The sequence below is a fragment of the Stenotrophomonas sp. 93052_Sma genome, from assembly GCF_056481145.1.
The window spans coordinates 3,131,857-3,188,831 of record NZ_CM151134.1 but is presented as its reverse complement, the minus strand read 5'-3'; the positions used below and the strand labels follow the sequence as shown (position 1 = coordinate 3,188,831).

General features: G+C 66.1%; 43 protein-coding genes and 11 pseudogenes (2 of these 54 only partly in view). 31 read left to right on the top strand and 23 right to left on the bottom strand.

Annotated features, from left to right (window positions below; all coding sequences use genetic code 11):
* The 6 genes and pseudogenes from ACZK2V_RS15070 to asnS form a co-directional block, all read right to left on the bottom strand.
* On the bottom strand, nucleotides 1-361 hold the 5' portion of the coding sequence (locus tag ACZK2V_RS15070; protein WP_049422134.1) for a 3-hydroxyanthranilate 3,4-dioxygenase. The gene continues 161 nt to the left of window position 1, outside the view; only the first 361 of its 522 coding nucleotides appear in the window; its start codon is at nucleotides 359-361; its stop codon lies off the left edge, out of view.
* Nucleotides 362-380: 19 nt separating this feature from the next.
* The gene (can, locus tag ACZK2V_RS15065) at nucleotides 381-1,043 is read right to left on the bottom strand and encodes a carbonate dehydratase (protein WP_014037740.1); all 663 of its coding nucleotides are present in this window, start codon (nucleotides 1,041-1,043) and stop codon (nucleotides 381-383) included.
* Between the two features lie 72 nt (nucleotides 1,044-1,115).
* Nucleotides 1,116-1,752, bottom strand: a pseudogene (locus ACZK2V_RS15060) (FMN-binding negative transcriptional regulator).
* 6 nt (nucleotides 1,753-1,758) lie between these two features.
* Nucleotides 1,759-2,073, bottom strand: coding sequence for a hypothetical protein (locus tag ACZK2V_RS15055; protein ID WP_006453002.1), 315 nt, complete (start codon nucleotides 2,071-2,073; stop codon nucleotides 1,759-1,761).
* Between the two features lie 7 nt (nucleotides 2,074-2,080).
* Nucleotides 2,081-2,380 (bottom strand): hypothetical protein, encoded by a 300-nt coding sequence (locus ACZK2V_RS15050; RefSeq protein WP_005417403.1) that lies wholly within the window; start codon nucleotides 2,378-2,380, stop codon nucleotides 2,081-2,083.
* 30 nt (nucleotides 2,381-2,410) lie between these two features.
* Nucleotides 2,411-3,805: an asparagine--tRNA ligase gene (gene asnS / locus ACZK2V_RS15045; RefSeq protein WP_201116775.1), complete on the bottom strand. Its 1,395-nt coding sequence runs from the start codon at nucleotides 3,803-3,805 to the stop codon at nucleotides 2,411-2,413.
* Nucleotides 3,806-3,933: 128 nt separating this feature from the next.
* On the opposite strand from asnS, the gene ACZK2V_RS15040 reads away from it, so the two are divergent.
* The 7 genes from ACZK2V_RS15040 (at nucleotide 3,934) to zipA (ending at nucleotide 10,835) form a co-directional block, all read left to right on the top strand.
* Entirely contained in the window at nucleotides 3,934-4,272 is a 339-nt protein-coding gene (locus ACZK2V_RS15040; protein WP_049422077.1) for a HesB/IscA family protein, read from the top strand.
* Nucleotides 4,273-4,350: 78 nt separating this feature from the next.
* Nucleotides 4,351-4,893 (top strand): CbrC family protein, encoded by a 543-nt coding sequence (locus ACZK2V_RS15035; protein WP_201116773.1) that lies wholly within the window; start codon nucleotides 4,351-4,353, stop codon nucleotides 4,891-4,893.
* Between the two features lie 161 nt (nucleotides 4,894-5,054).
* Nucleotides 5,055-5,492 carry a 30S ribosomal protein S6 gene (gene rpsF / locus ACZK2V_RS15030; protein WP_005410228.1) on the top strand — a complete coding sequence of 146 codons (438 nt, stop codon included), beginning with the start codon at nucleotides 5,055-5,057 and terminating at the stop codon, nucleotides 5,490-5,492.
* An 11-nt stretch (nucleotides 5,493-5,503) separates the two neighbouring features.
* Nucleotides 5,504-5,734, top strand: a complete 231-nt coding sequence (rpsR, locus tag ACZK2V_RS15025; protein WP_002804494.1) for a 30S ribosomal protein S18 — start codon at nucleotides 5,504-5,506, stop codon at nucleotides 5,732-5,734.
* A gap of 104 nt (nucleotides 5,735-5,838) precedes the next feature.
* A complete protein-coding gene (gene rplI / locus ACZK2V_RS15020) occupies nucleotides 5,839-6,288 on the top strand; it encodes a 50S ribosomal protein L9 (protein ID WP_005410227.1) in 450 nt (149 codons plus the stop codon).
* Nucleotides 6,289-6,547: 259 nt separating this feature from the next.
* On the top strand, nucleotides 6,548-10,051 hold the full coding sequence (gene smc, locus ACZK2V_RS15015) for a chromosome segregation protein SMC (protein ID WP_486322555.1): 3,504 nt from the start codon (nucleotides 6,548-6,550) through the stop codon (nucleotides 10,049-10,051).
* 46 nt (nucleotides 10,052-10,097) lie between these two features.
* Complete coding sequence (gene zipA, locus ACZK2V_RS15010) at nucleotides 10,098-10,835, top strand: cell division protein ZipA (RefSeq protein ID WP_006376490.1); 738 nt, start codon at nucleotides 10,098-10,100, stop codon at nucleotides 10,833-10,835.
* Nucleotides 10,836-10,953: 118 nt separating this feature from the next.
* Here the strand turns inward: zipA and ACZK2V_RS15005 are convergent, their stop codons facing one another.
* A complete protein-coding gene (locus tag ACZK2V_RS15005) occupies nucleotides 10,954-12,078 on the bottom strand; it encodes a pyridoxal phosphate-dependent aminotransferase (RefSeq protein ID WP_201116764.1) in 1,125 nt (374 codons plus the stop codon).
* A gap of 164 nt (nucleotides 12,079-12,242) precedes the next feature.
* Here ACZK2V_RS15005 and ligA point away from each other — a divergent pair, with 164 nt between their 5' ends.
* The 7 genes and pseudogenes from ligA (at nucleotide 12,243) to ACZK2V_RS14970 (ending at nucleotide 23,773) form a co-directional block, all read left to right on the top strand.
* Nucleotides 12,243-14,714, top strand: a complete 2,472-nt coding sequence (gene ligA / locus ACZK2V_RS15000; protein ID WP_201119375.1) for an NAD-dependent DNA ligase LigA — start codon at nucleotides 12,243-12,245, stop codon at nucleotides 14,712-14,714.
* A 49-nt stretch (nucleotides 14,715-14,763) separates the two neighbouring features.
* Nucleotides 14,764-15,247, top strand: a pseudogene (locus ACZK2V_RS14995) (N-acetyltransferase family protein).
* Nucleotides 15,248-15,265: 18 nt separating this feature from the next.
* Nucleotides 15,266-16,198 (top strand): EF-P lysine aminoacylase EpmA, encoded by a 933-nt coding sequence (epmA, locus tag ACZK2V_RS14990; protein ID WP_486323333.1) that lies wholly within the window; start codon nucleotides 15,266-15,268, stop codon nucleotides 16,196-16,198.
* Between the two features lie 142 nt (nucleotides 16,199-16,340).
* On the top strand, nucleotides 16,341-17,069 hold the full coding sequence (locus ACZK2V_RS14985) for a DUF3011 domain-containing protein (RefSeq protein ID WP_032127686.1): 729 nt from the start codon (nucleotides 16,341-16,343) through the stop codon (nucleotides 17,067-17,069).
* 47 nt (nucleotides 17,070-17,116) lie between these two features.
* Nucleotides 17,117-18,181 (top strand): S-methyl-5-thioribose-1-phosphate isomerase, encoded by a 1,065-nt coding sequence (mtnA, locus tag ACZK2V_RS14980; protein WP_049400195.1) that lies wholly within the window; start codon nucleotides 17,117-17,119, stop codon nucleotides 18,179-18,181.
* A 219-nt stretch (nucleotides 18,182-18,400) separates the two neighbouring features.
* Nucleotides 18,401-21,113, top strand: a pseudogene (gene gyrA, locus ACZK2V_RS14975) (DNA gyrase subunit A).
* A gap of 131 nt (nucleotides 21,114-21,244) precedes the next feature.
* The gene (locus tag ACZK2V_RS14970; protein WP_049422085.1) at nucleotides 21,245-23,773 is read left to right on the top strand and encodes a membrane-bound PQQ-dependent dehydrogenase, glucose/quinate/shikimate family; all 2,529 of its coding nucleotides are present in this window, start codon (nucleotides 21,245-21,247) and stop codon (nucleotides 23,771-23,773) included.
* A 43-nt stretch (nucleotides 23,774-23,816) separates the two neighbouring features.
* On the opposite strand, the gene ACZK2V_RS14965 is transcribed toward ACZK2V_RS14970, so the two are convergent.
* Entirely contained in the window at nucleotides 23,817-24,806 is a 990-nt protein-coding gene (locus ACZK2V_RS14965) for a zinc-dependent alcohol dehydrogenase family protein (RefSeq protein ID WP_486322554.1), read from the bottom strand.
* Nucleotides 24,807-24,929: 123 nt separating this feature from the next.
* Here ACZK2V_RS14965 and ACZK2V_RS14960 point away from each other — a divergent pair, with 123 nt between their 5' ends.
* Both ACZK2V_RS14960 and ACZK2V_RS14955 read left to right on the top strand, forming a co-directional pair.
* A complete protein-coding gene (locus ACZK2V_RS14960) occupies nucleotides 24,930-25,835 on the top strand; it encodes a LysR family transcriptional regulator (RefSeq protein ID WP_486322553.1) in 906 nt (301 codons plus the stop codon).
* 218 nt (nucleotides 25,836-26,053) lie between these two features.
* On the top strand, nucleotides 26,054-27,484 hold the full coding sequence (locus ACZK2V_RS14955) for a serine hydrolase domain-containing protein (RefSeq protein WP_486322552.1): 1,431 nt from the start codon (nucleotides 26,054-26,056) through the stop codon (nucleotides 27,482-27,484).
* A gap of 16 nt (nucleotides 27,485-27,500) precedes the next feature.
* On the opposite strand, the pseudogene ACZK2V_RS14950 reads toward ACZK2V_RS14955, so the two are convergent.
* The 3 genes and pseudogenes from ACZK2V_RS14950 to ACZK2V_RS14940 all read right to left on the bottom strand — a co-directional run bounded on the left by ACZK2V_RS14950 (nucleotide 27,501) and on the right by ACZK2V_RS14940 (nucleotide 29,343).
* A pseudogene (locus ACZK2V_RS14950) lies at nucleotides 27,501-27,891 on the bottom strand (DUF3037 domain-containing protein).
* Nucleotides 27,869-28,642, bottom strand: a complete 774-nt coding sequence (locus ACZK2V_RS14945) for a HipA family kinase (protein ID WP_486322551.1) — start codon at nucleotides 28,640-28,642, stop codon at nucleotides 27,869-27,871. The pseudogene ACZK2V_RS14950 and the gene ACZK2V_RS14945 overlap by 23 nt, the downstream one beginning before the upstream one ends.
* Nucleotides 28,643-28,692: 50 nt before the next feature.
* Nucleotides 28,693-29,343, bottom strand: coding sequence for a hypothetical protein (locus ACZK2V_RS14940; RefSeq protein ID WP_164161269.1), 651 nt, complete (start codon nucleotides 29,341-29,343; stop codon nucleotides 28,693-28,695).
* 342 nt (nucleotides 29,344-29,685) lie between these two features.
* Between ACZK2V_RS14940 and ACZK2V_RS14935 the strand changes: the two genes are divergently transcribed.
* The 3 genes from ACZK2V_RS14935 (at nucleotide 29,686) to ACZK2V_RS14925 (ending at nucleotide 33,155) form a co-directional block, all read left to right on the top strand.
* Nucleotides 29,686-30,015 (top strand): hypothetical protein, encoded by a 330-nt coding sequence (locus ACZK2V_RS14935; protein WP_164161270.1) that lies wholly within the window; start codon nucleotides 29,686-29,688, stop codon nucleotides 30,013-30,015.
* A 166-nt stretch (nucleotides 30,016-30,181) separates the two neighbouring features.
* Nucleotides 30,182-32,644, top strand: coding sequence for a S9 family peptidase (locus ACZK2V_RS14930; RefSeq protein WP_486322550.1), 2,463 nt, complete (start codon nucleotides 30,182-30,184; stop codon nucleotides 32,642-32,644).
* A 190-nt stretch (nucleotides 32,645-32,834) separates the two neighbouring features.
* Entirely contained in the window at nucleotides 32,835-33,155 is a 321-nt protein-coding gene (locus ACZK2V_RS14925) for a hypothetical protein (protein WP_005410210.1), read from the top strand.
* A 10-nt stretch (nucleotides 33,156-33,165) separates the two neighbouring features.
* Here the strand turns inward: ACZK2V_RS14925 and ACZK2V_RS14920 are convergent, their stop codons facing one another.
* On the bottom strand, nucleotides 33,166-34,149 hold the full coding sequence (locus ACZK2V_RS14920; RefSeq protein WP_154263972.1) for a hypothetical protein: 984 nt from the start codon (nucleotides 34,147-34,149) through the stop codon (nucleotides 33,166-33,168).
* A 138-nt stretch (nucleotides 34,150-34,287) separates the two neighbouring features.
* Here ACZK2V_RS14920 and ACZK2V_RS14915 point away from each other — a divergent pair.
* Nucleotides 34,288-35,251: pseudogene (locus ACZK2V_RS14915) on the top strand (DUF2268 domain-containing putative Zn-dependent protease).
* Nucleotides 35,252-35,300: 49 nt separating this feature from the next.
* A pseudogene (locus ACZK2V_RS14910) lies at nucleotides 35,301-36,068 on the top strand (SGNH/GDSL hydrolase family protein); the annotation flags it as partial.
* On the opposite strand, the gene ACZK2V_RS14905 reads toward ACZK2V_RS14910, so the two are convergent.
* Nucleotides 36,023-36,940: a LysR family transcriptional regulator gene (locus ACZK2V_RS14905; protein ID WP_486322549.1), complete on the bottom strand. Its 918-nt coding sequence runs from the start codon at nucleotides 36,938-36,940 to the stop codon at nucleotides 36,023-36,025. The pseudogene ACZK2V_RS14910 and the gene ACZK2V_RS14905 sit on opposite strands and share 46 nt — an antisense overlap.
* A gap of 105 nt (nucleotides 36,941-37,045) precedes the next feature.
* Here ACZK2V_RS14905 and ACZK2V_RS14900 point away from each other — a divergent pair.
* Nucleotides 37,046-38,175, top strand: a pseudogene (locus ACZK2V_RS14900) (agmatine deiminase family protein).
* A gap of 6 nt (nucleotides 38,176-38,181) precedes the next feature.
* On the opposite strand, the gene ACZK2V_RS14895 reads toward ACZK2V_RS14900, so the two are convergent.
* Nucleotides 38,182-38,727 carry a thioesterase family protein gene (locus ACZK2V_RS14895; RefSeq protein ID WP_049397600.1) on the bottom strand — a complete coding sequence of 182 codons (546 nt, stop codon included), beginning with the start codon at nucleotides 38,725-38,727 and terminating at the stop codon, nucleotides 38,182-38,184.
* Nucleotides 38,728-38,796: 69 nt separating this feature from the next.
* Between ACZK2V_RS14895 and ACZK2V_RS14890 the strand changes: the two are divergent.
* The 4 genes and pseudogenes from ACZK2V_RS14890 (at nucleotide 38,797) to ACZK2V_RS14875 (ending at nucleotide 41,376) form a co-directional block, all read left to right on the top strand.
* Nucleotides 38,797-39,371: pseudogene (locus ACZK2V_RS14890) on the top strand (TetR/AcrR family transcriptional regulator).
* A gap of 52 nt (nucleotides 39,372-39,423) precedes the next feature.
* Nucleotides 39,424-39,807, top strand: coding sequence for a nuclear transport factor 2 family protein (locus ACZK2V_RS14885; protein ID WP_032127707.1), 384 nt, complete (start codon nucleotides 39,424-39,426; stop codon nucleotides 39,805-39,807).
* A 153-nt stretch (nucleotides 39,808-39,960) separates the two neighbouring features.
* Nucleotides 39,961-40,738 (top strand): annotated as a pseudogene (locus ACZK2V_RS14880) (hypothetical protein).
* 116 nt (nucleotides 40,739-40,854) lie between these two features.
* Nucleotides 40,855-41,376, top strand: a complete 522-nt coding sequence (locus ACZK2V_RS14875) for a hypothetical protein (protein ID WP_049422135.1) — start codon at nucleotides 40,855-40,857, stop codon at nucleotides 41,374-41,376.
* 46 nt (nucleotides 41,377-41,422) lie between these two features.
* Here the strand turns inward: ACZK2V_RS14875 and ACZK2V_RS14870 are convergent, their stop codons facing one another.
* From ACZK2V_RS14870 to ACZK2V_RS14860, 3 genes are all read right to left on the bottom strand, one after another.
* Nucleotides 41,423-43,531 carry a TonB-dependent receptor family protein gene (locus ACZK2V_RS14870; protein ID WP_486322548.1) on the bottom strand — a complete coding sequence of 703 codons (2,109 nt, stop codon included), beginning with the start codon at nucleotides 43,529-43,531 and terminating at the stop codon, nucleotides 41,423-41,425.
* 120 nt (nucleotides 43,532-43,651) lie between these two features.
* The gene (locus tag ACZK2V_RS14865) at nucleotides 43,652-44,557 is read right to left on the bottom strand and encodes an IS110 family transposase (RefSeq protein ID WP_486322547.1); all 906 of its coding nucleotides are present in this window, start codon (nucleotides 44,555-44,557) and stop codon (nucleotides 43,652-43,654) included.
* A gap of 365 nt (nucleotides 44,558-44,922) precedes the next feature.
* On the bottom strand, nucleotides 44,923-46,359 hold the full coding sequence (locus ACZK2V_RS14860; protein WP_154352892.1) for a serine hydrolase domain-containing protein: 1,437 nt from the start codon (nucleotides 46,357-46,359) through the stop codon (nucleotides 44,923-44,925).
* A 189-nt stretch (nucleotides 46,360-46,548) separates the two neighbouring features.
* On the opposite strand from ACZK2V_RS14860, the gene ACZK2V_RS14855 reads away from it, so the two are divergent.
* Nucleotides 46,549-47,217: a GAD-like domain-containing protein gene (locus tag ACZK2V_RS14855; RefSeq protein ID WP_049422136.1), complete on the top strand. Its 669-nt coding sequence runs from the start codon at nucleotides 46,549-46,551 to the stop codon at nucleotides 47,215-47,217.
* A 128-nt stretch (nucleotides 47,218-47,345) separates the two neighbouring features.
* Here the strand turns inward: ACZK2V_RS14855 and hutU are convergent, their stop codons facing one another.
* From hutU to hutI, 4 genes and pseudogenes are all read right to left on the bottom strand, one after another.
* A complete protein-coding gene (hutU, locus tag ACZK2V_RS14850; RefSeq protein WP_486322546.1) occupies nucleotides 47,346-49,013 on the bottom strand; it encodes a urocanate hydratase in 1,668 nt (555 codons plus the stop codon).
* Nucleotides 49,010-49,864, bottom strand: a complete 855-nt coding sequence (gene hutG / locus ACZK2V_RS14845; RefSeq protein ID WP_486322545.1) for an N-formylglutamate deformylase — start codon at nucleotides 49,862-49,864, stop codon at nucleotides 49,010-49,012. Before hutG ends, hutU begins: the two co-directional genes overlap by 4 nt.
* Nucleotides 49,861-51,402: a histidine ammonia-lyase gene (hutH, locus tag ACZK2V_RS14840; protein ID WP_486323332.1), complete on the bottom strand. Its 1,542-nt coding sequence runs from the start codon at nucleotides 51,400-51,402 to the stop codon at nucleotides 49,861-49,863. The genes hutG and hutH overlap by 4 nt, the downstream gene beginning before the upstream one ends.
* A 225-nt stretch (nucleotides 51,403-51,627) precedes the next feature.
* Nucleotides 51,628-52,620 (bottom strand): annotated as a pseudogene (gene hutI / locus ACZK2V_RS14835) (imidazolonepropionase); the annotation flags it as partial.
* 67 nt (nucleotides 52,621-52,687) lie between these two features.
* On the opposite strand from hutI, the pseudogene ACZK2V_RS14830 reads away from it, so the two are divergent.
* The 4 genes and pseudogenes from ACZK2V_RS14830 (at nucleotide 52,688) to ACZK2V_RS14815 (ending at nucleotide 55,470) form a co-directional block, all read left to right on the top strand.
* A pseudogene (locus tag ACZK2V_RS14830) lies at nucleotides 52,688-54,056 on the top strand (formimidoylglutamate deiminase).
* 28 nt (nucleotides 54,057-54,084) lie between these two features.
* Entirely contained in the window at nucleotides 54,085-54,813 is a 729-nt protein-coding gene (gene hutC / locus ACZK2V_RS14825) for a histidine utilization transcriptional repressor HutC (protein ID WP_253144304.1), read from the top strand.
* 73 nt (nucleotides 54,814-54,886) lie between these two features.
* Nucleotides 54,887-55,069 carry a type II toxin-antitoxin system HicA family toxin gene (locus tag ACZK2V_RS14820; RefSeq protein ID WP_107433137.1) on the top strand — a complete coding sequence of 61 codons (183 nt, stop codon included), beginning with the start codon at nucleotides 54,887-54,889 and terminating at the stop codon, nucleotides 55,067-55,069.
* 23 nt (nucleotides 55,070-55,092) lie between these two features.
* Nucleotides 55,093-55,470: a type II toxin-antitoxin system HicB family antitoxin gene (locus ACZK2V_RS14815; protein WP_232528032.1), complete on the top strand. Its 378-nt coding sequence runs from the start codon at nucleotides 55,093-55,095 to the stop codon at nucleotides 55,468-55,470.
* Between the two features lie 119 nt (nucleotides 55,471-55,589).
* Here the strand turns inward: ACZK2V_RS14815 and ACZK2V_RS14810 are convergent, their stop codons facing one another.
* Both ACZK2V_RS14810 and ACZK2V_RS14805 read right to left on the bottom strand, forming a co-directional pair.
* A complete protein-coding gene (locus tag ACZK2V_RS14810) occupies nucleotides 55,590-56,600 on the bottom strand; it encodes a restriction endonuclease (RefSeq protein WP_486322544.1) in 1,011 nt (336 codons plus the stop codon).
* Between the two features lie 236 nt (nucleotides 56,601-56,836).
* Nucleotides 56,837-56,975 carry the 3' portion of a phasin family protein gene (locus tag ACZK2V_RS14805; RefSeq protein WP_164080436.1) on the bottom strand. 353 nt of this gene lie beyond the right edge of the window, so the window shows 139 of its 492 coding nt (coding positions 354-492); the start codon falls outside the window, past its right edge — the gene reads right to left on this strand; the stop codon is at nucleotides 56,837-56,839.

The following is a 56,975-nucleotide window of genomic DNA, read 5'->3' as shown; positions in this document are numbered from 1 at the left end:
AGTGCCAGATCACGCCGTCCATCTCGTGCGGCAGGCGCTTGCGCTCGACCACCAGACCGATACCACCGGGCGGGCGCCGCGGCGAGTGCGGAACCTTTGCCGGCAGCAGGAAGATCTCGCCGGCGCGGATCGGAATGTCGCGCACCGCGCCGTCTTCCTGCACCTTCAGCACCATCTCGCCTTCGAGCTGGTAGAACCACTCCGGGCCTTCGTCGTAGTGGAAGTCGGTACGCGAGTTCGGCCCGCCCACCACCATCACGATGAAGTCGCCGTTGTCGATCATCTTGTTGCCCACCGGCGGCTTCAGCAGGTGGCGGTTTTCTTCGATCCAGGCGTGCAGGTTGATCGGCGAAGCGAGCATGGTGGTCATCCGTAAGGGATCAGTCGCGCTTGCCCTTGCGCGGGACGTAGGACAGGGCCTTTTCATAGGCGGGCTGCAGCTCTTCCTGCGAACCGACGTCGATGCCCATCTCGCGCACGCGTCCGTCCTTCAGGCTGTAGACCCAGCCGTGCACCATCAGCTTCTGGCCGCGGGCCCAGGCGTCCTGCACGATGGTCGAGCGGCACAAGTTGGCCACCTGCTCGATCACGTTCAGTTCGCACAGGCGTGCGTGCTTGAGCTCGTCGGTCTCGATCGCATCGAGGATGCCGGTGTGCTTCTGCATCACGTCGCCAACGTGGCGCAGCCAGTTGTCGGCCAGGCCGACGCGGGTGTTGTGCAGGCAGGCATGCACGCCGCCGCAGCCGTAGTGGCCGACGATCAGGATGTGCTTCACCTTCAGCTGGTCCACCGCGTACTGCACCACGCTCAGGCAGTTCAGGTCGGTGTGCGCGACCACGTTGGCGACGTTGCGGTGCACGAACACTTCGCCCGGGGCCATGCCGATGATCTGGTTGGCCGGCACGCGCGAATCGGAACAGCCGATCCACAGGTATTCGGGGTGCTGCTGCTTGGCGAGCTGGTGGAAGAACTCGGGGTCTTCCTTCTCGATCCGGTCGGCCCAGTCGCGGTTGTTCTGCAGCAGTTTGTGGATGTCTTTCATGTATGGGTCCCTGGCGTCGGGTGGGGGCTCGCCGCAGCCGTCCGGCTGCGTCGTCGCGGGAATCTGGGGCGTTCAGTCGCTGCGGGCGGCCTGTTCGCGGTGCCAGCGCATCCACTGCGCCAACTCGGTGGAAGCGGGGGTGCCCAACTGTTCCAGTTCGGCGATCACCGCGCGCTGGTTCGCATCGGGATGGTTCTGGCTCAGCTTGAGCTTCAGCTGCACCTGTTCGACCTGCAAGCGGAAGCCGACGATGGCGCGCAGCTCCGGGCCATGTTCGGCACGCGTGGGATCGAAATGCCAGGCCTGTCCGACATTGGCTTCGAAGCGGTCGCTGATCGCGCCGACCAGTTCGGCCAGCGCTTCGGTATCGTCGAAGGTCTGCAGCTGGCCACGCAGCTCGGCGGCGGCGTAGTTCCAGGTGGGTACCCGCGCAGCGGGCTCCTTGTCCGGATACCAGCTGGCCGAGACGTAGCCATGCGGACCATCGATCAGTACCTTGGCCGCGCCGCGGTGGCGCGACTGCGGGTTGGCGCGCCCAGTGGCCGCGCAGTTCGATCTGGTCGCCGTCACGCCGGTACAGCACCGGCATCCGGGTCAGCTCCGGCAGGCCATCGCTGCCGGGCGTAAGCACGGTAACGAACGGGTCGCGCGCCAGCAGGCGGTCCAGCCAGAGCAGGTCGGTCTCGGCGAAGGCGCGCGGGGTGAACATGCAGGGTCAGGCGCGCCCGCCCAGCGACTGGATCATGCGGCCGCGCAGGCCCTCATCGCTGTCGGCCTGCGGCGGCTGCACTTCGTGCAGGCTGAAGCCGCGCACCAGCGCGTCTTCCTCGTCCAGGCCGTCGTACTCGACGAATTCGGCGTCGAACAGCTGCGAACGCGCGGTGTCTTCGCTGTCATAGCTCAGCGTGTTGCCATCGCTGTCGAGCACTTCGGCGGTGCCGGCCGGGCGCACGCGCAGGCGCGCCCAGATCAGGGTGTTGCCGAGGCTGGCCAGCCACCAGCTGTCGCGCGAGGCGGTGATGTCATTCATGGATGTGTTACCAGAGCGAGGCCAGCCAGAGCAGGGCGGCCATGCCCAGTCCGGCCAGCAGGGTCAGCAGCGATACCCAGGCCGGCGTCGCCAGCCCGGACAGCGAGCGGTCCGGCTGCTGGCGATAGTCACGGCGCAGCAGCCAGGCCAGGGCATCGGGCTTGAGGAAGGCACCGCTGCCGAAGCGCTCGGCGAGCGCCGGATGGCGATCGCGTACGTGCACCAGGGTCAGCGGCCAGAAGATCACGAAGGCACTGAACCCGGCCACTGCAACGCCGACGAAACAGAGGGCGAAGAACAGGGTCATGGGAGCGGTACCTCCGTGGTCGTGTGGGGCTTAGAAGTCCGCGCTGCCCGGGGCGCGCGGGTAGGGGATCGCATCGCGGATGTTGGACAGCCCGCAGACGTACACCACCAGGCGTTCGAAGCCCAGGCCGAAGCCGGCGTGCGGCACCGAACCATAGCGGCGGAAATCGCGATACCAGCTGTAGTGCTCACGATCCAGGCCGAACTGGGCCATGCGCGCGTCCAGCACGTCCAGGCGCTCTTCGCGCTGGCTGCCGCCGATGATCTCGCCGATGCCCGGGGCCAGCACGTCCATCGCGGCAACGGTCTTGCCGTCGTCGTTCAGGCGCATGTAGAAGGCCTTGATGTGCTCCGGATAGTTGGTTACCACCACCGGGCGGCCGACGTGTTCTTCGGTCAGCCAGCGCTCGTGCTCGGTCTGCAGGTCCAGGCCCCATTCGACCGGGAAGTCGAACTTCTTGCCGGACTTCTGCAGCAGGCTGACCGCATCGGTGTAGTCGATGCGCTCGAACGGCGCATTGATGAAGTCTTCCAGCTTGGTGATCGCGTTCTTGTCCACGCGCTCGGCGATGAAGGCCAGGTCGTCGCCGCGCTCGTTCAGCACCGCGCGGAACAGGTACTTCAGGAACTCTTCGGCCAGGCGCGCATCTTCGGCCAGGTCGGCGAAGGCGATTTCCGGCTCGATCATCCAGAACTCCGCCAGGTGGCGGGTGGTGTGGCTGTTCTCGGCGCGGAAGGTCGGTCCGAAGGTGTAGACCTTGCTCAGCGCCAGGCAGTAGGCCTCGACGTTCAGCTGGCCGGACACGGTCAGGAAGGTTTCCTTGCCGAAGAAGTCGCGGCTGAAATCGATCGCGCCCTTCTCGTCACGCGGCAGGTTCACCATGTCCAGGGTGGACACACGGAACATCTGGCCGGCGCCTTCGGCGTCGGAGGTGGTGATGATCGGGGTGCTGATCCAGTTGAAGCCGTTCTCGTGGAAGAAGCGGTGCACCGCCTGGGCCAGGCAGTTGCGGATGCGGGTGACCGCGCCGAACAGGTTGGTGCGCGGGCGCAGGTGCGCCACTTCGCGCAGGAACTCCGGCGACATCGGCTTGGGCTGGATCGGGTAGGTCAGCGGGTCTTCGACCCAGCCGACCACGTCCAGCGCGCTGGCCTGGATCTCGAACGACTGGCCCTTGCCCTGCGACTTCACCAGCGTGCCGGTGGCGATGACCGAGCAGCCGCTGGTCAGGCGCTTGATCTCGTCGAAGTTGGCCAGGTTGTCATTGGCCACTACCTGGATCGGGGCGAAGCAGGAGCCGTCGCTCACATTCACGAAGGCCAGATTCGCTGAACCGCGCACCGTGCGCACCCATCCGCGTACCGTGACTTCGCCGCCTTCCGGGATCTTCCCGGCAAGCGCATGTTCAACGCTGACCACCGTCATGACTTGAATCCTCTGCTGATCGACTCGATCTGTGAACACGGGAGTTTACCGGTTGCAGCGTTCTGCTTGCGAGGCATTTTTCGTGGCAACGGCTCCTTATAATGTCCCCGTACCTCTGGAGTAGCCCCATGGCCGTCAGCCTGACCCCCATTGCCTTCGAGCGCGTGCAGCGCTTTGTCGCCCAGACCCCCGGCGCGCTGGGCCTGCGTTTCGGCGTGACCAAGACCGGTTGCTCGGGCTGGGGTCACATCACCGACCTGGCCCGCGACGAGCGCGAGGGCGACACCGTGTTCGTCCAGGACGGCGTGAAGATCTACGTCGACGCCAAGAGCCTGGCGCTGGTGGACGGCACCGTGATCGACTTCGGCAAGCACGGCCTGAGCGAAACGTTCACGTTCAGCAACCCGAACGCCACCGCCGAGTGTGGCTGCGGCGAGAGCTTCACCACCGACGCCGACAAGGCCTGAGGGCTGGTTCTGGCGTCCGCCGGGCATGGCCGGGCGCTGGTAGATGCCGACCTTGGTCGGCAGGGAAGGGATCCACGGATGGAACGACCGCTTTTCATTTATCACCCCAACGCCTACGCCCTCTCCTTCGAAGAGGTCGACGGGGTCTGCGACTGCTGCGGTCAGCCGCGCACACTGCGCTACCGGGGGCCGTTCTACTCCGTTCTGGGCCCCGATTACCTGTGCCCCTGGTGTATCGCCAATGGCAGGGCAGCGGCCAGTTACGAGGGTGAATTCACCGGCTGGAGCGATATCGAAGGGGTATCCCCGGATCCGGCCGGTCCGCCGCCGACCATCGCCCGTGAGCTGCTGCTGGAGATCTGCGAGCGCACCCCGGGCTACTCGTCCTGGCAGCAGTCGGTCTGGCTCAGCCATTGTGAGCGGCCCTGCGCCTTCCTCGGTTACGCCGGCAGAGACGATCTGCTGCCCATCCTCGACCAGGTCCGGCCCGATGTGGTCGAGGTCAATCCGCGCGACGCCGACTGGGTGCTTGAACACCTGAGCCGGGACGGGGAGATGATTGGCTGCCTGTTCCAGTGCCTGGAATGCGGCCAGCACCGCCTTCATGTGGATCTGGGGTAGCCCGGTTCAGGTTGCCCTGTGGCCCGCCGGTTGCCCGGCCACCCCATCTGCGCCATAATGCGCGGCTTCCTGCCTTCCTGGCGGGAATCCTTGCCCCACCGCGGTATCAACGGCGGGGGGCTGTCCGGCCGCAAGGCCACATCCGAAAGGTAGAAAAAAACATGAGTCGTCATTACGAAATCGTGTTCATGGTCCACCCGGACCAGAGCGAGCAGGTCCCGGCCATGATCGAGCGCTACAAGTCGCTGGTCGAGAACGGCAATGGCACCATCCACCGTCTGGAAGACTGGGGCCGCCGCCAGCTGGCGTACCCGATCCAGAACCTGGTGAAGGCCCACTACGTGCTGATGAACATCGAAGCCGACCAGGCCGTTCTGAACGAACTGACCGAGAGCTTCCGCTTCAACGACGCCGTGCTGCGCAACCTGGTCATCAAGCGTGACGAGGCTGACACCGAGCAGTCGCTGATCATGAAGAGCAAGGACGAGAAGGGTGACAAGCCGGAGCGCGGTGAGCGCCGTCGTCGTGACGACGAAGAAGGCGAGTCCAACAACACCGCTGACAACGAAGCCGGCGACGACGCCGCTTCCGCCGCCTAAGGAGCCTTCCCATGTCCAAGTTCTTCCGTCGCCGCAAGTTCTGCAAGTTCACTGCTGAAGGTGTGAAGGAGATCGACTACAAGGATCTCAACACCCTGCGCCAGTACCTGACCGAGAACGGCAAGATCGTGCCGAGCCGCGTCACCGGTACCAAGTCGAAGTACCAGCGCCAGCTGGCGACCGCCGTCAAGCGCGCTCGCTTCCTGGCCCTGATCCCGTACACCGACAACCACGACGTCTGATGCCAGCGGGGCGGCCCGGCGCCGCCCCCGCTGTGCCAGCTATTCGGACAGCCTTTGTTGCGGGGCATCGCCTCGCTAACGAATAACTTATCTGGAGCAATACCATGCAGCTGATCCTCCTGCAGAAAGTCACCAACCTCGGCAACCTGGGCGACCTGGTCGACGTGAAGCCGGGCTACGGCCGTAACTTCCTCGTGCCGCAGGGCAAGGCCGTGCCGGCCACCGAGAGCAACAAGGCCGAGTTCGAAGCCAAGCGCGCCGAATACGAAGCCAAGGCCCAGGCCATCCACGCCGACGCTGAAGGCCGCAAGGCCAAGCTGGAAGGCGCGAGCGTGACCATCGCCGCCAACGCTTCGACCGAAGGCAAGCTGTACGGCTCGGTTGGCCCGCGCGACATCGCCGAGGCCTTCACCGCCGCCGGCCTGCCGCTGGAAAAGAGCGAAGTCATCCTGGGCGAAGGCGCCTTCCGCAACATCGGCGAATACGACGTGCTGGTCCACCTGCACGCCGACGTCGAGACCACCGTCAAGGTCGTCGTCGTCGCCGAAGCCTGATCCCACGCCGCAAGGCCTGGAATCACCGCAGAACGGGCGCCCGCAAGGGTGCCCGTTTTGTTTTATGGCTCCGGTTCGGGGTGTCGAGCGACGTCCGGCCGACGAGGCAGGGCTGGACAATGTTTCACGCCCATTCGTAGAACACGGCCACATCGGTATACTCAGGGCGTCACACCCGTTCCACGGGCATCGATCCCAACAGGATCAATGGCTTGGAGGGTAAACGCAGGCCGCTTGCCGGCCCCAGTCCGGAACCCCTATGCGTCTTTCCACGATCAAGCTGTCCGGCTTCAAGTCGTTCGTCGATCCGACCACCCTGCACCTGCCGACCAACATGACCGGCGTGGTGGGGCCCAATGGCTGCGGCAAGTCGAACATCATCGACGCCGTGCGCTGGGTCATGGGCGAGAGTTCGGCCAGCCGCCTGCGTGGCGACTCGCTGACCGACGTGATCTTCTCCGGATCCAATGCCCGCAAGCCGGTGTCGCAGGCCACGGTCGAGCTGATCTTCGACAACTCCGACCACACGATTTCCGGCGAGTACGCCTCGTTCAACGAGATCTCGGTCAAGCGCACGGTCAGCCGCGACGGCACCAGCAACTATTACCTCAACGGCACCAAGTGCCGTCGCCGCGACATCACCGACCTGTTCCTCGGCACCGGCCTGGGCCCGCGCAGTTACTCGATCATCGAGCAGGGCATGATCAGCCAGATCATCGAGGCGCGCCCGGAAGACCTGCGCGTGTACCTGGAAGAGGCGGCCGGCATCTCCAAGTACAAGGAGCGCCGCAAGGAGACCGAGACCCGCATCCGCCACACCCGCGAGAACCTGGACCGGCTGGGCGACCTGCGCGACGAGATCAGCAAGCAGCTCGAACACCTCAAGCGCCAGGCCAGGCAGGCTGAGCAGTACCAGGCCCTGCAGGAAGAGCGCCGGGTCAAGGATGCCGAGTGGAAGGCCCTGGAATTCCGCGGGTTGGACGGTCGCCTGTCCAAGCTGCGCGAAGGGCTGTCGCAGGAAGAGACCAAACTGCAGCAGCTGATCGCCGACCAGCGTGACGCCGAGGCCCGCATCGAGACCTCGCGCGTGCGCCGCGAAGAGGCCGCCGATGCGCTGAACACCGCGCAGGCCGCGGTCTACCAGGTCGGCAGCACGCTGGCGCGCGTGGAACAGCAGATCCAGCACCAGCGCGAACTGTCGCAGCGCCTGCACAAGGCGCGCGACGAGACCCGTCAGGCGTTGGCGGAACTGGGCCAGCACATCAGTGGTGATGAGGCCAAGCTGATGGTGCTGCGCGAAGCGGTGGAGGCCGCCACCCCGCAGTTGGAAGAGCTGCAGGAAGAGAACGAGATCAAGCAGGAAAGCCTGCGCGAGGCCGAAGACCGGCTGGCCAGCTGGCAGCAGCGCTGGGAGCAGCACACCTCGCAGAGTTCGGAAGCATCGCGCGCCGGCGATGTCGAGCGCACGCGCGTGGACTACCTGGACAAGCAGATCCTCGACGCTGATCGGCGTCGTGAAGCGCTGGCCGCCGAACGCGCCGGCCTGGACGTGGACGCGCTGGAAGAAGCCTTCGAGCAGCTGCACCTGCAGCACGACACGCAGAAGACTGCGCTGGATGAATTGAGCGAAGACGTCGAGCTGCGCAAGCAGGGCGTGGCGGCCGTGCAGGAACAGCAGCGCAATGGCCAGAACGAACTGGCCGAACTGCGCAAGCAGGCCAACGGCCTGCGCGGTCGCCTGGCCTCGCTGGAAACCCTGCAGCAGGCCGCGCTGGGCCAGGAGCAGGGCGCTGCCGTGGCGTGGCTGAAGGCACGTGGGCTGGATTCGGCAGCGCGTGTCGGCGAACGCCTGGACGTGGATGCCGGCTGGGAAAACGCGGTGGAAAGCGCGCTCGGCCAATTGATCGAAGGCGTGCTGGTCGATGACCCGGGCAGCCTGGTTGATGCCCTCGGCGAACTCGGCGATGGCCACATTGCGCTGGTTGCCAGCGCGGGTGCCGACGTCAAGGCTGCACCGACTTCGCTGGCGGCACGCGTGCGCGGCCCGGCGGCGATCCGTCGCCTGCTTGCGCACCTGCATGCTGCCAAGGACCTGTCCGAGGCGAAGGCCCTGCAGGCCAGCCTTCCGGAAGGCGATTCGATCATCACCCAGAGTGGCGAGCGCCTGGGCCAGGGCTGGCTGCGCGTGTCGCGCTCTGGTGCGGCCCAGCAGGGTGCGCTGCTGCGCGAACGTGAGATCAACGAGCTGCGCGAGCAGATCGAGCAACTGCAGGATCGCGAAGCCGAGCTGGAAGAACAGCTGAGTGGTTTCCGTGAGCAGTTGCAGGCGGCTGAACAGCAGCGCGAAGACGCGCAGCGTGCGCTGTACCAGGCCCATCGTGCGGTCTCTGAACTGGCTGGCCAATTGCAGGGACAGCAGGGCAAGGTGGAGGCGGCGCGAACGCGCATCGACCGCATCGAAGGTGAACTGAAGCAGCTGCAGGAAACGTTGGAAGCCAACAACGAGCAGGCGCGTGAAGCGCGCTCGCGGTTGGAAAACGCGGTCAGCAGCATGGGTGACCTGGAATCGACCCGGCAGCGGCTGGAGGGTGAGCGTCGCCAGCTGACCGAGGCCCGCGACCTGGCCAGAGACGCCGCGCGAGCGGTGCGCGAGCGCTCGCACTCGCTGGCCCTGACCCTGGAATCACAGCGGGCGCAGCTGGCCTCGTTGAGCCAGGCGTTGGAACGCATGGGCACCCAGCGCGGGCAGTTGGATTCGCGCCTGGGCGAACTGCATTCGCAGTTGGATGAGGGCGATTCGCCGGTCGAGTCGCTGCAGGCCGAGCACCAGAACGCACTGGAAGAGCGTGTGCGGGCCGATCGCGTGCTGACCGAGGCGCGCACGCTGCTGGACGGCATCGACGCCGAGCTGCGCAATTACGAACAGACCCGCCACCAGCGTGACGAACAGGCGCTGGCCCAGCGCGAGCGAATCTCGCAACGCAAGCTGGACCAGCAGGCGCTGGTGCTCAGCGCGGACACCCTGCAGGGCGCGGTGGAGAAGGCCGGCTTCGTGCTGCAGGACGTGCTCAACGCACTGCCCGAGGACGCCCGCCTGGGCGACTGGGAGCAGGCCGTGCACCAGATCGATGGCCGCATGCGCCGGCTGGAGCCGGTCAACCTGGCCGCCATCCACGAGTACGGCGAGGCTTCGCAGCGCTCGGATTACCTGGATTCGCAGCACACCGACCTGACCACCGCGCTGGAAACCCTTGAGGATGCCATCCGCAAGATCGACCGCGAGACCCGCGGTCGTTTCAAGGACACCTTCGATCGTGTCAACGCTGGCGTGCAGGCGCTGTACCCGCGCCTGTTCGGTGGCGGCCACGCCTACCTGGAACTGACCGGTGAAGACCTGCTCGACACCGGTGTGACCATCATGGCGCGTCCGCCGGGCAAGCGCGTGTCCAGCATCTCGCTGCTGTCCGGCGGCGAGAAGGCGATGACCGCGGTGGCGCTGGTGTTCGCCATCTTCCAGCTGAACCCCGCGCCGTTCTGCCTGCTGGATGAGGTGGACGCGCCGCTGGACGAAGCCAACGTCGGCCGCCTGGCCAACATGGTCAAGGAAATGAGCGAAAAGGTGCAGTTCCTGTTCGTCAGCCACAACAAAGCGACGATGGAGGCCGCGCACCAGCTGTCGGGCGTGACCATGCGCGAGCCGGGCGTCAGCCGCCTGGTCAGCGTGGACCTGGAAGAAGCCGCGCGATTGGCGGGCGCGGCCTGACGTGCCATCCTAGTTACCTGAATGAACTAGCCGGAGAACCTATCGAATGTCCGACACGGCACTGTTGCGCATCGGCATCCTGGCCGCCGGCCTGCTGTTGATCGCCGCGATCTTCCTGTTTGGCCGTCCGAAAAAGAAGCCCCAGGGGCGTCGCGTGGAAGGCGCGGAACCGACCAGCGGCGAGCGCCGCGAGCCGGTACTGGGCGAAGACGGCGTCGCCGTGGCCGATGGCCGCGTCGAACCGGGCATGGGCACGGAAGGCGAGCAGGCCGAACTTGGTCTGGGCGAAACCGACCCGGGCGCCAGTGATCTCGGCAAGCGCGCCACCCAGGATTTCGACAAGATTGTCTCGCTGTTCGTGGCTGCCCGGGCCGGCGAGCAGCTGCGTGGTGAGGACATCGTGGTGGCGGCCGAGAAGACCGGCCTGGTGTTCGGCCACATGAACGTGTTTCACCGCCTGGTGGAAGGCCACCCCGAGCGCGGCCCGATCTTCTCGATGGCCAGCATCATGAAGCCAGGCAGCTTCGACATGGCCAACATCCGCGCCATGGAGACCCCGGCCATCGCCTTCTTCCTGACCCTGCCGGCACCGCTGACCGCGCTGGACGCCTGGGAGAAGATGCTGCCGACCGTGCAGCGCATGGCCGAACTGCTTGACGGCGTGGTGCTGGATGACAGCCGCAATGCCCTGGGCCGCCAGCGCATCGCGCACATCCGTGACGAGCTGCGCGCCTATGACCGCCAGCACCAGGCGCCGCCGCTGACCAAGACCCCGCGCTGGTAAGCGCCATGGTGTGCCGACCAACGGTCGGCACCCACCCCGACCAACGGTTGGCACCCACAACAGTAGGTCCACGCCATGCGTGGATGGGGCGAACCAAGGTTCGCCCCCACCAACAGGGTCAGGCCGGTACGCCGGCCACCTTGGCGAACGCGCGGCGGAACGCGGCCATCTCGTCCTCGGTGCCGACGGTTACGCGCACGCGCTGTGGCCAGATCGGCCAGCTGCGTCCGATCACCACGCGGTTGTCCGCCATCGCCTTGGCGAACGCGCTGCCATCGCGTTGCACGTCGACCACGAAGCAGTTCGCTTCCGACGGCACGCAGCTGAAACCACGCTTGCCCAGCCATGCGATGGTAGCCTGGCGCACCTTGGCATTCTGCAGGCGGCGCTGTGGAATCAACTGCGGATCGCGCAGGCTGGCCAGTGCCGCCGCCAGCGCCGGCACCGGCAGCGGGTTGTCGCCGAGGCTGGCCAGTTCGCGCAGGCGGTCGGGATGTGCGGCCGCCACGCCCAGGCGCAGGCCGGCCATGCCATATAGCTTGGAGAACGTGCGCAACACGATCAGGTCATCGCGCTGCGCCACCTGCGCGATCAGGCTCGGCTGTTCGCTGTACTGCAGATACGCCTCGTCCAACAGCACGCGGGTGGAAGCGGGTTTGTGGGCCAGCAGCCAGGCGAGCTCATCCTGCGGGCTGATCGAACCGGTCGGGTTGTTGGGGTTGCACACATACAGCAGCCCGGTCGGGCGTGCGTGTGCGGCGGCGACCATCGCACGCAGGTCGTGTGCACCGTCCTCGCGCAGCGGCACTTTCTGCACGTGTGCACCGTGTGCGGCGGCGACCTCGCCGAGCGTCTCGAAGGTCGGGTCGGCCACCACCAGCCCCGCCTGCGGGCCGGTCCACAGCGTGGCGGCACGGTTCAGCGGTTCACTGGAACCGGGGTAGAGGCGTACATGGTCGGCCGGAATGCCGGCCTGCTCGATGAAGGCGTCGCGCACCCTGCCCGCCAGCTCGAAGCGGTAACGGCCACAGCTTGCGATGCTGTCGCGCGCTGCCTGTTGGGCTGCGGGCGAGGGACCATATGGGCATTCGTTGAAGTTCAGCAGTACTGCGCCTTCGGCAGGGGCGGGGGCCGCGGCTGTCGCGGGCTGGGCATGGCCGAGCCGCGGCAGCCCGCTGCCGGCGACGGCGAGGCCGGCACCGGCCAGTTGCAGGAAGCGTCGACGGGAGGCAGGCAGGGTCACGGGCAGTATTCCGAAGGGCGAACGTCGCACGCTAGCGCCGGTGGAGGTGGGCGGCAAGCCCGCCTTCTGTGGAGTCGAACATGGCTCGACGCTATGAACGCAGCGGCGTTACAGGGCCTGACGGCCGGGCGCGGTAGAATCCCCGGCCATCCCAGAACCACCGGATCCCGATGAGCCCCAGCCCCGCCGAACGCGCCGAAGACCTTCGCCGGCAGATCGCCCAGGCCAACCGCGCCTACCATGAGCTGGACGCGCCGGAGATCCCCGACGTCGACTACGACCGGATGGTGCGCGAGCTGGAAGCGCTGGAGCGCGAGCATCCGGAGCTGGCCCGTGCCGACAGCCCGACCCAGCAGGTCGGTGCGCGCCCGTCCGGCCGCTTCCCGGAAGTGCGCCACGCGGTGCCGATGCTGTCGCTGTCCAATGCCTTCAGCGACGAGGAAGTGGCGGATTTCGTACGCCGCATCGACGAGCGCCTGGGCCGTCGCAGCCTGCGGTTCTCGGCCGAGCCGAAGATGGACGGCCTGGCGATCAGCCTGCGCTATGAGGACGGTCATTTCGTGCTCGGCGCGACCCGTGGCGATGGCAGTACCGGCGAGGACGTGACCGCCAACCTGCGCGAGATCGGTGACATTCCCAAGCGCCTGCACGGCAAGGACTGGCCGGATGTGCTGGAAGTACGCGGCGAGGTCTACATGGCCCGCGCCGACTTCGAGGCCTACAACGAGCGTGCGCGCCAGCAGGGCGGCAAGGTGCTGGCCAATCCGCGCAACGCGGCGGCCGGTTCGCTGCGCCAGCTCGATCCGAAGATCAGTGCGCAGCGCCGGCTGAGTTTCTTCGCCTACGGCACCGGCGAAGTGCAGGGCGGCGAGCTGCCGGACACCCATTCGGGCACGCTGGCCCAGCTCGGTGCCTGGGGCTTCCCGGTCAGCGAGTTGTGCAAGGTGGTGGAAGGCACCGACGGCCTGCTCGGCTACTACCGCGATATCGGTGAGCGCCGCGATGGCCTGCCGTTCGATATCGATGGCGTGGTCTACAAGCTGGATGACCGCGCCGGCCAGCAGGCCATGGGCTTCGTTTCGCGTGCGCCGCGCTGGGCCATCGCGCACAAGTTCCCCGCGCAGGAACAGAGCACTACGGTAGAGGCGATCGAGATCCAGATCGGCCGCACCGGTGCTGCCACACCGGTCGCGCGGCTGGCACCGGTGGCGGTGGCCGGCGTGATCGTGTCCAACGCCACGTTGCACAACGCCGACCAGATCGCACGCCTGGATGTGCGCGTGGGTGACAGCGTGATCGTGCGCCGCGCCGGTGATGTGATTCCGGAAGTGGTCAGCGTCATCCTTGATCGCCGCCCGCCGGGCACCACGCCGTGGCAGATGCCGACGCGCTGCCCGGTGTGCGGCTCGGAAATCGTGCGCGAGGAAGGTGCTGCCGCATGGCGCTGCTCGGGCGAATTGTCCTGCCCGGCGCAGCGCAAGGAAGCCATCGCCCATTTCGCCTCGCGTCGCGCGATGGATATCGATGGCCTGGGTGACAAGTACATCGAAACCCTGGTCGACGCCGGCATCGTCAGAAGCGTGGCCGATCTGTACCGGCTCAACCGTGACCAGCTGCTGCATCTGAAGCTGGTGCTGGATGCCGAGGATCCGTCGGCACTGGCGGCCGCGCTGAAGCTGCATCTGCCGGCCGAAGGCAGCGGCGCGGTGCTCAATGCGGTGCTCAAGCTGGATGGCAACGATCCGGGCTGGCGCGCACAGGCGCTGGCACAGCCGGCCAGCTTCGAATGGAACACGAAGAAGATCGCCACCAAGTGGGCCGACAACCTGATTGCGGCAATCGACGCCAGCCGCGCGGCCACGCTGGAGCGCCTGCTGTTCGCGCTTGGCATCGAGCACGTGGGTGAGAGCACGGCCAAGGCGCTGGCGCAGTGGTTTGGTGACCTGGAGCTGATCCGCCACCTGCCGTGGCCGTTGTTCAAGCGTGTGCCGGACATCGGCGGCGAAGTGGCGCGTTCGCTGGGCCACTTCTTCGAGCAGCAGGGCAACCAGCAGGCCATCGATGACCTGCTGCAGGTCGGTCAGGTGCGCATCAGCGATGTGCATGCGCCCAGTGCCAAGCTGCGCGAAGGGCTGGATCTGGCGCAGCTGCTGGTCGAATCGGAAATCCCGGGCATCACCCGCCTGCGCGCCGAAAAACTGGTCGCTGCGCTTTCCGGCGCGCAAGCAGTGCTCGACGCCGAGCATGGCCAGTTCGTCAACGCCGGCCTGCCCGATGACACTGCACGCGGCCTGGCTGCGTGGCTCGATGCAGATGGCCATGGCGCGATGCTGCTGGCGGCCGAGAAGGCGATGCAGCAGATCCTGGCCAAGGCGCCGGCGCTGGCCGAGATCGTGGCCGGCCCGCTGGATGGGCAGACCGTGGTGCTGACCGGCACCCTGGCCCAGCTCACCCGCGATGCCGCCAAGGAACGCCTGGAAGCGCTGGGTGCCAAGGTCTCCGGCAGCGTGTCGAAGAAGACCAGCTTCGTGGTGGCCGGTACCGAGGCCGGCTCCAAGCTGGACAAGGCGCAGTCGCTGGGCGTGCCGGTATGGGACGAAGACCGCCTGCTGGCCTACCTCGCCGAACACGAATGATGACCCCGCCGGGTGCCTGGCGCCCGGCATGAAACACAAAGGAACACCGATGCAGACCGCTCCGCTGGATTTCCGCCTGGCCACCCGTGCCGACGAAGAACTGTTGATCGCGTTGATGCGCGAGTTCTATGCCGAAGACAAGATCGACTTCGACGACGCGCGCGTGCGTCGCGGCGTGGACGCGCTGCTGGCCGATCCGCGCAATGGCGAGGTGCTGCTGTGGCTGGACGAGGCCGCCGAGGTGGTGGGCTACGCAGTGATCGCGATGGGTTTCAGCCTGGAGCAGGGCGGCCACTTCATGCTGCTGGACGAGCTGTACCTGAGCCACCGCGCGCGGCCGCGGCCGCGGCAAGCAGGCGCTGGCCATCTGCGAACAGCGCGCTCGCGGGCGTGGCGTCAGCCGCCTGCGGCTGGAAGTGAACCACCACAACGAACTGGCCCGGCGCCTGTACCTGGCCAGTGGCTACATCGATGACACCCGCGATCTGCTGACCCTGCCGCTGGATCATCCGCGCCCGGAGGGCATCCTGTGAGCGTGGCCCTGCTGCGCGCTGCAGCAGCGTGCCGCGCTCAATGCGCTGGTGCGCCGCTTCTTCGCCGATCGCGATGTGCTGGAGGTGGAGACGCCGATCCTGTCGGTGGCCGGCAACACCGAGCCGAACATCGACAGCTTCCATACCGATTTCACCGGCCATGTCGATGCCGGTGGCCGCCGCCGCTGGCTGCGTACCTCGCCGGAGTATCCGCTCAAGCGCCTGCTGGCGGCGGGCGTGGGTGACTGTTACGAACTGGGCCGGGTGTTCCGCAACGGCGAGGCGGGCGGCCGCCACAATCCGGAATTCACCATGCTGGAGTGGTACCGGGTCGGTTGGGACCACCATCGTCTGGTGCAGGAAACCGCCGAGCTGGTCGGCCAGGCGCTGGCCCTGGTCGGGCGCAGTGCGACGCTGCGTGTGCTCAGTTACCGCGAGCTGTTCCAGCAGTACGTGGGTTTGGATCCGTTCGATGCCGATGAGGCCGCGTTGCGTGCCGCGCTGGGCGAGGTACATATCGACCCGGTCGGGCTGACCCGCGATGACTGGCTGGATCTGCTGATGACCCATCATATCCAGCCGCATTTCGATGACGCGGTGATGACCGTGGTCCACGATTGGCCTGCCAGCCAGGCCGCACTGGCGCGCATTCGAGCCGGCACGCCGCCGCTGGCCGAGCGTTTCGAGCTTTATCTGGGGGCCGTGGAACTGGCCAACGGCTATCACGAACTGAACGACGCGCACGAACAGCGTGCGCGATTCCAGCGTGACCTGCAGCGACGCCATGAGCGGGGCCAGGTGCAACCGTTCGTGGATGAGGCGCTGCTGTCGGCGTTGCCGTCGATGCCTGCCTGCGCTGGCGTGGCGGTGGGTGTCGATCGGTTGTTGATGGCGATGAGCCGCACGCCGCGTATCGCCGATGTGCTGGCCTACGACTTCGCCCACGCGTGAGCGCGGTGCGCACGTTCCTGAACATCGAAGGCTGAACGGAATTCCGCGTTTCCGCGCTTGCTTCGGTAAGCAGGATGATGCTCTTATCACGGCAGATGCCGGACACTGGCACGCAGTTCATCCATTCCTGCTGGGGAAGGCTTTGGTCAAGTGGTTTGCGGTTGTCGCTGCACCGGTGTACTCCATCGCGCTCTGGGGTGCCTGGCTGCCGTCATCGGCGTCGGCCCAGCAGGCGGGCTATGACGGCGAAGTGGTGACCTGCGAATCGCGCGACATGGGCTGGGTGCATTGCGATATCGACGTCAGCAATGGCATCGACCTTGTGCGCCAGTTGTCCAGCAACAGTTGCATCCGTGGCAGCGAGTGGGGCACCGACCGCAGTGGCGTGTGGGTCACCCTTGGCTGCCGCGCAGAGTTCCGTGCGCGTCGTGCGGAAGGTGCAGCGCCTGCGGCAACGGAAGGCAAGCGCCTGGTCCGCCGTGTGGTGCGCTGCGAATCCAATGGCCGCCCGCAGAGTTGCCCGGTGCGCCTGGACGGGGCGCCGGTGCGCCTGCTGCGCCAGCTGTCGGTGCTGCCGTGCCGCGAAGGGCAGGGCTGGGGCTACAAGCGCAATGAAGTCTGGACCAGCCGTGGTTGCCAGGGCGATTTCGAAGTGGCTGACGAGGACGGCCGTTTTGTCGACGTGCCACGCCGCCTGACCTGCGAGTCGAAGTCGAAGAAGCGCCGCTTCTGTGGGGCGAGCATTTCGGTCGGCGCGGTCGTTACCGAGCAGTTGTCCAGCACCCCGTGCGAGGAAGGCAACACCTGGGGCTGGAACCGCAACGGGATCTGGGTGGACGGCGGCTGCCGCGCCGAATTCTCGGTGAATTGAGCCCGGGCAGGCTCCAACCACGCGGGGCGTGGCCCTACAATGGGCCCATGAACACTGCCTCCGACATCGACTACGCCCGTTATGACCACATCCGTCCGATCCTCTGGACCGGCGATGCCCTGCAACTGCTGGACCAGCGCAAGCTGCCGTTCGTGGTCGAGCACGTGGTCTGCCATGACAGTGACGAAGTTGCCAGCGCCATCCACGCGCTGACCGTGCGTGGCGCGCCCGCGATCGGCATTGCCGCAGCGTGGGGTGTGGTGCTGGCGGCGCGGGACGTGCAGGCCGCTGATGGCGCGCATGCGCTTCAGCAGTTGGAGCCGGCGCTGCAGCGCCTGAACGCATCGCGCCCGACCGCCGTCAATCTGGCCTGGGCGCTGGCGCGCATGCGTCGCTGCCTGAACGTCGCCGGCGCCGACTGGAAGGCTCTGCTGGAAGCCGAAGCGCAGGCCATTGCCGAGGAGGACCTGGCCGCCAACCGCCACATGGGCGCGCTGGGCGCGGGCCTGATCGAGGCCGGCAGCGGCGTGCTGACCCACTGCAACACCGGCTCGCTGGCCACCGCCGGCTTCGGCACGGCACTGGGCGTGATCCGTGCCGGCATGGCCCAGCACCGCATCGCCCGCGTGTTCGCCGGCGAGACCCGTCCGTGGCTGCAGGGCGCACGCCTGACCGTGTGGGAACTGCAGCAGGATGGCATCGACGCCACCCTGATCGCCGATTCGGCAGCCTCGCACCTGATGAAGACCGGTGCGGTGCAATGGGTGATCGTCGGCGCCGACCGCATCTGCGCCAACGGCGATACCGCCAACAAGATCGGCACCTATCAGCTGGCCATCGCCGCTCGCCACCACGGGGTCAAGTTCATGGTGGTGGCGCCGTCCTCGACCGTGGACATGGAGACCGTGGATGGCAGCCAGATCGAGATCGAGCAGCGCGACCCGGGCGAGCTGTACGGCGTGGGCGGTACCCGCACCGTGGCCGAAGGCATCGCCGCCTGGAACCCGGTGTTCGACGTCACCCCGGGTGAACTGATCGATGCCATCGTGACCGAGCGCGGGGTGATCCTGAACCCGACCATCGAGAACATGCGCGCCGCCTTCGGCGGGTGAGGCACAGGGGAGGGGGCAGCGTGACCTCCGCCCCCGGTAGTGCCGGCCGCTGGCCGCGCGCCCCCCTAAGTTCCTGATTTGTGCCGGTAAAATCCCCGTAAATGGAGGCAGGGAACGGCCTGTTGTGGTAGTATCCACAGGTTGAATCGAGGTTCCGGCACGACCCCCTCCCGCAGAGGGCTGCGCCGGACTGGACCGCTACCAGACAACGGAACCCGAATGGCAGAAAACGCCAAGGAAATCATCCAGGTCAACCTGGAAGACGAGATGCGCAAGAGCTACCTCGATTACGCCATGAGCGTGATCGTGGGCCGCGCGCTCCCGGATGGCGCGATGGCCTCAAGCCGGTGCATCGCCGCGTGCTGTTCGCGATGAACGAACTCAACGCGCACAGCAACAAGCCCTACTTCAAGTCGGCGCGTATCGTCGGTGACGTCATCGGTAAGTACCACCCGCATGGCGATCAGTCGGTGTACGACACGCTGGTGCGCCTGGCACAGCCGTTCTCGCTGCGTTACATGCTGGTCGATGGCCAGGGTAACTTCGGCTCGATCGATGGCGACTCCGCCGCGGCGATGCGATACACCGAAGCGCGCATGTCGCGCCTCGCGCATGAGCTGATGGCGGACATCGACAAGGAAACCGTCGATTTCCAGCCCAACTACGACGAGAAGGAACTGGAGCCGACGGTCATGCCGACCCGGTTCCCGAACCTGCTGGTCAACGGTTCGGCCGGTATCGCGGTGGGCATGGCGACCAACATCCCGCCGCACAACCTGAGCGAATCGATCAACGCCTGCATCGCGCTGATTGATAATCCGGAAATCGATGTCGACGGCCTGATGGAGTACATCCCGGGCCCGGATTTCCCGACTGCCGGCATCATCAATGGCACTGCCGGCATCGTCGCCGGCTATCGCACCGGCCGCGGCCGTGTGCGCATCCGTGCCAAGGCCGATATCGAAGTGGCCGACAACGGCCGCGAATCGATCATCGTCACCGAAATTCCTTACCAGGTGAACAAGGCGCGTCTGATCGAGAAGATCGCCGAGCTGGTCAAGGAAAAGAAGATCGAAGGCATCAGCGAGCTGCGCGATGAGTCCGACAAGGACGGCATGCGCATCTACATCGAGATCAAGCGCGGTGAATCTGCCGAGGTTGTGCTGAACAACCTGTACCAGCAGACGCAGATGGAATCGGTGTTCGGCATCAACATGGTGGCGCTGGTCGATGGCCGCCCGCAGTTGATGAACCTCAAGCAGATGCTGGAGGCGTTCGTCCGCCACCGTCGCGAAGTGGTCACCCGTCGCACCGTGTTCGAGCTGCGCAAGGCGCGCGCCCGTGCCCACGTGCTGGAAGGCCTGACCGTTGCGCTGGCCAACATCGACGAGATGATCGAGCTGATCAAGACCTCGCCGAACCCGAATGAAGCACGCGAGCGCATGCTGGCGCGCGGTGGGAGCCGGGCCTGGTCGGTGCGATGCTGGGTGCCGCCGGTGCCGAAGCCTCGCGTCCGGAAGACCTGCCCAAGGGCGTGGGCCTGATCGAGGGCGGCTACCAGCTGACCGAGATCCAGGCCACCCAGATCCTGGAAATGCGCCTGCACCGCCTGACCGGGCTGGAGCAGGACCGCCTGACCGACGAGTACAAGCAGCTGCTGGAAGTGATCGCCGGGCTGATCCACATCCTGGAAGATCCCGACCGCCTGCTGCAGGTGATCCGCGAGGAGCTGGTCAACGTCAAGGCCGAGTTCGGCGACGAGCGTCGTACCGAAATCCGCCACAGCGAAGAAGACCTGGACATCCTCGACCTGATCGCGCCGGAAGACGTGGTGGTCACCGTGTCGCATGCTGGTTACGTGAAGCGGCAGCCGGTGAGCGTGTACCGCGCACAGCGCCGTGGCGGCCGCGGCCGCAGTGCGGCAGCGACCAAGGAAGAGGATTTCATCGAACAGCTGTGGCTGGTCAACACGCACGATACGCTGCTGACCTTCACCAGCTCGGGCAAGGTGTTCTGGCTGCCGGTCTACCAGCTGCCCGAAGCCGGTTCAAACGCCCGCGGCCGTCCGATCATCAACTGGATCCCGCTGGAGCCGGGCGAACGCGTGCAGGCCGTGCTGCCGGTGCGTGAGTACGCCGACGGCCAGTTCGTGTTCTTCGCCACGAAGAACGGTACGGTCAAGAAGACCCCGCTGGGCGAGTTCGCCTTCCGTCTGGCGCGCGGCAAGATCGCAATCAATCTGGACGAGGGCGATGCCCTGGTCGGCGTCGGCCTGACCGACGGCGAGCGCGACATCCTGCTGTTCGCCTCCAACGGCAAGACCGTGCGCTTCGGTGAAGACAAGGTCCGCTCGATGGGCCGTACCGCAACCGGCGTGCGTGGCATCAAGATGCCGGCCGGCGAGGAAGTGGTCAGCCTGATCGTGGCCGAAAGTGCCGGTGGCAGCGAGGACGAGAACGAGGACGACAACGGTGTCGAGGAAACCGCAGCCAATGGCGATGCGGTGATCGACGGCGCCGATGACGCCAGCGTGCAGTACATCCTCACCGCCACCGAGAACGGCTACGGCAAGCGCACCCCGCTGCCGGACTACCCGCGCAAGGGCCGTGGCACGCAGGGCGTGATCGGCATCCAGACCACCGAGCGCAACGGCAAGCTGGTCGCCGCAGTGCTGATGGGCTCCAGCGACGAAGTGCTGCTGATCTCCGATGGTGGCACCCTGGTGCGTACGCGTGGCTCGGAAATCAGCCGCGTTGGCCGCAACACCCAGGGCGTGACCCTGATCCGCCTGTCCAAGGACGAGAAGCTGCAGGCGGTGGAGCGCATGGATGCCTCGATCGACGAAGACGAGGACGAGGTGGCCGTCGCCGCACCGGCCGCGACCGACGGCGCACCGGCGGCTGCCAGCAGCGAGGACGCCGCGCAGGAGTGATCCTGCCGCGAGCCTGAGGTACCCGACGACGCCGGCCCTGTGCCGGCGTCGTCGTATCCGGATGCCGCACATACGCGCGCGCTTCACGCAGGCGGTGGGATAACGGCGCATGCTGCCCCCGGAGATCGACGATGTCCGCCACGCCGCAGTCCGCTCCTGCCCCTGTTCGCGCCTCCCGGCACCCCCTTGTCACCGTGCTGTCGCTGCTGCTGGTCGTGCTCGGCCTGGTCATCGGCGGGCTCGGTGCGTGGCTGCTCAGCCTTGGCGGCTCGGCGTACTACGCCATCGCCGGGCTCGGCCTGCTGGCCAGCGGCATCCTGTTGTTCGGCAACCGCCGCAGCGGTGCATTGCTGTACGCGCTGGTGTTCATCGGCACGCTGCTGTGGACCTGGTGGGAGTCAGGCAGCGACTACTGGCGCTGGGTGCCCCGGCTGGGCCTGGTGACCGCACTCGGCATCGTGCTGGCCTTGCTGGCGCCCACCCTGCACGAGCCGGTCTCCAAACGCCTGTCGCGCAGCGCGGCGGGTGTGCTGATGCTGGTGTTCGTGGCCGCCTTCGGCCTGGCCTTTGCGCCGCATGGTGAAGTGGATGGGCATCAGCCGTTCCCGGAAGGCGCGGTCAGCGCCGGACTGGAACCTACGCGTGATACCACGGGCCTGCAGCCGGCTGACCAGCCCGCCGAGGGCGACTGGCCGGCGTGGGGCCGCAGCAATGCCGCCACCCGCTATTCGCCGCTGCAGCAGATCACCCCGGCCAATGTGGCCTCGTTGCAGCCAGCCTGGCAGTTCCGTACCGGCGATATGCCCAAGAAGCGCTGGGGCGCGGAAACCACGCCGCTGAAGATCGGCGATCGCCTTTACCTGTGCACCGCGCGCAACCGCCTGATCGCACTCGATGCCGCCAGCGGCAAGGAACTGTGGCGGTTCGATCCCAAAGTGAAGGACACCTCGATTCCGTACACCGCCGCCTGCCGCGGGGTGAGCTACTACGAGCAGCCCCGCACGCCGACCATTGCCGATGCGGCATTGGCCGATGTCGCCGCTGATCTGGCGCTGCCGGAGCCGCCGCCCAGCGTCACCCGCAGTGCTGCACCGGGCAATCGCCCGGCGTGCTGGGCACGCATCATCGAAGGCACGCTGGACGGCCGCATCATCGCGGTGGACGCCGACAGCGGCCGCCCCTGCGCCAACTTCGGCAACAACGGCCAGGTCGACATCACCCTGGGCATGGGTGAGGTGCCACCGGGTTACGTGTCGATCACCTCGCCACCGGCGATCGTGCGCGGGGTGATCGTGACCGGTCACCAGGTGCTGGACGGGCAGCGCCGCGATGCGCCGTCGGGCGTGATCCAGGCCTACGATGCCATCACCGGCAAGCTGCGCTGGGCGTGGGACATGGACCAGCCCGAGCGCAGCGGTCTGCCGCCGCGCGAGCAGACCTATACGCGCGGCACGCCCAACATGTGGACCACCGCCACCGGTGATGAGGCGCTGGGCCTGGTCTACCTGCCGCTGGGCAATTCCGCGGGTGACTACTGGAGCGGCTCACGCACGGAAAACCAGAACCACTATGCGACGTCACTGGTGGCGATCGACGTGGCCACCGGCAAGCCGGTCTGGCATTTCCAGGCGGTGCGCAAGGATGTGTGGGACTACGACCTCGGTTCGCAGGCCAGCCTGATCGACTACCCGACGGCGGCCGGCAAAGTGCCGGCGATCCTGCTGCCGACCAAACAGGGCGACATCTACATCCTCGACCGCCGCAACGGCCAGCTTCTGACCGCGGCCGAAGAGCGCAAGGTGCCGGTGGGCGGCGTCGAACCCGAGCAGCGTTCACCCACGCAGTTGTTCTCGCTGTACCACACGCTGCGTCGCGAGCATGAGCTGACCGAACGTGACATGTGGGGCATCACCCCGATCGACCAGCTGGTCTGCCGCATCCAGTTCCGCAAGGCCTACTACGAAGGGTTCTACACGCCGCCGAGCAGCGAGCGCCATTCCATCGAGTACCCCGGCTACAACGGCGGCTCGGACTGGGGCAGTGTGTCCATCGATACGCGCCGCGGCGTGATCGTGGCCAACTACAACGACATGCCGAACTACAACCGGCTGGTGCCACGCGCGGAGGCCGACCGGTTGGGCTGGCTGCCGCGCGAAAAGATCCGGTTCGACAAGGGCGGAGCAGAAGGCGCGGGTGACCCGCAGGTGGGCACGCCCTACGCCATCCAGGTCAATGCCGGTTGGCGCCTGCCGTTCACCGGTCTGCTGTGCAAGCAGCCGCCCTATGGCGGCATCCGTGCCATCGACCTGCGCACCGGCAAGCTGCTGTGGGACCGTCCATTCGGCAGTGCGCGCGGCAACGGACCCTTCGGCATCCGCTCCGGCCTGCCGATCGAGATCGGCACACCGAACAATGGCGGTTCGGTGGTGACCGCCAGCGGCCTGATCTTCATCGCCGCCGCCACCGATGACCTGCTGCGCGCCATCGACCTGAAGACCGGCAAGGAGTTGTGGCATGCCACGCTGCCCGCGGGAGGTCAGGCCAACCCGATGGTGTACGAGCAGGGCGGGCGCCAGTACGTGGTGATCATGGCCGGCGGCCATCATTTCATGGAAACCCCGAACGGCGATTACGTGATGGCGTTTGCGTTGCCCAGGTAACCGCAACGGGGGCGGTGGGCCGCCCCCGTTGCATGACGCTGGATCACACCGTCACCACCACCTTGCCGATCTGCTCGTTCGATTCCAGGTAACGGTGTGCGTCCTGGATCTGCGCGAACGGGAATACCTTGGCGATCTTCGGTGCCAGCGTGCCCTTGTCCAGGCCATCCACGATGAATGCCTTCGCGCGGGCCAGCGCGGCATCGTCGGAAACGATCTCCGAGTACAGGTAGCCTTTCAACGTCAGCGACTTGCCCAGCACGCTGAACAACGGGAACGGCGTGGGTTCGCTGCTCAGCGCGCCGTATTCCAGCAGGATGCCGCCACGCGCCATGGCTTCGGTCAGCGGTACGAACTGCGGACCACCGATCGGATCGAACACCACTCGGGCGCCGGCACCGCCGGTGATGCGCGTGACTTCGGCCACCAGATCCTGTTCCTGGGTGGCGATGACATGGGCGGCACCGGCGTCGAGCAGGGCCTGGCGCTTGCCCGGGCCACGGGTCACAGCGATCGGCGTGGCGCCGACTGCATTGGCGATCTGGATGGCGGCCAAGCCGACGCTGCTGCTGGCGGCGGTGATGATGACGAAATCGCCGGCGGCCAGGCGTGCCTGTTCCAACAGCGCGCCCCAGGCGGTGACGTACTGCATCCACACCGCGGCGGCCGTTTCAAAGTCCAGTGCCTGCGGATGCTTGACTACCAGTCGTGCCGGCACGTTGGCCAGTTCGCCGTAGGTGCCCCAGCGCGCGATATCCAGCGGCGGCACCACGCTGACCGCATCGCCCGCGGTGAATCCGCTCACTGCACTGCCGACGGCTTCAACCACGCCGGCCGCTTCGTAGCCCAGGCGGCTGGGGAACTGCGCTTCCTGCAGGTAGGCGCCGTTACGGAACATCACCTCGGCGCGGTTCAGGCCAATCGCCTTCACCCGGATCTGGACTTCGTCAGGGGCGGGGGCGGGAACGTCGATATCGTCGATGCGCAGTACATCGGCAGTGCCATATTCGTGGATGCGGACAACCTGGCTCATGGGGGGGGGGCTCCGAGGAAGGGCCGGCGAGGGCGCCGGCGAAAGGGTGAGCGCTACTGTGCGCGTAGTCTGCATCCAGAATAAGGGGTAATCTGGCGTTTCATTGAAAAACAATTGTTTGCAATGGACCTGATCGTTCCCCTTCGGACCTTCGCCAAGGTGGCCGAGGTCGGCTCCTTCGCCGCCGCTGCCGAGGCACTGGACCTGTCGCCGCAGCTGGTCGGCAAGCACATCCAGGCGCTGGAACAGCATCTGGGTGTGCGCCTGCTCAACCGCACCACGCGCAAGCAGAGCCTGACCGACTTCGGCCAGGCCTACCTCGCGCGGGCGCGGGTGATCCTGGAGGAAGTGGAGGGGGCCGAGCAGCTGGCCGAAGTGGCACGTGGACGGCCGATGGGTCGCCTGCGCATCAGTGCGCCGGTCACCTTCGGCGTGCACGCGCTTGGCCCGGCGGTGGTGGCCTACATGCAGCAGTACCCGGATGTGCAGGTTGATCTGAACCTGTCCAACAGTCTGGTGGACATCGTCGAGGACGGCTACGACCTGGTGTTCCGTACCGGAGACCTGGCTGACAGCGGGCTGGTGGCGCGGCGGCTGGGGCCGTATCCACTGGTCCTGTGTGCCTCGCCGGACTATCTGGCTTCGCGCCCGGCCATTACTCATCCCAATGACCTGAGCCGGCACGAGTGCCTGGGCTTCGCGCATTCGATCATCCGCACGCGCTGGAGCTTCCGCGATGCCGATGGCAGCGTGCTGACCGTGCCGGTGTCCAGCCGCTTCATGGTCAACCAGGCCGAGCCGCTGCTGACAGCGGCCATGGGTGGTCTGGGGTTGATCCTGCAGCCCTACGAAATGCTTGCCGCTGCGCTGGAGCGTGGTGAGCTGCTGGAAGTGCTGCCGGACCATGTGCCGGTATCGACGTGGATCAACCTGGTGTACCCGCGTGACCGCCAGCTGACCCCCAAGCTGCGCAGTTTCCTGGACTTCTGTGTGGCGCGTTTCACCGAGCAGTCGATGGCAAGGCGATAGCGTGGCATCGGGTAGCAGGGTTTCCATCAACTGCGAAGGATCACGCACTCACGTTGCTTTCAGGGCTGTGCGCATTTCACCGCACGCGCGGAGTGAATGGCATCGCATCGAGGCATTCAACGTCACCGTCGAGGTGTTGCGGCGGAGTCCCTGGCGTGGATGCGGTGGGCCGATCCATCGTCTAGGATGCGCCCAGGGATACCCGCAAAGGAACTGCCATGAGGGCTGTTGGACGCCTGTTTCTCTGCAATGCACTGGCCGGTTTGGTCCTTGTGGCCACATCGGCGTTTCCGGCAGTTGGCGCAGCATCTTCCGAGCGCGAACATCCACGTGCGCAGGATGCCATCGATGACTGGCTCGCGGCCTTCAATGCGGGCAGCCTCAAGGGTTTGCAGGCATTCGCCGACAGATATGCGAAGCAGGAGGGCAGCACTCCCAAGGACTATCTCGAGTTCCGCGAGAGCACCGGCCCGCTGAGCGTGCTGGAAACACTCGAGCGCGCGCCCAGCCAGGCGAAGCTGCTGGTGATGGGCCAGCTGAGCGAACGTGCGATGCGGGTGACGGCGGTCATGGACCCGGCCAACCCGTCGCACGTGAAGCAGTTCCAGATCGAAGGCACTGAAACGCCGGACAAGTACAAGCCAACACGGGTTGCATTGCCTGCGCTGATGGCCGACGCCACAGCAAAGCTGGAGGCGCTGCGGGCGCAGGACGCGCTGTCGGGAGCGTTGCAGGTGGCGCAGAACGGCAAGGTGCTGCTGGACTGGCGCGGTGGCGAGGCCGATCGCACCGCTGGCATTCCAGTGGGCGTGAATACGCAGTTTCGCCTTGCGTCCTCCAACAAGATGTTCACTGCAGTGGCCATCCTGCAGCTGGTGCAGGAGGGCAAGCTCAGCCTTGATGACACGATAAGCAAGCATCTGCCGGACTATCCGAACAGGACGGTCGCCAACGGCGTGACCGTACGTCATCTGCTGTCACATACCAGCGGTCTGGGTGATTTCTTCGGCGATGATTTCGAGCAGTATTCCGCGTCGCTGAAGACGCTGGATGACTATGTGCAGCGCTTCGCCAAGGATGCACCGCAATTCACGCCTGGTAGCCAGGACGGCTACTCCAACTATGGCTTCATCGTGTTGGGGCGCATCATCGAAGCGGTTTCGGGGCAGTCGTACTACGCCTATGTGGAAGAGCACATCCTGGGGCCGGCGGGCATGACCGGCACCGGCTTCGAGCCGGAAACAGTGAACGTCCCGCAGCGTGCCGTCGCCTACACCAAGAAGGATGGGCAATGGGTCCGTGAAACGAAGTCGCTGCCCTGGCGCGGCATGTCAGCCGGCGGTGGCTACAGCACGGTGGCCGACATGGTGAAATTCGCTGAGGCATTGCGCAGTGGAAGGCTGGTCTCACCTGCATTGCTGCAGCAGGCCACCGCGGCGCAGAACCACAAGGGCTGGTACGGATTCGGCTTCGTGGTGCAGGGCGAGGGCAGGGAACACCAGTATGGCCACGAAGGCGGTGCGCCCGGCTCCAACAGTGCCATCGTGGTGCTGCCTGCACAGGGCTATGTGATCGTTGGGCTGGCCAATGTCGATCCGGATGCGATCGGTAACGTGGTCAACTACATCGCGCGACGGGTGCCGCTTTGATCGCGATGCGTGCCGGTTATTCCGGCACACGCACCATCTTCGTCATCAAGTGTTCCACCACACCCGCCGGGTCGGCCGTACGGCCGACATGCGTGCTCGACATCTGCACGACCGAACTGCGCTTGGCGGTGAGGAAATGGAAGCGCGCACGCGCCGGCAGCTGCGCGATCGGCCCGGCGCTGGCGTCGCCACGGCAGATCGCCACGATCGCATTCAGCCATGGCTGCAACGCCTCCTGGTCCAGCGCTGGCGCGAAGGCGTGCAGGCGTGCCGGATCGATCTCGATGGCCGCTTCCAGTTGACGCGCCGGGACAGGATACGATCACCCCGACGTTGATGAATTCCTCGCGTTCCACCCGCGGTACCACGCGGATGACCGCGTAGTCATACGTGTGCAGCGTGGGCACAGATGGCCTCCTGCACGAACACTGCACGCACTTTCAGGCGGTGCTTGAGATAGTTGATATAGCCTTGGCGATAGGCCTGCGGGCTGTCGAACGCCGGTTCGTCCACCAGCCAGCTGTCCGGCACCAGGCCGACGATGCGCTCGATCTCGGCGGTCAGGCGCGCGGCCAGCTCGGCATCCACTTCGGCGATGCGGCTGGCGAACGACAGCAGCACATGGTCGCGGATCAGCACGAACGGCTTTTCGCAGGCATCGCCGGCGTTGGCCCAGTCGTGATGGAAGTACATGGCCGCACCGTGATCGATCAGGTATAGCTTGCGGTGCCACACCATCAGGTTGGGGTTGCGCGTGGTGCGATCGACATTGCTGGTGAACGCATCGAACCAGACGATGCGCGAGGCGAGGTCGGCATTCACCGGCATCGCCGCCGGGTCGTAGTTGATCGCACCGGGCAGGTAGTCCAGGCCCAGGTTCAAACCTTCACTGGCGCGTATCAGTTCCTGGATCTCCGGGTCGGGCTCGGTGCGGGCGAACTCGCGGTCCAGCTCCACGAACAGGATCTCCGGAATCGGCAGGCCCAGCGTGCGCGCCATTTCGCCGGCGATCAGCTCCGCGATCAAGGCCTTCGGGCCCTGGCCGGCGCCACGGAACTTCAGCACGGCCATGCCGTCGTCGTCGGTCTCGACCACGGCCGGCAGGGAGCCACCTTCCCGCAAGGGGGTGATGTAGCGGAGGGCATGTACGGTGCGCATGCGCGCATTCTAGCGTGATCGCAATCTGTATGAGAGATAGGCCCCTGCACTTACTTCAGTGAGTAGAAGTGCTTGAGTTCACCTGAGAGAGCTTCTATGTCGTTGATCAGGATTGCGACGGGTCTGGTCTTGTTCGAATAGTACTTCGTGATTGGAAGTAGTTCGTTGCGTGGACCGACCGGGTGCAAAGCAATTAATTCCTGCATCGAGATCACCAGGTGACGGAGATCCCTGGTGGACGACTCAACGATGCTGCCCTCTACTCGTGCTGTGCTCAGGAATGAGAAGTAGCTGTCGCTTGGTCCTGATGCTCGGTCCTTCTTCCCCGCCTCCGATACCATATGTCTAATTCTTAGAGAAGTTGCTCCTACGCTATCGAATGTCTTGCCGACCTCGGTTTCAAGAAGGGTATGAATTCGCGCATCCATGTCTCGGATGACCAGAAGAATCTCCGCACTCTTTTTCTCAATCGATGCGTCTCTCAGCTGCTGATTCTGCATTCCGATCGACCAAAGGACGCCTAGAAAGGCGAGGAACGCGAATAGCGGATTGAGGATGCCCCCAAAGTAATCTCCGAAGGAGCCCCAGATGGAAGGGTCAGGGGATACAGAACCGGGAAAATGTAACCTGTAGGTCAGCGCGACCAAGGCGATTGAGGCAAGGGCCACAATTCCGATGGCGCCTAGATAAGTCCATTTCATGGATTAGCTCTCGTCAGATCAGGTTCTAGCCTACGGTGCGATTTGCTGTTGATGGAAGTCCAGCGACAAGCGGGCGACGCCTGTCTTTGAATTCCGATCCTTCACTCCGTCGTGCTATGGGTGATGGCAGCATCCAACTGCAATTCTGCTGGTTCTTGGCTACGGCCACTGGGTTCAGGCCTTGGTTGCCCATTCACCGCAGTCAGTCGCGCTTCCGCTCCGCGTTACGTTAGCCATCGATCACATTCATGCATTTGAGAGGCACAAGCGTTTGCCGTCTCGCATTGTTGAGCCGGGGCCCGTCTGGCCTTCGATGCCCTTGCAGGCTTTCGAGGTGAACCTATGAGCGACGAATTCAATCCCATGCTCCCTCCCCTAGACGATGCCAAGGTCGAGGAAATGATCGGAAAACTGGTGCTGGTCGGGGTGACCCGCTACGGCGGCGACGGCCAGGTGCAGGGACTGGAGCAGTACGCGGGAACGGTGCTGCGCATCAGTGCCGATGAAGGCGTGGTGCTGGCCGACGAGAATGATGGCCACGAGCGTTACCTGCCGCCGATGCTTGACCAGTACCTGCCGGCCCAGCCGGGAGAGTACCGGATGAGCAACAGCGGCATGATCGTGGTCGACCCGGACTATCTCACCGCCTGGGACCTGCACGCCCAGCAGTAGTGGCAGGCCATGCCAAGCAGGTGCCGGCAGCTCCCCGGCACCTCCCGGAGCTGCACTTTGCCCCATCCGGTCACTAGCCCTTCCGGCCCATTCACGACAACCCCTGCGGTGCTAGATTCGGGGCCATGCCCGATTCCGGGTACCCATTCACACCCAGGGGATAAGGATGCTGATCCGTCGAACCTCTCTGGCGGCGGCTGTTGCCGTTGCCACCGTCGGCCTGCTGGCCGCAGGCCCGGCGCTTGCCGATTACGCGAAGCCGCCGGAACACCTGCTCAAGGTGCTGAAGGCACCGCCGCCGCCGGCACCGAACGTGGCCCCGGGCGGCCAGCGCCTGCTGCTGACCACCGCGCAGACCTACCCGTCGATCAGCCGCGTCGCCCAGCCGTACCTGAAGCTGGCCGGCGTTCGGCTGGAGCCGAAGAACCGCAGTCGGCATGACACCCCCGGCGGCTACGGTATTCCGGCCTGCGTGGCCGACTTCACCCTGGTCGATATCGGCAGCGGCAAGGAGACCAAGGTCAACCTGCCGCAGGGCTGCGCCACTGGCGCGCTGTGGTCGGCCGACGGCAGCCATTTCGCCTTCCAGAATGCGGTCGATACCAGCGTGCAGCTGTGGGTGGGCGATGCGGCCACCGGCCAGGTGAAGCAGGTGCCGAACGTACAGCTGAATCCGATCTTCGGCTACACCGTGCAGTGGCTGGGTGGCAGCCAGAACCTGCTGGTGAAACTGGTGCCGGCCAATCAGGGTCCGGCGCCGTCCAACGGTGGCGTGCCGACCGGTCCGGATGCGCAGGAATCGCTGGGCAGCAGTGGCGAGAGCAGCACCTACGAAGCCCGCGACACGCTGACCAGCGTGCATGATGAAAAGCTGTTCGCCTACTACGGTGCCTCGCAGCTGGCCGTGGTCGATACCGCCGCGGGCAGCGTGCGCCCGGTGGGGCAGCCTGCGCTGTTCAACGAGGTCAGCGCCGCGCCCGATGGCGTGCACGTGCTGACCGAATCGATCAAGGCGCCGTACTCACATGCGGTGACCTACCAGCGCTTCGCCAATGATGTGGCCGTATTGGACGTGAGCAACGGCCGCAGCACGCCGATCGCCAGCCTGCCGCTGGCGGATCGCGTGCCGGTGCACGGCGTACCGGAAGGCCCGCGCGGTTTCGACTGGCGAGCCACCGATCCGGCGACCCTGGTCTATGCCGAAGCGCTGGACAAGGGCGACTGGAAAGTCAGCGTGCCGCACCGTGACCGCGTACTGATGCTGAAGGCCCCGTTCAACGGCAGGCCGACCGAGATCACCCGTACCGCGCAGCGATTCGAGGGCTTCGCGTGGACCGCCGATCCGGCCGTAGCCTTCCAGTACGAGAACGACGAGAACCGTCACTGGATGCAGACCCGCATCGTCGACGTGGACCAGCCGAACAAGGAAGGTCGCCTGCTGTGGGACATGTCCAGCGATGAGCTGTACGGCAACCCCGGCAACCTCGTGTTCACCCGCCTGCCGAATGGCGCGCAGGTCGTGCGCCGTGAGGGCAACCACGTGTTCCTCAGCGGCCGTGGCGCCTCGCCGCAGGGCGATCGTCCGTTCCTCGACCGCCTGGACCTGGGCACGCTGAAGAGCGAGCGCCTGTTCCGTAGCAGTGCCGACGCCTACGAACAGTTCCTCGGCTTCAGCAACACGCCGGGGCGCTACCTGACCTGGCACCAGTCGGTGATCGATCCGCCGAACGCCTTCATCCGCCAGCAGGGGGAGGCAGTGGCCGATGCGAAGACCGGCGAGGCGCAGTTCGCGTCCACCGCGACCGCGCTGACCAAACTGGTCGACCCGACCCCGGAAGTGCGCCAGATCAAGAAGCAGTTGGTGACCTACAAGCGTGCCGATGGCGTGGACCTGTCGTTCACCCTGTACACGCCGCCGGGCTACAAGGAGGGCCAGCGCGTGCCGGCGATCCTGTACGCCTACCCGGCCGACTTCGCCAATGCCGCGCAGGCCGGCCAGGTGTCCGGTTCGCAGCAGACCTTCACCCGCCTGCAGCCGTACCGCCTGATGCTGCTGGCCGGCTACGCGATCATCGACAATGCCTCGTTCCCGATCGTGGGTGACCCGAAGAACGCCTACGACACCTACCTGGAGCAGCTGGAAGCCGACGCCAAGGCAGCGGTGGACAAGGCCGTGGACATGGGCGTGGTCGACCGCAACCGCATCGGCGTGACCGGTCACAGCCACGGCGGCCTGATGACCGCCAACCTGATCGCGCACACCAACCTGTTCAAGGCCGGTGTGGCGACCAGCGGTTCGTACAACAAGACCTTTACCCCGTTCGGCTTCCAGAACGAGCGTCGCTCGGTATGGCAGGCGCAGGACGTGTACCTGAAGGCCTCGCCGTTCTTCTATGCCGACAAGATCAAGCTGCCGCTGCTGCTGGTGCACGGTGAGGACGATGCCAACCCGGGCACCGAACCGTTCCAGTCGCGCAAGCTCTACCAGGCCATTCGTGGCAACGGCGGTACCACCCGCCTGGTGATGCTGCCGAACGAACCGCACTGGTACACCGCGCTGGAGTCCAACGAGCAGCTGGTGTCGGAGATGCTGAACTGGTTCGACACCTACGTGAAGAACGCCAAGTGAAGGAACAGGAAGGCCACCTCTGGGTGGCCTTCCTGCATCCTGCTGTAGCGCCGAGCCCACGCTCGGCTGTAACCAGCCGCACGTGCTCTGCAATCAACTGTGGAGACTCGGTAACGACGTGTTACCGGCACATTCGCGTGCCACGCAGATGGGCTAGGCTGGCCCTGTGAGTTCGTCCCGGGTCGGTGCAATGAAAGCCATCGTTCTTGCTGCAACGTTGTCGTTGGTCCTGGTTTCAAACGCCCATGCCCAGTCGCTGCCCACCGAGCTGGCGCAGCTGGGGATCATCGCCGGCATGCCCTACGCCAAGGCCAAGCGCCTGCTGGATGCTGCGGGATGGCAGGTGAAGCCGGCGCAGGGCGCGCCGGAATCGCTGGAGGGCTTTCCGGAAGTGGGGTGCCAGAAGGGCGGGAAGCAGTGCGCGACGACCTTCGAGAAGGGTGAACAGCAGATTGCGGTGCGGCTGGGCACTACCCTGGCAGGGCAGCCGTTCGTGCAGAGCGCTGATTGAGCACCCGCCCTCACGCCAGCGGTAGGCGGTCCTGCGCGTGGGATAACCCGTCATGCAGGTCGCGCACGTGCTCGGCCTTGGCATGCACCCGGGTGGTCTCGCCGAAACTGCGTAGATAAGCGCAGGCTGCGAAGCCGGCGCTCTTCTTTTCGTACTCGGCAATCCAGGCCAATCGATCCGGATTGTTGGCCTGTTCGGATGACCACGCGGCCACTGGCGGGCGGATGCGGTACTTCAGGCCGACGCGCCACGGCTTCGGTGTCAGTCGCGCACGGAAGCAATGCTGCAGCCGGCACATGCGCGCGTACAGGGTATCGGTGCCCAGTGCCTTGAAGAATGCCTGCAGCTGCTCGTCCTCCGGGGAGAACGTGGCATGCATCGCCAGTACGCGCAGTCCCGCAGGCGTCCGGTAGGCGCGCAGATGCCAGTGGGGGTGTTGTTCGCTGAAGGCTTCCACGCGTCGCAGCGCCAACCCCTCGGCGCCCCCGGCGGCGGCCAGCCGCTGCCTGCGGCGCATCAGCAATGCCGCATTGACCAGAACCACCGCCGCCACGCCCAGCACCAGTCCCACCAGCCAATGCCACAGCAGCGTGCCGGTGACGGCGCCGGCAAGCAGCACGACCGCCGCAACGATGGCCGGCATCACGCAGCCGGCTGGCGGCTGCGCATGGTCGATGTCGGCGAACAGTACGTCCGGGCTGTTGAGGCACAGTGCGCCATAGCTGTTGCGGGTTATGACGACGTCGCCGTCGCGCTGCACGATCTGCTCGCGGATCGGCACGCCTTCCACGCCGTAGTTGCTGCGCACTTCGCGACGCGGCAGCACCTGTCCGGCGAGGATGGCATTGAGGGCTTCATTGGCGCGGCGGTCGGCGTGCACCTGCGCCTCGGCAGGGCCTTCGTCGGACCAGCCGAAGCGGCGCACCACCACCGGCCGGCCACGGAAACGGGCCTGCAGGCGGGCTTCGGCCCAGTAGGCGGGAACGATCATCATCGCGGGGTGCTCTATCTTCCGTGGCAGGTGCCAACGCGAGTCTGGCACAGCGCCGGGGTGCCCGCATCTGCTTGCTGCGGCGGCCGGGTCGGAGTGATAGATTGCGCGCTTCGCATGCACTCCACCAAGGACGGAGCGATGTCCATGATCCTGCGCGGCCTGTTGGCCCTGGCCTGTGCCGGGGTGGTTGGCATGGCCACGGCGGCGGCACCGGCCGGGCCGCAGATTGTCACTGACGATGTCAGCCGTTTCTACGCGCTGTACGACAACGCAGGTGGCAAACCCAGCGTTGCGCAGTTGCGTGGCTACATGGCCGAGGGTTCGGCGGGCCTGGCCGAGCTGGCCAAGGCGCGCCGGGTCACCCCCGAGCGCATTGCCGAGTCCATCGCCAGCCAGCCGGAGCTGTATGTGCAGGGGCGAAGCTGCCTGGCCGAACTGCCGGCGGTGAAACAACGTCTGACGCAGGTGTTTTCCAACCTGCAGGCCATCTATCCGCAGGCTGCGTTTCCGCCGGTGACCATCGCCGTCGGCCGTGGTCGTCCGGTAGGGTTGACCTCGAAAAGCGGCGTGATCATCGGCCTGGAAGCGCTGTGCGCAGCCGATTTCATGAATCCCAATGTGCAGGACCGCTTCGTGCATGTGATCGCGCACGAGTACGTGCACATCCAGCAGACCGGCCTGACCGACTTCGAGCCGGGCGACCCGCATGCGACGGTGCTGCGTGTTTCGTTGGGCGAGGGCATTGCTGAGTTCATCGCCGAACTGATTTCCGGCAACGTCGGCAACGGGCGCCATGCGGCCTGGACCCGTGGTCGGGAAGTGCATATCGAAAGCGCATTCGCGCTGGATCTGGACAGCACCGATCTGTCGCCGTGGCTGTACAACTACAAACCCGGTTCGCAGGAACCCTATGATCTGGGCTACTGGGTGGGCTACCGCATCGCCAAGGCCTATTACCTGCAGGCCAAGGACAAGCGTGACGCAGTGCGCGCTGATCCAGCAGGACAACCCGAAGACGATCCTGGCCGCCAGCGGCTGGACGCCGGGTATGTGGATGCCGGCCAAGGTGACCGGTGTGGCGGCGCGGTCGGCGGCACGCTGAGCGCGGGGCCGCGCGCTAGACTGGCCCGGACATTCAAGGGAGAGACCCGATGCGTTCCGTGTCCGGCGGCCTGGCCGCGGTTGTCCTCGGTATCGCGCTGAGCGCCCATGGGGTGGCGGCCGATGCGCCCGCCATCAATCCGTTGTTGGTGGAACCTGTCGATCGCCTGCGCCCGGATGAGGTGCGCTTCATGCAGCAGCGCCTGGCCGATTGGCCGGAACTGCAGCGTTACCGCGACGCCAACGCACGACTGCCTGCCGCCGTACCGGGGCAACCACGCGTGGTGCTTTTCGGTGACTCGATCACCGAAGGCTGGGGCAGGGAAGGCAGCGAAGCGTTTTTCCCCGGCAAGGGCTGGCTCAACCGCGGCATCAGCGGCCAGACCACGGCGCAGATGCTGGTGCGTTTCCCGCAGGACGTGCTGGCACTGAAGCCACAGGTGGTGGTGATCCTGGCCGGCACCAACGACATTGCAGGCAACACCGGCCCATCCACGCAGGCGATGATCGAAGACAACCTGCACGCGATGGTGAACCTGGCCCGTGCACATGGCATCGCCGTAGTACTGGCATCAGTGCTGCCGGTCAGCGATTACCCGTGGCTGCCGGGCACAGCACCTGCGCCCAAGGTGCGTGCATTGAACACGGCATTGAAGCGCTATGCCGATGCACAGCAGCTGGTCTATCTGGACTACTACACGCCGATGGCCAATGCGATCGGCGGACTGGACCCGCAGTTGGCGGAGGACGGCGTGCATCCTACGGCGAAGGGCTATGCGGTGATGGCGCCGTTGGCCGAGGCGGCGGTCAAGCGCGCTGCAGCAGAAGTAGCTTCTGCGGGCAGACTCGCCAGCAACCACTCACAGAAACTGATCACCAGCGGATCGGCCGCGCTGTCCTCATGCACCAGCCAGCTCCAGCGCGGGCCGCGCACGCGTGCATCATCCAATGGTTGCAGCAGGCCTTGTTCGCACGCACGCGCGCTCAGCAGTTCGCTGACCAGTGCGATGCCCAGCCCTTGGCACGCGGCATCCAGCAACTGCCCGGGCTCGGAGAAATTCATTCCCTCGCGACGCTGGCCGACATCGGCGCCACCCTGTACCTGCCATTGGCTCCAGTCCATCTCGCGCTCGCCATGCAGGGTGAGGCGTTCGTGCGCCGGTGTGGCGAGCAGGGCCGGATGGCAGGCTGGATAGAGACGATCCTGCAGCAGCACGCGATGCTGGCACTGCGCCTGTGAGTCGAGGTCATCACGTACCGCTACGTCCAGCGTCTGCGTGGTCATGTCCGGCGCTTCCTCGCTGGTCAGCAGCCACAGATCGGCGTCGGGATGCAGCCGGTGAAAGCTGGCCAGGCGTGGCACCAGCCAATGCCGAGCAAAGGCCGGGCTGGCGTTGACGATCAGTTGATTGGGCTTGCGGTACTGATCGAGCCGGCGGATGCCGCTGGCCAGCTGCCGCAGCAGCGCCTGCGTTGTTTCCAGCAGGTCGATGCCGGCATCGGTGAGGGTGACGCTGCGGCCCTGCCGGAAGAACAACGGCTGCTGCAGCGACGCTTCCAGACCCCGGATCTGCTGGCTGATGGCCGACTGGGTCAGGTGCAGTTCCTCCGCCGCACGGTGGAAACTGCCCAGCCGGGCGGCAGCCTCGAAACCCCGCAGGGCGTTCAGCGGTGGCCAGTGCTTGAGCATTTCAGATAAGTAAAACTATTCATTTGATGGCTGAATCTATCGTTTGTTCTTATGTGTCGGCAAGCGCAGCATAGCGCCCATCCCACACCGGCCATGGAGCCTGTCATGAGCAACCGTCGTCACTTCCTCACCCAGCTGGCGGGCGCCGCCGGCCTTGGCGGCCTGGCCGCTCTGGGTCTGGCCGGGCTGCCGGGTCGCGTGGCGGCGGCGGCGCCGGGTGCAGGCATCTGGCGCATGCCCGATGAACATGGCCCACAGGAACGCGTGTTCCTTGCCTTCGCCGCGCAGCCGCGGGTGTGGGGCGCGCAAGCCGATGCGGTGAACACCGCCGTGGCGCGGTTGGCCCGTACCATCGCCCGCCACCAGCCGGTCAGCGTGCTGTGCCGCCCGGCGCAGTTGAAGCAGGCGCAGGATCGCTGTGGCCGCGACAACATCGAGTTCCTCGAGGTGCCGCTGGATGACATCTGGGTGCGCGACTATGGTGGGTGCTTCGTCACCGATGGCCAGGGCGGGCTGGGCCTGGTCGACTTCAACTTCAATGGCTGGGGCGGCAAGCAGAGCGCGCAACGATGGCGCGGTGGCGCCGTGGCTGGCGCAGGTGACCGGTGCGACGCTGCTGGAAAGCGATCTGGTGGGCGAGGGCGGTGGCATCGAAGTCGACGGCCACGGCACGGCCATCCTCACCGAAAGCTGCTGGGTCAACCGCAACCGCAATCCGGACTGGTCGCGCGGATATCGAGGCCGAGCTGAAGCACCACCTCGGCCTGCGCAAGGTGATCTGGCTGCCCGGCATCGCCGGCAAGGACATTACCGATGCGCACGTGGACTTCTATGCGCGTTTCGTGCGGCCGGGCGTGGTGATCGCCAACCTGGACAACGATCCGGAGTCCTACGATTACGATCTGACCCGCGAGCATCTGCGGATCCTGCGCGGGGCCACCGATGCCGATGGCCGCCGCCTGCAGGTGCACACACTGCCGCCGCCGCTGGACGGGCGCGATAACGTGCATACCCGCGACAATGATGATCTTGCGATGGGCTACATCAACTACCTGCCGATCAACGGCGCGGTGGTCGCGCCGCAGTTCGGAGACGACGAAGCGGATGGATTCTGCCGCGAACTACTGGAAGACATGTATCCCGGCCGCGTGATCGAGCAGGTGGATATCGATGCCATCGCGGGCGGCGGTGGCGGCATCCATTGCGTGACCAAGAACATGCCGAAGGTGGGCTGACGCGCCTCAGGCGTCGTCCTGCTTCAATGCGGCATCGGCAGCCAGCAGCGCCTCGGCGGCTGCACTGAGCGGCGGCGACGGCGGGGCGACCACGCCGATCGCTTCCATCATCTTCGGCATGCCCAGGAACTGCCGCGCGCGGCGGTCGTAGATGCCGGTGACCAGCAGCGCACGGGTGGCGATCTTCTGCTCGGGCCCGATCAGTACGCGTTGTTCCATGATCCCGCGCGAGCCGACCCAGCCGACCAGCCGCGTTTCCAGGGTGAAGCGCTGGAACGGCTTCAGCTCGCGGCGGAACTGGATGGTGCCGGCGCCGACGATCGGTGCCCACTTCTCGCGCAGCGCCACCCGGCCCAGGCCCATGCGCAGGATCAGGTCCAGCCGGCCCAGGTCGAAGATGTTCCAGTAGCGGCCGTTGGTCATGTGCAGGTTGCTGTCCAGGTCATTGGGCAGTACCCGGAACTGCAGCCGCGAGACCCCGAACGGGGCCTCCAGCTTGGGCCGGAACAGGCTGCACAGGAGCAGGTGGAGCAGGCGGAACCAGAGATTCATGGTTATGACGACTGTTATAGAATCGCCGGTACGCTAATCTATGACGACTGTCCTGGCAAGGAGCCTCCCGTGAGCCCGCGTCCCTCTGATGCGCCACAACGCGTGATTGATGCTGCGGCACAGATGCTGGCGCGCGTGGGTCTCAATGCCACCAGCATCCGTGAGGTCACCAAGCTGGCCGAGGCACCGCTGGGCTCCACCTATCACCACTTTCCCGGCGGCAAGCAGGAGCTGTTGGCGCGTGCCACCCATATGGCCGGCGACAAGGTCGAAGCGTTGTTGGTGGAGCTGCTGAAGGGCGGGGCGGTGCAGGGCCTGCAGCAGTTCCTGACGATGTGGCGCGAGCGCCTGCTGCGCACCGATTTCCGCGCAGGCTGCCCGGTGCTGGCCGCTGCGGTGGAGGAGCCGGTGGAGGCCGGACCGAGCCAGCCGCGCGCGGCAGCTGCAGAGGTATTCGCGCGCTGGCAGGGCCATCTGGCCGCAGCGTTCGTCGCCGACGGACACGATCCGGCCGCCGCGGGGGGCTGGCCAGTCTGGTGATCGCCAGCGTGGAAGGTGCGGTGGCGATGTGCCGCGCACTGCAGGACATCGCCCCGTTCGACCAGGTGGCCGCGCAGTTGCTGAAGGCCGCCGCGCGGCCTTGATCCGGCGGCACGGTCGCGGGAGACTCGGCGCAGGCCCTGACTGGACGCCGCCATGGACGAATCGCACTGCCGCCACCTGATCGAGCACTACCTGCAGGCCTACAACCGCTTCGACATCGACGCCATGCTGGCGGTGCTGGCGCATAACGTGCGTTTCGAGAACCACAGCGGCAGCCAGCTGACGATGGTCACCGAAGGCATCGATGCCTTCGGCGAACTGGCACGGCAATCGGCGCCGTTGTTCCGCGAGCGCGAGCAGCGGTTGCTCGAGTTGACCTTCGAGGATGGCATGGCGCTGGCCAGCATCGGCTGGCGTGGCGTGTTCGCGCAGGACATTCCCGATGGTCCCAGTGCGGGCACGGAACTGGCCCTGCAGGGACGCAGCGAGTTCGCTTTTGAGGACGGTCGCATCGTGCGGATCATCGACCGCAGCTGAGGATCGATGGCATAGGTCCGCCGTCTGGACAGCGGACCTGCCCGCGGTAGAATCCGCCCATCACCACCTACGCGTGCCCGGCAAGGATGTCCGCATGCAGTATCAGGTTTTCGAGCTTCCACGCTGCACGATCTGCGGCATCCAGCGGCGCCGATGAAACGCACCCGTTTCTTTACACGCAGCCCATTGAAGCTGCCGGCTAATCGCGGCAGTGAAGTCGTGCGCGCGGCAGCATCTGCAGCAGCTCGGCTGGCCGCGCCTGCAGATGGCGCTGATCGTGGCCCTGACCGGTGCGGCCGGTTTCCTCGCCTCGCACCTGCTGCGTCTGGCCGGTATCGACGCGATGCTGCTGCGCTACCCGATGGCCGTGCTGCTGGCCTATGGCGTATTCCTGCTGCTGATGTGGATCTGGATCCGCTGGCGCTGGGACAACGTGCTGGATGGCCTGTCGCCGGATGTGGGCAGTTGCAGCCCATCGCCTCGCGGAAGTGCCGTGGAATCACCGTGGAGCGGCGTCGGTGGCCGTTCTGGAGGTGGCGGCGCGTCAGCTTCGTGGAATGAGTCGGCGCGGGTCAGCGGCGGCGATGCCAGTGAGCTGCCGTTGACCGGCCTGGCCGAAGACGAAGCGGGCCTGCCGTTGCTCGCGATCCTCGGCCTCGTCGCGCTGGTGGCGACCGTTCTGCTGGCCAGCGTGTGGATTGTGTGGTCGGCGCCAGTGCTGATGGCTGAGCTGCTGGTGGACGCGGCCATCGCCGGAGGCCTGTACCGGCGCATGCAGGGCATGCGGGAGCAGGGATGGTGGCGCGTATGCGTGACGCACACGATCTGGCCGCTGCTCGGGTTGTTGGTGTTTTTCACCGTTGTTGGATGGCTCGCACAGGAGCTGGCACCAGGTGCGGTCAGTCTGGCCCAGGCATTTCGGGCACTGTAGCGGCGCATGTGGATGGCCGAGCCCAGTTTTTCGTTCCTGGCCTACCCTGCGCTATGATCCGCGCCAAGGCCAAGGTATGTGGCCGGCTGTCAACCACCACTGACGAGGAAGAGCGCATGGATGTCGCTGCACACCGCAACAGGACGTTGTTTCGTTGGACCATGTTGGTGCTGCTGGCGGTGTTGTTGCCGTTTGCAGCACTGGCACAGCCTGCAGCCGGGCAGGCCGATGGCGCCGAAGCCGCCACCACCGCTACGGAAGAGGCGCAATGCCGCGCCTGCACTTATGAGCGCATTGGGCCCAAGGTCGATATCGGCCTGGTGGCCCTGATTTCGCTGCTGGTGGTGGGCCTGCTGGTGGCGGTATCCCGCGAATGGGGCACCACCTCGCAACGATGGACCTGCCGCACGCTGGCCCTGTTGCTGGTGGGTTTCGGTGTGGCGTTGCTGTGGTGGGCTGGCAGCATCGTCTACCTGGGCTACAACCCGTGGCAGGAAATGGCCGCCCCCGTCGATGGCTCGCTCACCTCGACACTGCTCACTACCTCACCGAAGTGGCTGGCGGCGATGGTGCTGATCGGCTTCGCGCCTTCCATCTGGAAACGCAGCGAGCGCCTGCCGGCGTGGCGCATCAGCTGACATTGAAACGGCGGCGCTGGATCACACCCGGCGCCGCCTGCGGTCATCAGTCAAAGCGCAAACGCACACCAGCGTAGATGCCACGGCCTTCGCCCGGCGTCGAGCGGGCAATATCCTTGCCGGCATCGTTGTAGCCCGGCGTGACCGTGGCGGCGTAGTGGCGGTTGCCGATGTTGCGCATCTCCGCCCAGGCCTGCCAGCGGCCACCGGGTGCGTCGTAGCCGATGCGGCTGCCGAAGATCACATGGCTGTCGGCCCAATAGCTGTTGGCGTAGTCCACGGCGATGCGCGAGGCGTATTCGGTATTGAGCGCAGCGTACAGGCCGGACGCGTGATCGAAGCGCAGCTCGGCCTGGTAGGCGTGGCGCGGCAGGCCGGGCAGGCGGTTGCTGCCGAAACGCGCATCGTGGCGATAGCGGAGGTCGCTGAAGGTGTACGCCTGACGCAGCGACAGGCGGCCCGGTGCAGCCTGCCACAGGGTGCTGTCCAACCCGGCTTCGATGCCGCGGTGAACGGTGGGGCTGGCGTTGTTCTCGGCGATGAACAGGTTCGGCACCGGCTGCAGTTCGACGCTCAGCAGTTCGTGGTTCACGTGTGCGTAGTAGCCGGTCAGTTCCCAGCGACCCAGCGCCGCGTCACCGCGCGCACCCAGTTCCAGCGTGGTGGCCGTCTGGTTCTGCATCGGCACCGGCGCGCGCTGGCGGCCAGTGGACGGGCCATTGCCCGGCCCGAAGTACTGGTTGGAGCCCCAGATCATCGACCACGGGTGCGGCGCCTCCACCGAACGGCTGAGGTTGCCGAGCCACTGGGTCTGGGCGCTGTGCTGCCAGGTGAAGCCCAATCGAGGTGCGTAGTCCCAGTCGCGGTCGCGCAGGCGGCCGCCGCTGCTCGGCCAGGTCACCTGCACATCGCGACGGGTGTTGATCAGTGCCAGCCCGGTCTGCATGCGCAGGCGGTCATTGAAGGTGAGGGTATTGCCGACGTGCAGCGTGCTGTCGGTGCCGTGGTGGCGGAAATCACGCGTACGCGTGCCGGCGGCATAGCCGTTGCTGGCAAAGCGTAGCGACTCGCGCACATCGGCGTCCAGGTCGTGGGTGATACGCAGGCCGACCGTGGTTTCGCTGTCCAGACCGAACAGCCGGTGGCGGCGGCGGTAGTCCAGCGTGGCGTTGAGGTTGGCGTAGTCCAGCTGCTGCCGGTACAGGCTCTCGTTCAAGTCCATCGGGTACGTGTGGTAGACCAGCCCCGCCTGCAGCGAGGAACCCTCATCGATCTGCAGCGTGGTGACGTTGCCCACCCAGGTGCTGCCCGGCTGAGGGCGACGCGCATCGATGGCCCGGTTGGCCGCATTCGCGGCATGCGGGTCGTTGCGGATCTGGTCGCGGGTCAGGCGACCGGGCGTTTCGTGATTCGTTTCGCGGTAACGTACGAAGAAGCGCGTCTGCAGGTCGGGCGTGATCTGCCAGCCGATGTTGGCCATCGCGCCCTTGCCATCGCCGCGCGCATGGCGCTGATAGCCATCGAACTCGGTATCGGTGTAGGCCAGGAAGTAATCGACGTCGCCACTGACGCCGCCCCAGCTGATGCCACGCTTCTGGTAGCCACGGCTGCCGGCTTCGTAGTGCAGCTGCACTCCGCCCGAATCACGGCCGCTGCGGCTGACGTAGTCGATGGCACCGCCCAGCGCCAAGGCGCCACGCTCGAAACCGTTGGCGCCGCGCAGGACTTCCACTCGGGACAGCCACAGCGTTTCCAGCAGCTCGTAGGGCGTGCCGCCCGGGCCGGTCAGTGGCAGACCGTCGATCGACACCGCGATGCCAGAGGCGTGCGCGCCCGGGCCCCGGTTGATGCCCGAGCCACGGATCGAGATCTTGGTGCCCTCGTTACCCGGTGACTGCGCGCTGATGCCCGGTTGGTAGGCCAGCACATCGGCACTGCTGGACAAGCGGCTGTCGGCCTTGGCTACGTCGATGACGTTGCTGGCGCCGGGTACGCGCTTCAGCGCCTCGCGCGCCTGGGCGCTGGCATCGGCGGCGGTGACCTGCACCGCATCCAGCGTGGTGGCCTGAGGGGCCGCAGCGGCGGTGGAGGAAAGGCCGAGGGAAACGGCCAGGAACAGCAGTGATCGGGTGGGGCGGTACGACGAGAGCGACATGCGGGAATGCTGTAAACCACGAAAGTGGCGCGCAAGTTAACAGGTCGCGCGCGCCACGTCACCCATCGGCGGCGTATGGCCGCCCGCGCTCCTTGTAGAGTCGAGATCCTATGTTCGTGGTCAAGCCTGCTGGAAGCAGGCTTGACCCACCTTCAGCATGGCCGGATCGAAGTCCCGGCCGCTTTTGAAGACACCCCAGGCGATCCTGGCCAGCTTTCTGGCCAGGATGTTGAAGACGGCGGTGCTGGGGTGACCGCGTTTTGACAGCTCGTCGTAGAGCGGTTGCCCCTGGCGACACCGCTTGAGCCCCATTGCGGCCATGTAGAGCATCTGGCGCAGCACTGGCGCGCCCTGTTTGGACAGCCGACGCCGTCCCGTTCTGCCGCCAGACTCGTTGGGCCGGGGATCCAGGCCCGTGCAGGCGATCCACGCGTTGGCGTTGGCCAACGGCCAGCGCGTCATGTAGTAAATCAGGTGAGCGGCGACGGCGGGGCCGATACCAGGGATGGTCAACAGGCGCTTGTAGAGCGTGCCATGCTCTCCATCGCGACCCAAGCGCTGCAGTTCGCTTTCCAGCTCGGACAGCGTCCCAGCCAGAGCGCAGAACAGATCTGACAGCTCCCCGGGGGCACTTTTGCTTACCCCGAAGGATTGCTCCAGGCGCGCGCGTGTCTTTACCAGCGTCTGCCGCTTGCGCAGCAAATCGTGCATCTGTTGCTGCTCATCGGTACGCGGTACGTATTCACGCAGGCGATCGTTCTCCTTCTTCACGTATCGGGCGATCGCTTCGGCGTCCATGGCGTCTGTCTTGCCACGCGAGCCCGTCGCCCGGCCGTAGTGCTTGATCAGACGTGGATTGATCACATAGACAACGTGGCCTGCCTGGCCAGCCATCCGAGCCAACAACTCGTAGTACCGCCCCGTCGCCTCCATGCCAATCCGGCATCGCTGGGGCAAGGTGTTGAGCCACTGGGCTATGCCGGCCCGGGTGTTGGCGATCCTGTCGCCGGCCTTGCGGTCGGCCACTGCCGGTACGAACTCCTTGGAGTCCACGTCCACGCCAATATCGAGAGAATCAGACATTTGTACGGCTCCCAGCTATCTTTAAGGGGCTGGGGTGGTACCGCACCGACGTTAGCTTGCCTACATCGACGATCCCCTTTGGGGGCCGTACGATCCTTTATCGACGTTCGTGTGCGGGATGGGGATCGCTCGACTCGTCTGTCGGCTAGTATCCGCAGATGCATGCTTGACGGTCCCTCCACCCTGGCTCCTACATACCTCGTAGGAGCCGGGAGGAACATACAAGCTTGCTCGACTGTCTTTCGCTTTCTGTAGAGTCGAGCCTTGCTCGACTGCCTCTGTGTGCCGGAGTCGAGCACGGCTCGACTCTACAGAGCCGGTTTCGCCAGCGCCTTGGCCTTCGCGTACAGCCGATCAGCCGCTTCCCTATCGCCCAATGCCGCATGGCACTCGGCCAGGCTGTCCCACGCGTTGGCCGAATCCGGATACAACTCGGCGTTGAGCGCGAACACTTTCAGTGCCTTGCTGGCACCCAGACTCTCGCGGATGGCATAGCCATCGGCATTGATCGCACGTTCCAGTTCGCCGGTGGGAACGCCGTTGCTGACGCGCAGCCAGCTACGCATCTGCGGTTTCGCATCGGTGCTGTCATCCAGCGCATAGCCGATCAACCGCTCGGACAACACCGCATGCGGAAACTCCCCGGGCGCGGCCACCCCCATCATGCTCTCCACCAGCGTGCTGGACCAGACATTGCGGGCGCTGCCGTTGGTCAGGTACACGAACACCCAGTAGCCGCTGGCCAGCGTGCCCTTGTAGGCCAATCGCGCACGTACACGGGTGCCACCATCGTGGCCGACCTGGGTGTAGCCGTCGCTTCGGGTGGTGTCCCAACCGGTGGAGAAGAAATTGCTGCCGCCACCGCTCAGTTTCTGCGGCTGCCAGAGTCTTTCCAGGGTCGCCGTGCGCACCAGCTTTCCGCTCGCCAGCGCCTGCAGGAAACGGTTCATGTCGCCCACGGTGGTCTGCAGATCGGCATGGCCCCAGCCGTAGTCCGGCCAGGCATCTTCATTGGCCGGCTGCAGCTGGCCGTCCTTGCCGATGTAAGGCACCGCCGCGCGCTTGGCTGGCACGCTGGCAACGCCCCACGAGGTGCTGGTCATCTTCAGCGGTTGCAGGATGCGTTCGCGCGCGATGGCCGGGTAGGGCTTGCGGTAGTGCGCTTCCAGCAACGCCGTCAGTACCAGGTAGTTGGCCTGGGTGTACTGCACGCGGCTGCCGGCGGCGAACTGCATCGGTGTCGCGCCGGCCACCTTCAGCGCTGCTGCAAGGTCCGGCGCCACTCCGGTGTAGCCCTTGCTCACCCAGCGGTTGTCCACCCGGTCGTAATACTCGCCGATACCCGAGCTGTGGTTGAGGAAATCGCGTACGTGAATGGTCTGCCATGCTGATGGCAGGTCCGGCACATAGCGACTGGCCGGCGCATCCAGATCCACCTTGCCCTGATCCACCAGTTGCATCACCAGCGTGCTGGTCAGCAGCTTGGCCATCGATTGCGCGGCGAAGATGGTATCGACGGTGGCCGGTGCATGGGTAGCGGGATCACGTTCACCGCTGGCGCCCTGGTACAGCACCTGGCCATTGTGCGCGACCAGTACCGCCTGGCCGGCGATGCCGTAGCGCTCGCGGTTGGCCTGCAGTTGGGTGTCGAGCTGAGCAGAGAGAGTGCCGGGAGCGCTACGTGCAGAAGCGATCGGAACGGTGAACAGGGCACAGAGCAATGCGGCAGCAAGGGTGCGGTACATCGCGGTGATCCGTCAGCGGTGATGGCGCATGTTGGTCACGGCGGGAGAGCGGGTCAAGCGGGGCTGGCGGCAATGTGAATGAATGAATTTCCAATGGTCTGTCGTAAACAGCTCTTAGAATCTGATGAAGCACCAGATATAAGAGCGCCTCAGTCCACGCCGACGAAACAGTCCAAGATGGGAGGGACAATGGAAGATGATGAAGATTTCGCGCTCTTCATCGAGAGCTTCGGTGAGGCAACTGAACACGATCCGGTGCCAGAGACCGCGTTCTCCAAGTGGGCGGGCATCTTGCCTGAATCGCTCTTGAGCTATTGGCGTCGGGATGGATGGGCGAACTATGGCAATGGACGGCTGTGGACGGTGAATCCCGAGGACTACGAAGGCCTGATGCACATGTGGTTGTCTGGTACGCCATTTCCCCTGATCGATACCTACCATGTGTTTGCCAGAAGCGGGTTTGGACGGCTCTACCTGTGCGGCGAAGCATCAGGCGCTGGCGTGAGCATCGATCCGATCCGCAGTGAAGTATTTGCTCTTCAGAACTGTTTGAGACCCAAGCCTCTCGCACGGCAGGAGGGTGGCATCAAGGCATTCTTCGCTTGCGCGGAGCTTGACGACTTTGATCTGATGGATGGGGCCGAAGAGCTGCCTTTCGACAGGGTTGTGAGCACTTGCGGGCACTTGATGGCGGATGAGATGTATGGCTTTGAGCCAGCGCTGGTTTGCGGCGGCGAAGTAGCCATTGGCAATCTGCGCAGGTTCAAGCTTCAGCCGCACCTGCACATGCTGAGGGAGTTCGCCGCGCCTGCGTTTCCACGCTATGCGAACAATGTGAAACCGCTGGCCCGGAAGTGATCCGAAGGACCCAATCATGTAGAGCCGAGCCCATGCTTGGCTGCCTTCCCTGGAAGCATTGAGCCGAGCATGGCTCGGCTCTACAGGTGCCTTCCGGTAGTGCTGGCCGCTGGCCGGCACCCCTGCGATCAGCCGAGGATGCCCGGCAGATCCAGCCCCTTTTCCTTCGCGCAGTCGATCGCGATCTCATAGCCGGCATCGGCATGGCGCATCACGCCGGTGGCCGGGTCGTTCCACAGCACGCGGCCAATCCGCTTGGCTGCGGCCTCGGTGCCATCGCAGACGATCACCATGCCGGCGTGCTGCGAGAAGCCCATGCCGACGCCACCGCCGTGGTGCAGCGACACCCAGGTCGCGCCGCTGGCGGTGTTGAGCAGGGCGTTCAGCAGCGGCCAGTCGGACACCGCATCGGAACCATCGGCCATCGCTTCGGTTTCTCGGTTCGGCGACGCCACGCTGCCGCTGTCCAGATGGTCACGGCCGATCACCACCGGCGCCTTCAGTTCACCGTTGGCGACCATTTCGTTGAACGCCAAGCCGAGGCGATCGCGGTCACCCAGGCCCACCCAGCAGATGCGCGCCGGCAGGCCCTGGAATTTGATCTTCTCGGCGGCCATGTCCAGCCAGCGGTGCAGGTGCGGGTTGTCCGGAATCAGTTCCTTCACCTTGGCGTCGGTCTTGGCAATGTCTTCCGGGTCGCCACTCAGTGCGGCCCAACGGAACGGGCCGATGCCACGGCAGAACAGCGGGCGGATGTAGGCGGGTACGAAGCCCGGGAAATCGAAGGCATTGGCCACGCCTTCTTCCAGTGCCATCTGCCGCAGATTGTTGCCGTAGTCCACTGTCGGTACGCCCAGCGCGTGGAAGCCGAGCATGGCGCGGATGTGGTTGGCCATCGATGCGCGTGCAGCCTTCTCCACTTCCTTCGGTGCACTCACACGCTTCTCATCCCACTGTTCGACGGTCCAGCCCTGTGGCAGGTAGCCGTTCACCGGGTCGTGCGCGGAGGTCTGGTCGGTCAGCAGGTCCGGCTTCACGCCGCGCTTGAGCAGTTCAGCCAGTACATCGGCGACATTGCCGAGCAGGCCCACCGACTTCGGCGTACCGGCCTTGCACGATTCGTCGATCAGGCGCAGCGCTTCGTCCAGATTGTCGGTCCAGGTGTCGAGGTAGCCGGTGCGCAGTCGCATGTCGATGCTGCTCTTGCGGCACTCGACGGCCAGGCAGGACGCGCCGGCCATCACTGCAGCCAGCGGCTGCGCGCCGCCCATGCCGCCCAGGCCACCGGTGAACAGCCACTTGCCGGTCAGGTCGCCACCGAAGTGCTGGCGGCCCATCTCCACGAAGGTCTCGTAGGTGCCCTGCACGATGCCCTGCGCGCCGATGTAGATCCAGCTGCCGGCAGTCATCTGGCCGTACATGGCCAGGCCCTTCTTATCCAGCTCGTTGAAGTGGTCCCAGTTGGCCCAGCGCGGCACCAGGTTGGAATTGGCGATCAGCACGCGCGGCGCATCGACGTGGGTGCGGAACACGCCCACCGGCTTGCCCGACTGCACCAGCAGGGTCTGGTCGTCGTCCAGGCGCTTGAGCGTCTCGACGATGGCATCAAAACTCTCCCAGTCGCGCGCGGCGCGGCCGATGCCGCCATACACCACCAGTTCCTGCGGCCGTTCGGCCACGTCCGGGTGCAGGTTGTTCATCAGCATGCGCAGCGGCGCTTCGGTCAGCCAGCTCTTGGCGTTCAGCGTGGTGCCGGTGGGCGCGGCAATGGTGCGGGTCGGGTCGTTGCGGGTCATGCGGCGCTCCGGTTCGTAGCGAATTCAAGGCAGGCGTTGAGCACCTGCGCCAGGGTGTGGCGCAGCGGTGCGGCGTGGTCGGGGTCGAGCGGGGTGGGCCAGCTGTGCTCGTCCACCTGGTCCGGCAGGGGTTCGTGCATGTAGCCGCGGCAGGCCAGTTCCATCTGCAGGCTGTGCACGCCGCCGGCGACGTTGCTGTAGTGGCGGGTGATCCAGCCGCCCTTGAAGCGGCCGTTGCGCACCTGGCTCATGCCACTGATCTTCAGCAGGTTCTCCACCACATCGCTCAAGGCGTTGTCGCAGGACGTGTCCGGTGCGCCGGACGGGCCGGCGGTGCCGAGGTTGAACTGCGGCAGCTCGCCTTCGAACAGGTGCGGGATATGTGAGCGGATCGAGTGTGCGTCATACACCACGACAGTGCCGAACCTCGCACGCAGGCGCGTGATCTGTGCGGCCAGCGCATCGTGGTAAGGCAGGAAATACGTGTCGCGGCGACGGGCGATTTCCGCGTCATCCGGTTCGCGCCCGGCGTGGTACAGCGGCTGGTTGTCGAAGGTGGTCAGCGGACACAGGCCGGTGGTGTTCTGACCCGGGTACAGCGACGCACCGCTGGGATCGCGGTTGAGGTCGATCACCGAACGCGAGATCGCCGAGCGCACCGTGGTTGCGCCCATGCCGCGCACGAAGTCGTACAGTTCGTGCACCCACCAGTCGGCGTCGCGACGGGCCAGCCACGGCGAGTGGTAGTTGCCGATCAGGTCGTGCGGCAGCTCGCTGCCGGTATGCGGGAAGCTGACGATCAGCGGGGCATCGCCTTCGTGCACCGTCAGCCATTCGGGATGGACATTCATGCCTGCGGTTCCACGGTCGGCAGCAGCTCCGCCAAGCCCTGTGCCAGCGCGCCGCTGCGCACCAGGTTCGTGGCGGTCACCATGTCCGGGTGGAAGTAGCGGTCTTCTTCCAGCGTCGGCACCTGTGCACGCAGGGTGGCGCGCACGGATTCCAGCGCGGCACTGGAGCGCAGCGGTGCGTGGAAGTCGCAGCCCTGCGCGGCGGCCAGCAGTTCGATGCCGATCACGTTGGCGGCGTTCTCGGCCATCTGCATCAGGCGGCGCGCACCGTGTGCGGCCATCGACACATGGTCTTCCTGATTGGCCGAGGTCGGGATCGAATCGACGCTGGCCGGGTAGGCGCGCTGCTTGTTTTCCGAGACCAGCGCGGCGGCGGTCACCTGCGGAATCATGAAACCGGAATTCAGGCCCGGGCGTGGGGTCAGGAACGCCGGCAGGCCGGACAGCGCCGGGTCGACCAGCATCGCCAGGCGGCGCTCGCTGATCGAACCGATCTCGCACACCGCCATCGCCAGCATGTCGGCGGCGAAGGCGACCGGCTCGGCGTGGAAGTTGCCGCCGGACAGTGCTTCGCCGGTCTCGGTGAACACCAGCGGATTGTCGGACACACCGTTGGCTTCGATTTCCAGCGTGGTCGCCGCCTGGCGCAGGATGTCCAGCGCCGCGCCCATCACCTGCGGCTGGCAGCGCAGGCAGTACGGGTCCTGCACGCGCACGTCGTTGTCGCGGTGCGATTCCCGGATGCCCGAGTCCTGCATCAAGCTGCGCAGCGTCGCGGCAGTGGCGATCTGTCCGCGCTGTCCACGCAGGGCATGGATGCGCGGATCAAACGGCGTGTCCGAGCCCTTGGCGGCTTCCACCGACAACGCGCCGGTGACCAGCGCGGCCTGGAATACAGTCTCGATCTCGAACAGGCCGGCCAGTGCATAGGCGGTGGAGAACTGGGTGCCGTTGAGCAGCGCCAGGCCTTCTTTTGCACCCAGCTCGATGGGCTGCAGGCCAGCACGTGCCAGTGCATCGATCGCCGGCAGGCGTTCGTCTCCGATGAAGGCTTCGCCCACGCCCAGCATCACGCTGGCCAGGTGCGAGAGCGGCGCCAGGTCACCCGAGGCACCCACTGAGCCCTGTGCGGGCACCACTGGCAGCACGCCCTCGACCAGCATCGCTTCGAGCAGCAGCAGGGTTTCCTCGCGCACGCCCGAAGCGCCCTGCGCCAGGCTGACCAGCTTCAGCGCCATCATCAGTCGCACCACATTCGCCGGCATCGGCTCGCCAACACCGGCCGCGTGCGAGAGCACGATGTTCCGCTGCAGGGTGGCCAGGTCCTCGCGCTCGATGCGCACGCTGGCCAGCTTGCCGAAGCCGGTGTTGATGCCATAGACCGGCGCGCCCTTGGCGACGATGGCGGCCACGGTCGCGGCACTGGCACGCACCACCGGCAGCGCGGCCGGGTCCAGTGCAAGCGGCGCACCGCGATAGGCCTGCCGCCACTGGGCGAGGGTGACATGGCCGGGGCGAAGAACCAGGGTGTTGCTCATGTGTTGCTCCAGGAGGCAGGCAGGTCGGGCTGTCCGCGCACCACGCGCGCGTGCAGCGGGTTGAATCCAATGCGATAGACCAGGTCGGCGGGGGCGTCGATGTCCCAGATCGCCAGATCGCAGTCCAGGCCCACGGCCAGGCGGCCGATGCGGTCGCCATGGCCCAGAGCGCGCTGCTTCTCGGGTGAAGCCGGCGATGCACTCGTCCACGGTCAGGCGGAACAGGGTGGCGCCCATGTTCATCGCCAGCAGCGGACTGGTCAGCGGCGAGGTGCCCGGGTTGCTGTCGGTGGCCAGCGCCAGCGGCACGCCGGCCGCACGCAGCGCGGCGATCGGCGGCAGGGTGGTATCGCGGGTGAAATAGAAGGCACCGGGCAGCAGCACGGCGACGGTGCCGGCCGCCGCCATCGCGGCAATGCCGGCATCGTCCAGGTGTTCGATATGGTCGGCCGAGAGGGCACCGAAGCTGGCGGCCAGTTCGGCGCCATGCTGGTTGCTCAGCTGCTCGGCGTGGATCTTGATCGCCAGTCCGTGTGTGTGCGCAGCTTCGAAAACCTGCCGCGCCTGCGCCGGCGAGAACGCGATGTTCTCGCAGAACACATCCACTGCTTCGGCCAGGCCTTCGGCGGCGATGGCCGGGATCATCACATTGCACACCTCGTCGGTGTACTCCTGTGCTTCACGGCCCGGCGGAATCGCGTGCGCACCGAGGAAGGTGGTCACCACGTTGACCCGGCATTCCTCGCCCAGCGCACGCGCCACCTGCAGCTGCTTGCGTTCGTCGCGCAGGGTCAGGCCGTAGCCGGACTTGATCTCGAGGGTGGTCACGCCCTCGGCGCGCATCGCCAGCAACCGTGGGCGGCTTTCGCGGGCCAGCTGTTCCGGCGTGGCGGCGCGGGTGGCGCGCACGGTGGAGACGATGCCGCCGCCGGCACGGGCGATGTCGGCATAGCTGACGCCCTGCAGGCGCTGCTCGAACTCGTTGGCGCGGTTGCCGGCGTAGACCAGGTGGGTGTGGCAGTCGATCAGGCCGGGCGAAATCCAGCGGCCTTCGCCGTCGATGCGGGTGGTCGGTTGCAGGTGGGCATCGCTGCCGGCGGTGCCGACGTGGACGATGCGTCCGTCGGCGCAGGCCAGCACGCCATCGCGGATGACGCCCAGGCCGTCGCCGTCGAGGGTGATCAGGTGAACGTTGGACCAGAGGGTATCGACGTGCATGGCATCCACAACGCGGCTGTGCTTATATGTCTATACAATATAGGCGTCCATTTCGGGTTGTCCAGCCATGTCCGATTCGCGTTCCCCGCACAGTTTCCATGCCGCCCACGCCCTGCTGGTCGAGGGTTGGGCCCGCGATGTCCGCCTGCAGGTGCAGGACGGTCGCATCACGGCGATCAGTACGGGGCAGGGCGCGCAGGCGGGCGACACCCGCGCCGGCATCCTGGTGCCGGGCCTTCCCAATCTGCACAGCCACGCCTTCCAGCGCGGCATGGCCGGGCTGACCGAGATCGGCGGCGGCGACGGTGACAGCTTCTGGAGCTGGCGCGAGCTGATGTATCGCTTCCTGGCCCATCTGCGCCCGGACGCGGTGCAGGCCATCGCCGCCCAGGCCTACATGGAAATGCTGGAAAGCGGCTTCACCCGCGTCGGTGAATTCCACTACCTGCACCACGATGCTGACGGCCGGCCGTATGCCAACCGTGCCGAGATGAGCGCGCGGATTGCGGCGGCGGCCGACCAGACCGGCATCGGGCTGACCCTGCTGCCGGTGTTCTATGCGCATGCCGATTTCGGCGGGGCGGCACCGAACCCCGCGCAGCGACGCCTGATCCACGACGTGGACGGCTTCGCGCAGCTGCTGGACGCCGCGAAGCCGTCTTTGACCGCGCTGCCCGATGCGGTGCTCGGCATTGCCCCGCACAGCCTGCGTGCAGTCACCGGCGAGGAATTGAGTGCGTTGCTGCCGCTTACCGACGGCCCGGTGCACATCCACATCGCCGAACAGGTGCGCGAGGTGGAGGCCTGCCTGGCCTGGAGCGGCCAGCGTCCGGTGCAGTGGCTGTACGACCATGCGCCGGTGGATGCGCGCTGGTGCCTGGTGCACGCCACCCACATCACCGACGATGAGCGCGCCGCCATCGTGGCCAGCCAGGCGGTGGCCGGCCTGTGCCCGATCACCGAGGCCAATCTGGGCGATGGCTTGTTCCCGATGCAGGCGTTCGCGCGAGGGTGGGCGCTTCGGTGTCGGCTCCGATTCCAATGTGCTGATCGACGCGGCCGAAGAACTGCGCCTGCTCGAGTACGGTCAGCGCCTGACCCTGCGCGGGCGCAATGTGCTGGCCCCGGATGCCACCCGCAGCACCGGCCGCTTCCTGTTCGAGGGTGCGCTGCACGGCGGTGCACAGGCGTTGGGCGTGGCCGCCGGGCTGCAGGTTGGCGCCAGTGCCGACCTGGTCGAGCTGGATGCCGCACACCCCGCGCTACAGGCGCGGCAGGATGACGCATGGCTTGACAGCTGGGTGTTCGCCGCACGTAATGGCGCGCTGCGATCGGTCTGGCGCCATGGCCGCCAGTGCGTGGCCGACGGCCGCCACCTGCAGCGCGAGGCGATCACCACCGCCTTCGCTGCCGCCCTGCGTGGCGTGCTGGGCTGATCGCCTCCCGCCACCGAGACCCCATCACGTGAAGGCCAGCAAGTCCGCCACGCTCAACCAGCGTATCCGCAGCGATCTGGAAAGCCGCATCCTCAGCGGAGAGTGGGCGCCGGGCTTCCGTATTCCGTACGAACACGAGCTGATGGAGCAGTACGGCTGCTCGCGGATGACCGTGAACAAGGTGCTGACCGCGCTGGCCGAGAGCGGCATGATCGAGCGTCGCCGCCGCGCTGGTTCGTTCGTGGCGCGGCAGCCCCCGCACCTGGAGCAGGTGGCGCTGGAGATTCCCGATATCGCGATGGAAGTGGGTTCGCGTGGCCATCAGTACGCGTATCGCCTGCTGCAGCGCGACCTGCGCCTTGCAGATGCCGGCAATGCCGGTGAAGTCGAGCTGGCCGGCAGCGAAATGCTGCTGGCGATGCGCTGCCTGCACCTGGCCGACGGCCGCCCGCTGGCGCTGGAGCATCGTCTGATCAGCCCGGTGGGCGTGCCCGAGGTGCTGGAGGTCGACTTCAGTACCACCGCGCCGGGCAGCTGGCTGCTGCAGAACGTGTCCTGGACCCGTGCCCAGCACCGCATCAGTGCCTGGGGCGCGGACACCGCCACCGCCAAGCTGCTGGAGGTGAAGCCCGGCACCGCCTGTCTGGTGATCGAGCGCCTGACCTGGCGCGGCGAACAGCCGATCACCCGTGTGCGGCAGGTGTTCCTCGGCGATGCCTGGGACCTGGTGGCGCGCTTCGCGCCTGGGGCAAGGTAGGGGCGGCCCCGCTCGGGACACGCTGTCGCCTTGAACTCTGTCGGGGCGTGTGTACGATGTGTATCGTCCCCGCATGAAGAGCAGGGACCTCATCCGGGATCTGGAGGCGGCAGGTTGGACCTGTCGCCGGATTCGCGGATCCCATCATGTATTCGTGCACCCGCAGCACCCTCACATCATCACCGTGCCTCACCCTAGGAAGGATCTGGGGAAAGGGCTGGTGCAGGCGTTGCGGAAGCTCGCAGGACTGACGTAGGAGGGCCCATGCGATATCCAGTCTTGATCGAGGCAGGCGATGAGCGCACCGCGTGGGGTGTGGTCGTTCCGGATCTGCCGGGGTGCTTCTCGGCGGCCGACACGCTTGAGGAGGCGCTCAGCGCTGCCGAGGAGGCTGCGCTCGCCTGGATTGATGCGGCCCTGGATGACGGGCGCTCGATTCCGACACCTTCCGCGCCACAGAAAATCGCCGCCGAGGCATCCAAGGACATCCGTTGGATTCTTGCGTACATCTGCATTGATCCGGCCCTGCTGGACGACACCATCGAGCGGGTCAACATCAGCCTGCCACGCCGGATCCTGGCGAGGCTGGATGCGCAGGCCAGAGCGGCAGGTGAATCGCGCTCCAGTTACATCGCCCATCTCGCAGCATTGGGCTGAGCGGGCGCCATGTAGAGCCGAGCCCATCTCGGCTGCTGTTGGCGCGATGCGCGATGAGTCGAGCGTGGCTCGACGCTACAGAGGCATCCACGCATGGCGTGGATCTACAGACACCCCAATCAATACGTAGCGCACTGCCGCCAGCGTACGGGCTCATCCACGCCAGGGCGGGCGTTGAGCTGGATGCGCACGTTACGCAGGGCGGGGTAGTGCAGCACTTGCTCGCAGACCTGCGGCCACACCGCGTCCAGCTCGCCGGTACGGTTGATCGCCAGCGTCTGCCGGGTCAGCCAGACACCGCTGGCGATGCCGGGTTTGCCGGCCAAGGCACGGGACAGATCGGCCTGGAAGCGCTCCAGCGTGGCGGCATCCGGGTTGGGATTGCTGCGCGCATCGGTTGAGGGTGTGGCCGGCGCAGGCAGCGTGGCCGGCGGCGTGGTGGCGGGGGCCGGCGCCGGTTCGGGCGCCGCTTCAACCGCAGGCGCGACCGGCGCGGGGGCGACCGCCACCTCGGCAACGGGCGGGGCGTCCTGCACATGCAGCCCTTGCAGGCTCAATCCCACCAGCAGGCCCAGCGTCACCGCGGCGAGCGCGGCTATAGCAATGCGGCGCAGGGCTTCATGGCGGGCGCTGGCGCGCACACGGGTTTCGATTTCCGCCGGTAGATAGGGCTGCAGCAACGGCCACAGGCGCGGGCCGTCCAGCACCTCGACCGCCTGCTTTTCGGCGGCGCTGCGGCCGTCGCGTTCCATCCGGCCTTCGGTCAGCAGCACGCCGCCGCGGGCGCCGGCCAGGCGCGCGGCCGCGCCCAGTTCGTTCACCGCGGCGGTGCCGATGCGATAGGCCAAGCCGTGCTTGCACGAGACCAGCCAGCTGTTGGGGCCGTCGCTGAGCAGGAAATCGCTGCTGGGCTCACGGGATTCCTCGCCCGGGTCATCCAGTTCGCGCAGGCCGCGCTGCTCGCGCAGCATGCGCTTGACCAGTACCGAGAACTCGCGCCAGTGCATGCCCGCCAGGGCCTGCAGGCCGAGTTGCATCTCCTTTTGCCGCCGCTTGATCCACCACAGATAGACAACAGCCAGGGAACAGGTAAGCAGGGCCGACAGCAGGGCCAGGATCCAAGGGAGCATGCAGGAGGTGCGCGGAAGGGGCGAATGCGAAGGCGACAGTGTAAAGGTCGCGCCGTGCCGCTGAGTCAGGAGGTTCCTGACAGGAAGCGTGATGGAGCACGCAATTCGGAATACCGCGGGCACGAAAAACCCGCCAATCCTGAAGCCGTGAGGGGAGGGAACAAACGGCAGCCGAAGCGATTGGCGGGTTGCTCGCGATTGTCAATCAAAATTTATTGCATTGCAACAATTGCCGGTCAGGGCAGGCTGCCTGGCGACTGATGGCTGCCCGGTGCAGGTGCATCAGTGCCCGAGGCGTCGCGATTCTCCAGCTTGGCCAGGCGTGCCTGCAGTGCGTCGATGCGCGCCTCCAGCGCAGTCACCTCGTCGGCGGTT

Excerpts from the sequence above, each read along its gene's own strand:
- ACZK2V_RS14905 (WP_486322549.1), bottom strand. The coding sequence starts at position 36,940 with ATGCTCAAGCACTGGCCACCGCTGAACGCCCTGCGGGGTTTCGAGGCT.
- hutH (WP_486323332.1), bottom strand. The coding sequence starts at position 51,402 with ATGAGCAACACCCTGGTTCTTCGCCCCGGCCATGTCACCCTCGCCCAG.
- can (WP_014037740.1), bottom strand. The coding sequence starts at position 1,043 with ATGAAAGACATCCACAAACTGCTGCAGAACAACCGCGACTGGGCCGAC.
- ACZK2V_RS14870 (WP_486322548.1), bottom strand. The coding sequence starts at position 43,531 with ATGTCGCTCTCGTCGTACCGCCCCACCCGATCACTGCTGTTCCTGGCC.
- ACZK2V_RS14970 (WP_049422085.1), top strand. The coding sequence starts at position 21,245 with ATGTCCGCCACGCCGCAGTCCGCTCCTGCCCCTGTTCGCGCCTCCCGG.
- hutU (WP_486322546.1), bottom strand. The coding sequence starts at position 49,013 with ATGACCCGCAACGACCCGACCCGCACCATTGCCGCGCCCACCGGCACC.
- ACZK2V_RS14860 (WP_154352892.1), bottom strand. The coding sequence starts at position 46,359 with ATGTACCGCACCCTTGCTGCCGCATTGCTCTGTGCCCTGTTCACCGTT.
- ACZK2V_RS14945 (WP_486322551.1), bottom strand. The coding sequence starts at position 28,642 with ATGCGCACCGTACATGCCCTCCGCTACATCACCCCCTTGCGGGAAGGT.
- rpsF (WP_005410228.1), top strand. The coding sequence starts at position 5,055 with ATGAGTCGTCATTACGAAATCGTGTTCATGGTCCACCCGGACCAGAGC.
- ACZK2V_RS14955 (WP_486322552.1), top strand. The coding sequence starts at position 26,054 with ATGAGGGCTGTTGGACGCCTGTTTCTCTGCAATGCACTGGCCGGTTTG.
- ACZK2V_RS14810 (WP_486322544.1), bottom strand. The coding sequence starts at position 56,600 with ATGCTCCCTTGGATCCTGGCCCTGCTGTCGGCCCTGCTTACCTGTTCC.
- ACZK2V_RS15050 (WP_005417403.1), bottom strand. The coding sequence starts at position 2,380 with ATGACCCTGTTCTTCGCCCTCTGTTTCGTCGGCGTTGCAGTGGCCGGG.
- hutG (WP_486322545.1), bottom strand. The coding sequence starts at position 49,864 with ATGAATGTCCATCCCGAATGGCTGACGGTGCACGAAGGCGATGCCCCG.
- ACZK2V_RS14875 (WP_049422135.1), top strand. The coding sequence starts at position 40,855 with ATGGATGTCGCTGCACACCGCAACAGGACGTTGTTTCGTTGGACCATG.
- ACZK2V_RS14885 (WP_032127707.1), top strand. The coding sequence starts at position 39,424 with ATGGACGAATCGCACTGCCGCCACCTGATCGAGCACTACCTGCAGGCC.
- ACZK2V_RS15055 (WP_006453002.1), bottom strand. The coding sequence starts at position 2,073 with ATGAATGACATCACCGCCTCGCGCGACAGCTGGTGGCTGGCCAGCCTC.
- mtnA (WP_049400195.1), top strand. The coding sequence starts at position 17,117 with ATGAACACTGCCTCCGACATCGACTACGCCCGTTATGACCACATCCGT.
- ACZK2V_RS14960 (WP_486322553.1), top strand. The coding sequence starts at position 24,930 with ATGGACCTGATCGTTCCCCTTCGGACCTTCGCCAAGGTGGCCGAGGTC.
- ACZK2V_RS14925 (WP_005410210.1), top strand. The coding sequence starts at position 32,835 with ATGAAAGCCATCGTTCTTGCTGCAACGTTGTCGTTGGTCCTGGTTTCA.
- ACZK2V_RS14820 (WP_107433137.1), top strand. The coding sequence starts at position 54,887 with ATGAAGAGCAGGGACCTCATCCGGGATCTGGAGGCGGCAGGTTGGACC.
- smc (WP_486322555.1), top strand. The coding sequence starts at position 6,548 with ATGCGTCTTTCCACGATCAAGCTGTCCGGCTTCAAGTCGTTCGTCGAT.
- rplI (WP_005410227.1), top strand. The coding sequence starts at position 5,839 with ATGCAGCTGATCCTCCTGCAGAAAGTCACCAACCTCGGCAACCTGGGC.
- ACZK2V_RS14930 (WP_486322550.1), top strand. The coding sequence starts at position 30,182 with ATGCTGATCCGTCGAACCTCTCTGGCGGCGGCTGTTGCCGTTGCCACC.
- ACZK2V_RS14940 (WP_164161269.1), bottom strand. The coding sequence starts at position 29,343 with ATGAAATGGACTTATCTAGGCGCCATCGGAATTGTGGCCCTTGCCTCA.
- rpsR (WP_002804494.1), top strand. The coding sequence starts at position 5,504 with ATGTCCAAGTTCTTCCGTCGCCGCAAGTTCTGCAAGTTCACTGCTGAA.
- ACZK2V_RS14895 (WP_049397600.1), bottom strand. The coding sequence starts at position 38,727 with ATGAATCTCTGGTTCCGCCTGCTCCACCTGCTCCTGTGCAGCCTGTTC.
- zipA (WP_006376490.1), top strand. The coding sequence starts at position 10,098 with ATGTCCGACACGGCACTGTTGCGCATCGGCATCCTGGCCGCCGGCCTG.
- ACZK2V_RS14935 (WP_164161270.1), top strand. The coding sequence starts at position 29,686 with ATGAGCGACGAATTCAATCCCATGCTCCCTCCCCTAGACGATGCCAAG.
- ACZK2V_RS15035 (WP_201116773.1), top strand. The coding sequence starts at position 4,351 with ATGGAACGACCGCTTTTCATTTATCACCCCAACGCCTACGCCCTCTCC.
- ACZK2V_RS15040 (WP_049422077.1), top strand. The coding sequence starts at position 3,934 with ATGGCCGTCAGCCTGACCCCCATTGCCTTCGAGCGCGTGCAGCGCTTT.
- asnS (WP_201116775.1), bottom strand. The coding sequence starts at position 3,805 with ATGACGGTGGTCAGCGTTGAACATGCGCTTGCCGGGAAGATCCCGGAA.
- ACZK2V_RS14965 (WP_486322554.1), bottom strand. The coding sequence starts at position 24,806 with ATGAGCCAGGTTGTCCGCATCCACGAATATGGCACTGCCGATGTACTG.
- ACZK2V_RS14920 (WP_154263972.1), bottom strand. The coding sequence starts at position 34,149 with ATGATGATCGTTCCCGCCTACTGGGCCGAAGCCCGCCTGCAGGCCCGT.
- ACZK2V_RS14855 (WP_049422136.1), top strand. The coding sequence starts at position 46,549 with ATGGAAGATGATGAAGATTTCGCGCTCTTCATCGAGAGCTTCGGTGAG.